The 57,671-nt window shown below is 52.7% G+C and carries 48 protein-coding genes, 1 tRNA gene and 5 pseudogenes (1 of these 54 only partly in view); 40 read left to right on the top strand and 14 right to left on the bottom strand.

What is annotated here, in order from left to right; genetic code table 11:
• From thrC to FG166_RS06115, 3 genes and pseudogenes are all read left to right on the top strand, one after another.
• Window positions 1-904: the 3' portion of a threonine synthase gene (gene thrC / locus FG166_RS06125; protein WP_035431068.1), read on the top strand. Its footprint begins 605 nt before the window's first position; only the last 904 of its 1,509 coding nucleotides appear in the window; the start codon falls outside the window, past its left edge; it ends in the stop codon at window positions 902-904.
• A 7-nt stretch (window positions 905-911) separates the two neighbouring features.
• Window positions 912-1,602, top strand: a pseudogene (locus tag FG166_RS06120) (AzlC family ABC transporter permease).
• Window positions 1,599-1,925, top strand: coding sequence for a branched-chain amino acid transporter permease (locus FG166_RS06115; protein WP_003683348.1), 327 nt, complete (start codon window positions 1,599-1,601; stop codon window positions 1,923-1,925). The pseudogene FG166_RS06120 and the gene FG166_RS06115 overlap by 4 nt, the downstream one beginning before the upstream one ends.
• A gap of 281 nt (window positions 1,926-2,206) precedes the next feature.
• On the opposite strand, the gene FG166_RS06110 is transcribed toward FG166_RS06115, so the two are convergent.
• Window positions 2,207-2,527, bottom strand: a complete 321-nt coding sequence (locus FG166_RS06110) for a carboxymuconolactone decarboxylase family protein (RefSeq protein ID WP_003683349.1) — start codon at window positions 2,525-2,527, stop codon at window positions 2,207-2,209.
• A gap of 350 nt (window positions 2,528-2,877) precedes the next feature.
• Here FG166_RS06110 and pdhA point away from each other — a divergent pair, with 350 nt between their 5' ends.
• The 8 genes and pseudogenes from pdhA (at window position 2,878) to FG166_RS06075 (ending at window position 10,759) form a co-directional block, all read left to right on the top strand.
• Window positions 2,878-3,969, top strand: coding sequence for a pyruvate dehydrogenase (acetyl-transferring) E1 component subunit alpha (gene pdhA / locus FG166_RS06105; RefSeq protein ID WP_003683350.1), 1,092 nt, complete (start codon window positions 2,878-2,880; stop codon window positions 3,967-3,969).
• Between the two features lie 2 nt (window positions 3,970-3,971).
• Window positions 3,972-4,949: an alpha-ketoacid dehydrogenase subunit beta gene (locus FG166_RS06100; protein WP_003683352.1), complete on the top strand. Its 978-nt coding sequence runs from the start codon at window positions 3,972-3,974 to the stop codon at window positions 4,947-4,949.
• Between the two features lie 15 nt (window positions 4,950-4,964).
• A complete protein-coding gene (locus FG166_RS06095; RefSeq protein WP_003683353.1) occupies window positions 4,965-6,254 on the top strand; it encodes a dihydrolipoamide acetyltransferase family protein in 1,290 nt (429 codons plus the stop codon).
• A 6-nt stretch (window positions 6,255-6,260) separates the two neighbouring features.
• Window positions 6,261-7,667, top strand: a complete 1,407-nt coding sequence (gene lpdA / locus FG166_RS06090) for a dihydrolipoyl dehydrogenase (RefSeq protein WP_003683354.1) — start codon at window positions 6,261-6,263, stop codon at window positions 7,665-7,667.
• Between the two features lie 28 nt (window positions 7,668-7,695).
• Complete coding sequence (locus FG166_RS06085; RefSeq protein WP_003683356.1) at window positions 7,696-8,715, top strand: lipoate--protein ligase; 1,020 nt, start codon at window positions 7,696-7,698, stop codon at window positions 8,713-8,715.
• Between the two features lie 54 nt (window positions 8,716-8,769).
• Window positions 8,770-9,891, top strand: a complete 1,122-nt coding sequence (locus tag FG166_RS06080; protein ID WP_003683358.1) for an SGNH/GDSL hydrolase family protein — start codon at window positions 8,770-8,772, stop codon at window positions 9,889-9,891.
• 103 nt (window positions 9,892-9,994) lie between these two features.
• Window positions 9,995-10,081, top strand: a pseudogene (locus FG166_RS09770) (helix-turn-helix domain-containing protein); the annotation flags it as partial.
• Window positions 10,073-10,759 carry a substrate-binding domain-containing protein gene (locus FG166_RS06075; RefSeq protein WP_260245243.1) on the top strand — a complete coding sequence of 229 codons (687 nt, stop codon included), beginning with the start codon at window positions 10,073-10,075 and terminating at the stop codon, window positions 10,757-10,759. The pseudogene FG166_RS09770 and the gene FG166_RS06075, both read left to right, overlap by 9 nt.
• A 399-nt stretch (window positions 10,760-11,158) precedes the next feature.
• Here the strand turns inward: FG166_RS06075 and FG166_RS06070 are convergent, their stop codons facing one another.
• The 3 genes and pseudogenes from FG166_RS06070 to FG166_RS06060 all read right to left on the bottom strand — a co-directional run bounded on the left by FG166_RS06070 (window position 11,159) and on the right by FG166_RS06060 (window position 15,358).
• Window positions 11,159-12,547 (bottom strand): hemolysin family protein, encoded by a 1,389-nt coding sequence (locus tag FG166_RS06070; RefSeq protein WP_003683364.1) that lies wholly within the window; start codon window positions 12,545-12,547, stop codon window positions 11,159-11,161.
• 163 nt (window positions 12,548-12,710) lie between these two features.
• Window positions 12,711-13,937, bottom strand: coding sequence for an MFS transporter (locus FG166_RS06065; RefSeq protein WP_035431071.1), 1,227 nt, complete (start codon window positions 13,935-13,937; stop codon window positions 12,711-12,713).
• A 30-nt stretch (window positions 13,938-13,967) separates the two neighbouring features.
• Window positions 13,968-15,358, bottom strand: a pseudogene (locus tag FG166_RS06060) (MFS transporter).
• 256 nt (window positions 15,359-15,614) lie between these two features.
• Here FG166_RS06060 and FG166_RS06055 point away from each other — a divergent pair.
• From FG166_RS06055 to FG166_RS06015, 9 genes are all read left to right on the top strand, one after another.
• Window positions 15,615-16,478, top strand: a complete 864-nt coding sequence (locus FG166_RS06055; RefSeq protein WP_003683372.1) for a metallophosphoesterase family protein — start codon at window positions 15,615-15,617, stop codon at window positions 16,476-16,478.
• Window positions 16,479-16,580: 102 nt separating this feature from the next.
• Window positions 16,581-16,850: a 30S ribosomal protein S14 gene (gene rpsN / locus FG166_RS06050; RefSeq protein ID WP_003683374.1), complete on the top strand. Its 270-nt coding sequence runs from the start codon at window positions 16,581-16,583 to the stop codon at window positions 16,848-16,850.
• Between the two features lie 168 nt (window positions 16,851-17,018).
• Window positions 17,019-18,329 carry a PTS transporter subunit EIIC gene (locus FG166_RS06045; RefSeq protein ID WP_003683376.1) on the top strand — a complete coding sequence of 437 codons (1,311 nt, stop codon included), beginning with the start codon at window positions 17,019-17,021 and terminating at the stop codon, window positions 18,327-18,329.
• Window positions 18,322-19,221, top strand: coding sequence for an alpha/beta hydrolase (locus FG166_RS06040; protein ID WP_003683378.1), 900 nt, complete (start codon window positions 18,322-18,324; stop codon window positions 19,219-19,221). The genes FG166_RS06045 and FG166_RS06040 overlap by 8 nt, the downstream gene beginning before the upstream one ends.
• A gap of 20 nt (window positions 19,222-19,241) precedes the next feature.
• Window positions 19,242-20,654, top strand: coding sequence for a C69 family dipeptidase (locus FG166_RS06035; protein WP_003683380.1), 1,413 nt, complete (start codon window positions 19,242-19,244; stop codon window positions 20,652-20,654).
• Window positions 20,655-20,762: 108 nt separating this feature from the next.
• Window positions 20,763-22,634: a monovalent cation:proton antiporter family protein gene (locus tag FG166_RS06030; RefSeq protein WP_050755177.1), complete on the top strand. Its 1,872-nt coding sequence runs from the start codon at window positions 20,763-20,765 to the stop codon at window positions 22,632-22,634.
• A gap of 25 nt (window positions 22,635-22,659) precedes the next feature.
• On the top strand, window positions 22,660-22,884 hold the full coding sequence (locus FG166_RS06025) for a 2-hydroxymuconate tautomerase (protein WP_003683382.1): 225 nt from the start codon (window positions 22,660-22,662) through the stop codon (window positions 22,882-22,884).
• A 67-nt stretch (window positions 22,885-22,951) separates the two neighbouring features.
• The gene (glpK, locus tag FG166_RS06020; protein ID WP_004563180.1) at window positions 22,952-24,463 is read left to right on the top strand and encodes a glycerol kinase GlpK; all 1,512 of its coding nucleotides are present in this window, start codon (window positions 22,952-22,954) and stop codon (window positions 24,461-24,463) included.
• Window positions 24,460-24,906, top strand: a complete 447-nt coding sequence (locus FG166_RS06015; protein ID WP_003683387.1) for a hypothetical protein — start codon at window positions 24,460-24,462, stop codon at window positions 24,904-24,906. Before glpK ends, FG166_RS06015 begins: the two co-directional genes overlap by 4 nt.
• A 218-nt stretch (window positions 24,907-25,124) precedes the next feature.
• Here FG166_RS06015 and FG166_RS06010 read toward each other — a convergent pair whose 3' ends face one another.
• The gene (locus FG166_RS06010; protein WP_137876798.1) at window positions 25,125-27,134 is read right to left on the bottom strand and encodes a KUP/HAK/KT family potassium transporter; all 2,010 of its coding nucleotides are present in this window, start codon (window positions 27,132-27,134) and stop codon (window positions 25,125-25,127) included.
• A gap of 169 nt (window positions 27,135-27,303) precedes the next feature.
• Here FG166_RS06010 and FG166_RS06005 point away from each other — a divergent pair, with 169 nt between their 5' ends.
• Window positions 27,304-27,624 (top strand): hypothetical protein, encoded by a 321-nt coding sequence (locus FG166_RS06005; protein WP_003683391.1) that lies wholly within the window; start codon window positions 27,304-27,306, stop codon window positions 27,622-27,624.
• 403 nt (window positions 27,625-28,027) lie between these two features.
• Entirely contained in the window at window positions 28,028-30,928 is a 2,901-nt protein-coding gene (locus FG166_RS06000; protein WP_003683396.1) for a YfhO family protein, read from the top strand.
• Window positions 30,929-31,112: 184 nt separating this feature from the next.
• Here FG166_RS06000 and FG166_RS05995 read toward each other — a convergent pair whose 3' ends face one another.
• A complete protein-coding gene (locus tag FG166_RS05995) occupies window positions 31,113-31,349 on the bottom strand; it encodes a hypothetical protein (protein ID WP_003683399.1) in 237 nt (78 codons plus the stop codon).
• Between the two features lie 66 nt (window positions 31,350-31,415).
• Window positions 31,416-32,873: a DHA2 family efflux MFS transporter permease subunit gene (locus tag FG166_RS05990; protein ID WP_003683400.1), complete on the bottom strand. Its 1,458-nt coding sequence runs from the start codon at window positions 32,871-32,873 to the stop codon at window positions 31,416-31,418.
• 290 nt (window positions 32,874-33,163) lie between these two features.
• Here FG166_RS05990 and FG166_RS05985 point away from each other — a divergent pair.
• Window positions 33,164-33,986 (top strand): annotated as a pseudogene (locus FG166_RS05985) (alpha/beta hydrolase).
• A gap of 98 nt (window positions 33,987-34,084) precedes the next feature.
• Here FG166_RS05985 and FG166_RS05980 read toward each other — a convergent pair.
• The 3 genes and pseudogenes from FG166_RS05980 to FG166_RS05970 form a co-directional block, all read right to left on the bottom strand.
• Window positions 34,085-34,949, bottom strand: a pseudogene (locus tag FG166_RS05980) (SDR family oxidoreductase).
• A gap of 53 nt (window positions 34,950-35,002) precedes the next feature.
• Window positions 35,003-35,818, bottom strand: coding sequence for a Cof-type HAD-IIB family hydrolase (locus FG166_RS05975; RefSeq protein ID WP_003683410.1), 816 nt, complete (start codon window positions 35,816-35,818; stop codon window positions 35,003-35,005).
• Between the two features lie 58 nt (window positions 35,819-35,876).
• A tRNA-Gln gene (locus FG166_RS05970) sits at window positions 35,877-35,948 on the bottom strand.
• A gap of 177 nt (window positions 35,949-36,125) precedes the next feature.
• Between FG166_RS05970 and FG166_RS05965 the strand changes: the two genes are divergently transcribed.
• From FG166_RS05965 to FG166_RS05920, 10 genes are all read left to right on the top strand, one after another.
• Window positions 36,126-37,616, top strand: coding sequence for a peptide MFS transporter (locus FG166_RS05965; RefSeq protein ID WP_003683412.1), 1,491 nt, complete (start codon window positions 36,126-36,128; stop codon window positions 37,614-37,616).
• A 544-nt stretch (window positions 37,617-38,160) separates the two neighbouring features.
• The gene (locus FG166_RS05960) at window positions 38,161-39,357 is read left to right on the top strand and encodes an MFS transporter (protein WP_035431074.1); all 1,197 of its coding nucleotides are present in this window, start codon (window positions 38,161-38,163) and stop codon (window positions 39,355-39,357) included.
• The gene (locus FG166_RS05955) at window positions 39,350-39,619 is read left to right on the top strand and encodes a chorismate mutase (protein ID WP_003683419.1); all 270 of its coding nucleotides are present in this window, start codon (window positions 39,350-39,352) and stop codon (window positions 39,617-39,619) included. The genes FG166_RS05960 and FG166_RS05955 overlap by 8 nt, the downstream gene beginning before the upstream one ends.
• The gene (gene aroC, locus FG166_RS05950; RefSeq protein ID WP_003683420.1) at window positions 39,613-40,779 is read left to right on the top strand and encodes a chorismate synthase; all 1,167 of its coding nucleotides are present in this window, start codon (window positions 39,613-39,615) and stop codon (window positions 40,777-40,779) included. The genes FG166_RS05955 and aroC overlap by 7 nt, the downstream gene beginning before the upstream one ends.
• Before the next feature lies 1 nt (window position 40,780).
• Complete coding sequence (locus FG166_RS05945; RefSeq protein ID WP_003683422.1) at window positions 40,781-41,326, top strand: hypothetical protein; 546 nt, start codon at window positions 40,781-40,783, stop codon at window positions 41,324-41,326.
• Window positions 41,301-42,599 carry a 3-phosphoshikimate 1-carboxyvinyltransferase gene (gene aroA, locus FG166_RS05940; protein WP_003683425.1) on the top strand — a complete coding sequence of 433 codons (1,299 nt, stop codon included), beginning with the start codon at window positions 41,301-41,303 and terminating at the stop codon, window positions 42,597-42,599. Before FG166_RS05945 ends, aroA begins: the two co-directional genes overlap by 26 nt.
• Window positions 42,600-43,685: a prephenate dehydrogenase gene (locus FG166_RS05935; protein WP_003683426.1), complete on the top strand. Its 1,086-nt coding sequence runs from the start codon at window positions 42,600-42,602 to the stop codon at window positions 43,683-43,685. It abuts the gene before it with no gap.
• Complete coding sequence (locus tag FG166_RS05930) at window positions 43,682-44,203, top strand: shikimate kinase (protein ID WP_003683428.1); 522 nt, start codon at window positions 43,682-43,684, stop codon at window positions 44,201-44,203. The genes FG166_RS05935 and FG166_RS05930 overlap by 4 nt, the downstream gene beginning before the upstream one ends.
• A gap of 180 nt (window positions 44,204-44,383) precedes the next feature.
• Complete coding sequence (locus FG166_RS05925; RefSeq protein ID WP_003683430.1) at window positions 44,384-45,544, top strand: aminotransferase class I/II-fold pyridoxal phosphate-dependent enzyme; 1,161 nt, start codon at window positions 44,384-44,386, stop codon at window positions 45,542-45,544.
• Window position 45,545: 1 nt separating this feature from the next.
• Complete coding sequence (locus FG166_RS05920) at window positions 45,546-46,529, top strand: D-2-hydroxyacid dehydrogenase (RefSeq protein ID WP_003683432.1); 984 nt, start codon at window positions 45,546-45,548, stop codon at window positions 46,527-46,529.
• A 40-nt stretch (window positions 46,530-46,569) separates the two neighbouring features.
• On the opposite strand, the gene FG166_RS05915 is transcribed toward FG166_RS05920, so the two are convergent.
• Window positions 46,570-47,556, bottom strand: coding sequence for a polyprenyl synthetase family protein (locus FG166_RS05915; RefSeq protein ID WP_003683435.1), 987 nt, complete (start codon window positions 47,554-47,556; stop codon window positions 46,570-46,572).
• 81 nt (window positions 47,557-47,637) lie between these two features.
• Between FG166_RS05915 and FG166_RS05910 the strand changes: the two genes are divergently transcribed.
• Window positions 47,638-48,537 (top strand): prenyltransferase, encoded by a 900-nt coding sequence (locus tag FG166_RS05910; RefSeq protein ID WP_003683436.1) that lies wholly within the window; start codon window positions 47,638-47,640, stop codon window positions 48,535-48,537.
• A gap of 67 nt (window positions 48,538-48,604) precedes the next feature.
• Here FG166_RS05910 and FG166_RS05905 read toward each other — a convergent pair whose 3' ends face one another.
• From FG166_RS05905 to FG166_RS05895, 3 genes are read right to left on the bottom strand one after another with little or no spacing between them, the layout of a single operon-like run.
• Entirely contained in the window at window positions 48,605-48,775 is a 171-nt protein-coding gene (locus FG166_RS05905; RefSeq protein ID WP_003683438.1) for a FeoB-associated Cys-rich membrane protein, read from the bottom strand.
• 13 nt (window positions 48,776-48,788) lie between these two features.
• Complete coding sequence (gene feoB / locus FG166_RS05900; protein ID WP_003683441.1) at window positions 48,789-50,780, bottom strand: ferrous iron transport protein B; 1,992 nt, start codon at window positions 50,778-50,780, stop codon at window positions 48,789-48,791.
• A complete protein-coding gene (locus tag FG166_RS05895; RefSeq protein ID WP_003683442.1) occupies window positions 50,777-50,986 on the bottom strand; it encodes a FeoA family protein in 210 nt (69 codons plus the stop codon). Before FG166_RS05895 ends, feoB begins: the two co-directional genes overlap by 4 nt.
• Before the next feature lie 234 nt (window positions 50,987-51,220).
• On the opposite strand from FG166_RS05895, the gene sufC reads away from it, so the two are divergent.
• The 6 genes from sufC to FG166_RS05865 all read left to right on the top strand — a co-directional run bounded on the left by sufC (window position 51,221) and on the right by FG166_RS05865 (window position 57,615).
• A complete protein-coding gene (gene sufC / locus FG166_RS05890; protein WP_003683444.1) occupies window positions 51,221-52,018 on the top strand; it encodes a Fe-S cluster assembly ATPase SufC in 798 nt (265 codons plus the stop codon).
• 11 nt (window positions 52,019-52,029) lie between these two features.
• A complete protein-coding gene (sufD, locus tag FG166_RS05885) occupies window positions 52,030-53,325 on the top strand; it encodes a Fe-S cluster assembly protein SufD (RefSeq protein ID WP_003683446.1) in 1,296 nt (431 codons plus the stop codon).
• The gene (locus FG166_RS05880) at window positions 53,309-54,547 is read left to right on the top strand and encodes a cysteine desulfurase (RefSeq protein ID WP_003683448.1); all 1,239 of its coding nucleotides are present in this window, start codon (window positions 53,309-53,311) and stop codon (window positions 54,545-54,547) included. The genes sufD and FG166_RS05880 overlap by 17 nt, the downstream gene beginning before the upstream one ends.
• On the top strand, window positions 54,534-55,004 hold the full coding sequence (gene sufU / locus FG166_RS05875) for a Fe-S cluster assembly sulfur transfer protein SufU (protein WP_003683449.1): 471 nt from the start codon (window positions 54,534-54,536) through the stop codon (window positions 55,002-55,004). The genes FG166_RS05880 and sufU overlap by 14 nt, the downstream gene beginning before the upstream one ends.
• A complete protein-coding gene (gene sufB, locus FG166_RS05870) occupies window positions 54,991-56,397 on the top strand; it encodes a Fe-S cluster assembly protein SufB (protein ID WP_003683450.1) in 1,407 nt (468 codons plus the stop codon). Before sufU ends, sufB begins: the two co-directional genes overlap by 14 nt.
• Window positions 56,398-56,550: 153 nt before the next feature.
• Entirely contained in the window at window positions 56,551-57,615 is a 1,065-nt protein-coding gene (locus tag FG166_RS05865; RefSeq protein ID WP_003683451.1) for an ABC transporter substrate-binding protein, read from the top strand.
• Window positions 57,616-57,671 lie beyond the last annotated feature (56 nt).

Below are 57,671 nucleotides of genomic sequence, written 5' to 3'. Positions count from 1 at the left end.
GGTTAAAAAGATCTTTAACGACCAAGAATTTGCCGCTCGGTTAGCCCAGGCGGGCGACCGCTTTTCGTCGGCGAACTCGATGAACATTGGCCGGCTGATTCCCCAGCTTACTTATTACTTCACCGCTTATGGCCAGTTGGTCAAGCGCGGGGAAGTTGAACTCGGCGCCCCGGTTAACTTTGCCGTGCCAACCGGGAACTTTGGGGATATCCTCGCCGGTTACTACGCTAAAAAATTAGGGCTGCCGATCAACAAGCTCCTGTGCGCCTCCAACCAAAACCGGGTCCTGACCGACTTTTTTGCGACCGGCCACTATGACCGGCGCCGCCCCTTCCACCTCACCACGGCCCCGGCAATGGACATCCTAGTTTCCAGTAACTTAGAGCGCCTCTTGTTTGACCTGTATGACCAAGAGGCAGGGGCGGTGGCTTCCTTAATGAAGGAATTGAACCAAACGGGCGAATATCAAGTTACCGACGAAGTTTTAAAGCGTCTGCACCAAGACTTTGTCGCTGATTGGGCCAGTGAAGAAGAAATTAGCGAAGAGATTCGACGGATCTATTTGGCAGCTGACTACGTCATTGACCCCCACACGGCCGTGGGTTCGGTGGTGGCGCACCGATATAAAGAACGGACGGGGGATAACACCCCGATGGTGGTGGTCGCCACCGCTAGCCCCTACAAGTTTGCCGAAACGGTCTACCCGGCGGTAACGGGAAAGGAAACGGCGGCGCGCGGGCTGCAAGCAATTCAAGGGCTCAACGAATTCTTAGGTGAGGAGTTAAGCCCGGGGGTCAAGGCCCTGTTTGAAGGGGACCAACGCTCAGAACAGCGGGTGGAACCAAGTGAGATGGCCCAACTAATTGAAAAACGGCTCGGCTTAACGAGTGAGCAAAAGGAATGATTGCTTAATGGAAGAACAAGTTTCAAGTAGGCGGCACGAATGGCAGATTGCCCTAACGGCTTCGGCCCCGGTGATGCTCGGTTACATCGTCTTAGGATTGGGGTATGGTCTCTACACCCACAGCCTCGGCTTTTCCTGGTGGGTACCAACCCTGATGGCGCTAACGATTTACGGTGGCTCGGTCGAATTTGTGATCGCCAACATGTTAACCCAGGCCTTTAACCCCCTGACCGTCCTGGTGATTACCCTGGTGGTGGGCTTTCGCCAGTTTTTCTACTCAATTGCCATGTTGGGTAAGTACAAGGGGCACGGTTTCCAAAAGTTCTTTCAGATTTTTTCTTTAACCGATGAGACCTTTGTCGTTAACTACCAGCTTCGGTTGGGTGATGACGTGGATCACCAACGGGTGTATACGATGGTGGCGGCACTCGATTACTTTTACTGGGTGTTTGGTACCTGGTTAGGTGGCACCCTGGGGAGCATTTTGGCCATCCAAATTAAGGGCCTCGACTTTGCCATGACCGCCCTCTTTTTGGTCCTCGCTCTCGACCAGATCCTCAAAGAAAAGAGCCACGTTAGCTCGGTGTCGGGTCTCGGGATGCTTAACGCTGGTGGGGTCAACTTACTTTCTCTTGGTGACCCTGCTACTATTAGTCGTTGAATTCACTATTTTGTACCGGCGGAGGACGATGAAATGAGTTTAGTTCAGCAATTGTTAACAATCGCGTTCGCCGCTAGTGCTAACTTCTTGACTAGGGTGGTGCCCTTTCGCCTCTTTCAACGGGGCAATCAAACGCCACGCTATATCCAAGGACTAGGGGAGTTTTTACCCGGCGCCATTATGGTAATGCTGGTGGTTTACTGCCTACGTAACGTTACTTGGTTGTCTGGCAACCATGGTTGGCCGGATTTGATTGCTTGCACGATTACGATTTTAGTCCACCTGAAGTGGCGGTCCCTGTTTGCTTCAATGATTATCGGCACCACCGCCTACATTCTAATGGTCAACTTTGTCTTTTAGACGACAAGGTGGGTGGGAAATAACCTCCTTGGCAGGTCGTATGTAAGATTGGACGAACAGTTGGTGCGGAACGCACCGTTCTTCGGCCTGCTTAGACACTAGACCTGCGGTTATTTTCCACATTTTCTGTCTAATATTCGTGAATACAGCAAGAGGCTGGGAGAAAACACGGTTTTCTCTCAGCCTCTTTTTTACGTTTTCTGATTAAGCTAAGGCAATCGACCACCACAGCCACACCTTTAAGACTGGCCGTAGGGGTGCGCACCTATTAATGAACAAGACTAGTCGCCCCAAACCTCTTTGGCAATGTTAAAAGCGGACCAAGCGTTTGGCCAACCAACGTAAAAGGCGAGTTGGGTAATCATTTCGGCGATCTCTTCTTTAGTAATACCGTTGGCCTTGGCCGTTTGCATGTGGTAGGGGAGCTGTTCAAAGGCCCCCTTGGTGATCAAGGCGGTGACCGTTAGAAAGGACCGGTCCCGCAAGGAAAGTTCCTTTTCCCGGGCCCAAACCTGCCCGAATAAGACATCATCGTTTAATTCCGCGAATTTCGGGGCGAATTCCCCCAGCTGGTCGCGGCCAGCGGTTTGCTTTTTAGCCATTTAAATCATCCTTTCTCCAGATCGTTAATACCATTATAAAGAAGCCAATTTGAAAAGTTAAATACCTTCTTAGAGGGATAGTTAATACCCAAAGTGCATTATTGATTCTTAGCAATGGTTGATTATTAGCAATTAATTGGACAATTTTCACTCAAATCAATAGTTAAAAAACAGTGAGTTTTAGTAAAAATTTTTAAACGATTTCACAGATGGGGATTAAAGCCTAATGTAACGGCTTTCTCGATCGCTCGCTCAACGATGAACAATGTTTACGATAAATGAAAAGCGTGTATAATAGGCAATGTAAGCGGTAACTTAATTATCCTTTTTACTTTAAGGAGGGCACTATAATGAAAAAGTTAGACTTTGAAAGCCTTAAGCACAACCCTGAGTACGAGGTTCTTCAGGTCCTCGGTACTGATGGCAAGGTTGTCAATGAGGACTTAATGCCAGACCTAACCGATGATCAATTGGTAGATCTGTTTAAGCAAATGATTTGGTCCCGATTAGTTGGTGACCAAACTGCTAAGCTTAGCCGTCAAGGCCGGTTAGGTTTCTTCGCCCCAACTGCCGGGGAAGAAGCCAGCCAAATGGGTTCCAACTTCGCGATGACCAAGGACGACTTCCTCTTGGGTGCATATCGTGACGTCCCACAATTGATCAAGCACGGTCTGTCCTTAGCTAAGGGCTTCATGTGGTCTAAGGGTCACTACAACGCTAACGACTACCCAGAAGAATTGAACGCTTTGCCACCACAAATCATCATTGGTGCTCAATACGCTCAAACTGCTGGGGTTGCCCTTGGGATCAAGCTCAACGGCGACAAGAAGGTTGCCTACACCTACACTGGTGACGGTGGTACTTCGCAGGGTGACTTCTACGAAGGGATTAACTTCGCAGGGGCTTACCAAGCACCGGCTGTCTTCTTTGTTCAAAACAACGGTTACGCTATCTCCGTTCCACGGAAGCTGCAAACCGCTGCTCCAACCCTGGCTCAAAAGGGTGTGGCTGCCGGAATTCCTTCCATCGTAGTTGACGGGATGGACGCCCTGGCGGTTTATGCTGCTGCTAAGCAAGCACGTGACTACGCCGTTGAAGGTAATGGTCCAGTGATCATCGAAACGCTGACTTACCGTTACGGACCACACACCCTTTCTGGTGACGACCCAACCCGTTACCGGACCAAGGAAGAAGAAGACGAATGGCACGCAAAGGACCCACTGGTTCGGATGCGTAAGTTCCTGACTGACAAGGGTCTTTGGGACGACGCCAAGGAAGAAGCCTACAACGCTGAAGTGGCTAAGGAAATCGACGACGCTATCAAGGAAGTTGAAAGCCAACCAGCTCAAAAGGCATCTGACTTCTTGAAGTTCGAATTTGTCGACACTCCAGGTGCTATTCAACGTGAAATCGATGAGTACAAAGAAAAGGAGGCCAAATAATCATGGCTAAGATTACGATGATTAAGGCGGTCACGGACGCCCTCGATGAAGAATTAGCTCGTGACGAAAAAGTTCTTGTCTTTGGTGAAGACGTTGGTAACAACGGTGGGGTTTTCCGTGCCACTGAAGGCCTCCAAGCTAAGTACGGCGACAAGCGTGTCTTCGATACTCCATTAGCTGAATCCGGGATCATCGGTTTAGCTAACGGGCTTGCCACCCAAGGTTGGCGCCCAGTTCCAGAAATCCAATTCATGGGCTTCATCATGGAAGCCTTTGACGAAATTGCTGGTCAAATGGCTCGTCAACGCTTCCGTCACGCAGGTTCTCGTAAGGCTCCGATCACCATCCGTTCACCATTTGGTGGTGGTGTTCACGCCATCGAACTGCACTCCGACAACCTGGAAGGGTTAGTGGCCCAAGTTCCTGGTCTGCGGGTAGTTATTCCTTCTGACCCGTACGACGCTAAGGGGCTCCTTGCTTCCTCCATTCGTTCCGATGACCCAGTCTTCTTCCTGGAACACATGCGGGTTTACCGTTCCTTCCGTCAAGAAGTTCCGGACGAATCATACACTGTTCCGTTGGACAAGGCTGCCGTTAAGCGTGAAGGTTCTGACGTTACCATCATTTCCTACGGTTACATGGTTCGCGAAAGCTTAAACGCCGCTGAAGACCTGGCTAAGGAAGGCATCAACGCCGAAGTTCTTGACCTTCGTACTGTTTCCCCACTTGACGAAGAAACGATCTTAAACGAAGTTAAGAAGACCGGTCGTGTGGTTCTGGTTCAAGAAGCACAAAAGCAAGCTGGTGTAATGGGCTCCGTTGCTGCCTTGATTGCAGAAGACGCAATCCTTTCCCTGGAAGCACCGATTGCCCGTGTTTCCGCACCGGATACCCCTTACCCATGCAGTGACGCCGAAGGTGCTTGGCTTCCAAACAAGGACGACATCATCGCCGCTGTTAAGAAGACCGTTAATTTCTAGTGAGGTGGATCTGAAATGAGTAAATACCAATTCAAGTTACCAGAACTTGGTGAAGGGATGGTCGAAGGGACTGTCGGCGAGTGGCACGTTAAGGAAGGTGACCACATCGCAAAGGATGCTGACCTGGTTAACATCGAAAACGACAAGTCCTCAGAAGATCTTCCGTCACCGGTTGATGGTACGATTACGAAGATTTTAGTTCAAGAAGACGAAACAGCAGAACTCGGTGACCCACTGGTTGAAATCGAAGTTGCCGACGGTGAAGGTAACGTTGAAGACGACGGTGCCGCTGAAGCTCCGGCCGCTGAAGAAGCACCTGCTGCAACGCCTGCTCCGGCCGCTCCAGCCGCTGCGGGTGCTGCTCCTGCTGAAGCAGACCACTCCGTTCCGGTTCTGGCGATGCCAGCCGTTCTTAAGTACGCTCGTGAAAAGGGCGTTGACTTACACCAAGTTACGGGGACTGGCCGTCACGGTCAAATCTTGAAGGCTGACGTTGACGCCTTCAACGGCGCTGCTCCGGCTGCTACTGAAGCCCCAGCCGCTACCGAAGCTCCGGCACCAGCACCAGTTGCTGCTGCCCCAGCTCCGGCTGCCGCAGAAGGTTGGCCAGAACATGCTGAAAAGATGAGCAAAATTCGCAAGGCCACTGCTAAGGAAATGACGACTGCTAAGGACCAAATCCCAATGATCACTGTCTTTGACGACGTGGTTGTTGACAAGCTTTGGGACCACCGCAAGAAGTTCAAGCAACTGGCTGCTGACCGCGGGACTCACCTGACCTTCATGGCTTACATGACCAAGGCTTTAGCAGTGATTATGCGCGAATTCCCTGTCTTCAACTCCAAGGTTGACATGGAAAACAAGCAAATTAACTACCGTGACTACATTAACGTTGGGATCGCCACTGACACCGACAACGGTCTCTTTGTTCCGAACGTTAAGCACGCTGACCGTTTGAGCCTCTTCGGTATTGCTGACGCTATTAGCGAAAACACCGCTAAGGCTAAGGACGGCAAGCTCAGTGCTGCTGACATGAGTAACACTGGGATGACGATTACTAACATTGGTTCCATTGGTGGGGGTCACTTCACGCCAATCGTTAACTGGCCAGAAGTTGCCATCATCGGGATGGGGAAGATCTCCCAAGAACCGATCGTTGTGGACGACCACATCGAACCAGCTAAGGTGCTGAAGCTTTCCCTGACTGTTGACCACCGGGTAATCGACGGGGCAACCGCTCAACGGGCAATGAACCGGATGAAGGAACTGCTTGGTGACCCAGAATTACTGTTAATGGAGGGATAATTAGTCATGGTTGTTGGTGATTACGCAATTGATTTAGACACGATTGTCATCGGTTCCGGCCCTGGTGGGTACGTGGCAGCCATCCACGCTGCTGAACTGGGCCAAAAGGTGGCCGTGATCGAAAAGGAAAACACTTTAGGTGGGGTCTGCTTAAACGTTGGTTGTATCCCGTCCAAGGCGCTGATCCAAGTTTCTGAAAACTACCGGACGGCCCTCGAAAACGAAGACGAAGGAATTTCCGCATCCGACGTTAAGTTAGACTGGGCTAAGGTACAAGAATTCCGTGCCGGCGTCGTTAACAAGATGACCAACGGGGTTTCCTACCTCTTCAAGAAGAACAAGATTGATGTGATTCACGGGGTGGCCTTCTTAAAGACCGACCACAGCTTACGGGTAATTGACGGCGAAAACGCCCAAACTTACACCTTCAAGCACCTGATTATCGCGACTGGTTCTCACCCGATTGAAATTCCTGGCTTCAAGTTTGGTGGCCGAGTGATCGATTCCACTGGGGTTCTGGAATTAAAGGAATTACCAAAGGAACTGGTTATCATCGGTGGGGGTTACATCGGTAGTGAATTAGCCGGCGCGTACGCTCGCTTCGGGACTCACGTTACGATCCTCGAAGGGACCGACTCAATCTTAAATGCCTACGAAAAGGACTTAGTTAAGATTACCGAAAAGAAGTTCAAGGAACTGGGTGTCACGGTCATTACTAAGGCCATGGCTAAGGAAGCTAAGGATACTGGCGACGCCGTTGAAGTCTCCTACGAACAAGACGGTAAGGTGAACACGATCAAGGCTGATTACGTTGCCGTAGCAGTTGGTCGGAAGCCAAACACCAAGGACATGGGTCTGGAACAAGTTGGGATTGAAACGACTGACCGCGGCCTGATCAAGGTTGACGCTCAAGGTCGGACCAACAAGGAAGATATCTTTGCCATTGGTGACATCGTTGCCGGGGCTGCCTTGGCACACAAGGCTTCCTACGAAGGTAAGATTGCTGCTGAAGCGATTGCCGGGCAATCCTCAGTGGTTGACTACCGGGCAATGCCAGCCGTATGTTACGTGGACCCTGAAATTGCGACGACCGGTTTAACGGCCGCTCAAGCAAAGGAACAAGGCTTAGACGTTAAGGCTTCCAGGTTCCCATTCTCCGCAAACGGGCGGGCAACTTCTAAGAAGGCAACTGATGGTTTCGTTCGCCTGGTTTCCTTAAAGGACAGCGGCGTAATTGTGGGTGCCCAAATTATTGGGGACAGTGCCTCCGACATGATCAGTGAATTGACGCTGGCCATCGAATCCGGGAGCACCGTGGAAGACATCGCTCTGACGATCCACCCACACCCATCCCTGTCTGAAGCCGTAATGGACGCAGCTGACGTGGCCCTTGGCTTCCCAACTAACATCTAATTGATTCATATGTGAGGAAGTAGATACGATGCAATACCTAGCGATGAAGTCGAACGACATTCGGCGCAACTTAGCAACCGAACAGTACCTGATGAACAGTGACCAAATGACTCCTCCGTTCATGCTCTTTTACATTGAGGACTCATGTATCATTGTTGGTCGCAACCAAAATACCCTGGAAGAAATTAACCAGGAATATTGTGAAGAACACGGAGTTACCATCACCCGCCGCCTCTCCGGTGGTGGAGCGATGTATCAAGACATGGGGAACATGTGCTTCTCCTTTATCGTCCCGGCCGATGAAGTTCGCTTCGGTGACTTCAAGCAACTCGTGCAGCCCGTTGTGGACGCCCTCCACGACATGGGGGCCACCGGAGCGATGGCGACGGGGCGTAACGACATCGTCATTGATGGTAAGAAGTTCTCTGGTAACGCCATGTACACCCGTGGTGGTAAAACCTTCTGCCACGGCACACTGATGTACAACGTCAATACGGATGTGGTTGCGGACGCCTTGTCGGTCCCAAAGGACAAGATTGAATCAAAGGGAATTAAGTCAGTTCGCTCACGGGTAACCAACATCATGCCTTACTTGAAGCCGGAATTCCAAAACTTAACCACCCAACAGTTCCGCGATGAGTTAATCAAGCGGATTTGGAAGGTCGATAAGATTGAGGATGCCCAGGTTAACGAGTACGAACTGACGGCAGAAGATAACCAAGCAATTGATGAAATTGAGGGTCGTCTTTACAAGAACTGGGATTGGGTTTACGGGAAGTCCCCGGACTTTACCATTCAAAAGCGGCGGCACTTTGACTCCGGAACAATTGATGCGCGCTTCCTAGTTGAAGAAGGGAAGATCGCTAACCTGAAGATCTACGGTGACTTCTTTGGTACCGGTGACGTTCACGAAGTTGAAGAAGCCCTCCAAGGGGTAGCCTACACGCCATCAGCGATCAAAGAAAAGCTCCAGCAGCTTGATTTGAATAAGTACTTCGCTGGTGAAGATGCAACCCAAGTGATTGAACTACTTTCCAAGCAAGAATAAGATAAGGGGGGCCACCTTGGTGGTCCCCCTTATCTGTACATAGGAGGAAGAACGATGGAATGGCAAAGCGCATACTACCAAGTCCCGCACGATTTTAGTGCCTACCCCTTTAGCTACCCACAGTTGAGTCAGCTCGTGAAGGTGACCCCTTTTTTGAGTGGGGAAACAACCCGCTTAATGATGACAAATCATTATGGAAAGGCGCCGCTGACTTTTGAACGGGTGGCCATTGCTAATCAACCGACCATGGCGGGGGCGACGGAAGTTGGGGCGGTGACCATTCAACCGGGACAAACCCTCGCCACCACACCGGTTGACTTTCAAGTTGAGGCGGGGCGGCCAGTGTACGTGTTGATGGTTGCCGAGCGACCTCAAACCTATTATGATTACACTTGCACCTTTGAACCGAGTTGGGTTAACGCCGGGGTGGCGCGTCAAGCCGGCAAGGTGCCGCGGCTAAACGACCGCTGGCGGGTCCGTAAGTCCTGGTTCTCATTCGCCGGGCTCGAGACCCAACCGACCCAACCAGCGACCGTGGTCAACCTAACCGGAGATTCACTGGTTGAAACGGGGATGTTGGCAGCGGGCCTGTTTACCCTTAGCCAACGTGACTTCCCGAATTCCGTTACTTGGCGGATGACGGGGATTTCCGGCAACCGGCTAGCGCTTGCGGCCCCAACCAATCAGTTGCCGGAGAAAACCTTTGGCCCCGCTTTGGTTGACCGCTTGGCAGACTTGGTAACCGTATCGGCCAAGTTAACGGTTGCCTCGATTGGGGGGAACGATCTCCTCTTGCCGGTCGATAATCCGGGAGGGGACGAGCCAATTCCGAGTGTCGAAAGCTTAGTCCAAGCTTTCACCAACTTAAAAAGCGGGTTGGCGGCTCATGGTCAGGAGTTGATCGTGCCCACCCTTGCTCCCTTGCGCTTGGCAGGGGAGCCAACCCTCTTTCAACCGGGTGAAAAAGAGGTGGACCAAAAGCGGCGCACCCTTAATCAGTGGCTGGGGAGTCAACCTTGGGTAGTCGATACCGCGCCACAGCTGACCGCACCTCACGCCACCGTGCTCGCCCCGGAAAATGACTTTGGTGACCACCTTCACCTTAGTCCTACCGGGGGACGACACCTTGCCGAACTACTCTGGCCGCGAATTAAGGGTGCCCTGATGAATAACTAAACTAGTTAGGAAGTGAAGCATGGATACGCGCGTATTACGATACTTTTTGAAGGTCGCCGAGACCAATAACATTACCCGGGCGGCCGAATAGCTCCACGTTACTCAACCGACCCTTTCCCGCCAAATCATGGACTTAGAAGAGGAATTAGGGGTTCCCCTGTTTGACCGTCAGCGTCGGCAAATGCACTTAAACCAGGCCGGCGTGCTCTTTCGCCAGCGGGCTTCCATGATGTTGGCCCTGTTGGAGCAGGCGGGAAATGAGCTTCACCAGCAGGGAACCGATTTAACCGGGACGATTAACCTCGGTGTGGTCGAAACCGGGGTTGGAGGTTTCATGATGGAAATGGTGGCCAAGTTCCGGGACCGGTATCCGGGGGTTCAGTTTGCCCTCTTCGATGGTGATGGCGACAGCCTCCGGGAGCGCTTAGATCAGGGAGCTGAAGACATTGTCGCCTTGGTGGAACCAGTCGAAGCCGCTAAGTACAATTACATGCGCCTGCCGGTACGTGAAGAATGGGGGATCATCATGAAAAAAGATGATCCGCTGACCCGCCGCGATGTATTAACCAGGGAGGATTTGTATGACCTGCCGTTGATTGTGGGGCGGCGGGGGATCATGCGCGACTCAGTTAGCGACGTTTTGAAGCTCGATCAGACCAAGCTTAACATTCTGATCACTATCAACTTACCAATGGTCTCCAGGGACTTGGTGGTTAACCACCACTATTACCACCTAGGAATCCGGGGCGTTTACGAAATGTACAAAGACGACGACCTCGCCTTTGTGCCCTTTTCACCCCAGAAAACGAGTGGGCACCTACTCGCTTGGCGCAAGAACACGATCTTGTCGGCCCGTACAATGGCTTAAAGATAATTTATAAAAAGGCCCTGCAGTTAAGCAGGACCTTTTTAGCTTTACTGGGACACTATTGGGACACTAACCAACTTAAAACGTTGATATATCAATACTCTTAAACATGATATCCATGTTCTCGAGCGAAAAACCAGCTGCTGTTGAAGCCATAACCCACTTTTCGTTAGTGGTCATGGTGTTAGCTTGGCGTGTCCCTGTCTGTTCCATATTCAATTCCTCCAAAATGGGCGCTCTCTGGCGTCCTTTATTTCGTATCGCAAGTATTATGTCATGAATTGGGCACGCTGGCAAGTAAAAATAAAGAAAGGATGAATAATAAATAGTGATCGATTATGATTGTTCGGAAATAAAAAACCGCCGGCGCACACGGCGTCGGCGACTTTCTTAGCTTAATTAACCCTTGGCACCGCTACTGGTCGGCACGGGGGCTTTGCCCTGGTGAGCTGACTTAGTAGCCTTAGCCTTGGCTTTGGTCTTAATAACGGTTACCCGAAATTCGTTGACGTAGGCGTTTTCCAAGTCGAGGGGGGTAAAGGAGAAGTTTTCCACCCGGATTGGTTGACCCACCTTCAAGTCGTACTGTTGCTCCAGGAAAAAGCCGGTCAAAGTTGACACTTGGGTCTGTTCGAACTGGGGAATGGAAATCTTGAAGTAGCGCATGAAATCATCCAGTGGCATTTTTCCGGAAACCTTAAAGGTGGGGTTTCCTTGGGAATCGGGCTGGGTCTTTTCGATCATGTCGGCTTGGACGTGATCGATTTCTTCGCCGATCGTCCCGAAGAGTTCTTCGTAGATGTCCTTGTCGGTCACGATCCCAGAGGTTCCCCCGTACTCATCTTGCACAATGACCATTGGAACCTGCTTTTTGATCATTATCTGTAAAACGTCGGTGATCGGCTGATTTTCATAGGCGATTGGCAAGCGCCGCACGATGGCCCGGATTGATTCTTCCGGGTTGATCTGGTTTTGGCGCATGATGTCGTAAGAGAAGATGTAACCTAAGATGTGGTCCTTATCGTGATTGGCCACGACCGGGAAGCGGGTGTACTTCTTTTCAAAGTAGAGGTGGGCGGCGTCATCGATCGTTTCGGTGACGTCGATCACCGTTAACTGGGTCCGGTCGACCATGATGTCGCCGGCCACCTTGTCGTTCATCTTAAAGGCCCGTTCCATGAATAAAACGTCGGCCCGGTCGAGTTCGCCGGCCTTCTCAGATTCCTGGGAGAGGGAGACAATTTCGTTTTGGGTGTAGATGTCTTCATCGGGGTGAATCGAAAAGCCGAGCAAGCGCGTAATGGCGGCCGCTGAGCGGTCAAAGATCCACACCAGTGGGAAGAAGACGACGTGGAAGAACATGATCGGGTGAACGATGGCCAGGAGAATATTGACGGGTTTGTCAATGGCAATGTTTTTTGGCACCAGGTCGGTGAAAACGGCGTGAAGAAAGGTAAAGACCAAGATCCCGATGACTGAAGATAGGTCGTTGGCCACGGCGGTTGGCAACAGGTGCCACTTGATGATCAAAGCCGTGATGTAGCCTTCCCCGATCCACCCTAAGATCAGGGAGGTCAAAGTGATCCCAACTTGGGCGGTGGAGAGGTATTCCGTTAGGTGATCCAACATGTGCAAGGCCCGCTTAATTTTGCGGGTCTGCTTCATGGTCCTCAGTTCGGTTGGCCGAACCTTAATCAGGGAGTATTCGAGAAGGGTGAACAACGCTGCCAAGGCGAGGATGGCGACGATGATCACCAATATTGCGGGGCTGGTACTTTCTGTTTCCATGGATTAAAAAAATCATCCTTTCCAAATTAATCAATGTTAAGAGCAATTATAGCAATTCAAGGCCGGGAAGGGAAAGAAAGTAAAGTGATTTTCCGTATTTTCTGTCTAGCCTGCGGAAATTAAAAAGCTGAGGGAAGTCCGCGCCTATCTCAGCTTCGTCATTTTAATCAGTTGGGGTGGTTTTCTTACCCCGAAAGAGGAGCACCAGCCCTAGGTTAACCAGCAAGGTGAACCCGGTAACGGCAAATACCGCCGAGTAAGAATATACCCCAGAAATCATTGAACCCATGACCGAACCAAGTACGGAACCGGCGGCTTGGAAGCTCTGGTTGTACGAGAAGACCCGCCCAAAGGCTTCTTGGGGGACGTCGAGGGTCAGGATCGTTTGGGCCGCCGGTAAGAGGGCGGCGTTGGCTAACCCCAACAAGAAACGCCAAAAGGCCAGGTGCCACGGGGACTTAGTAAAGATCATTGGCACGAACAGCAGGGTGGCGATTAAAAGTCCCCAGATGAGGACCTTCAAGGGCCCGATGCGGTCCATCGTGTGGCCGACCTTGGAGGCGGCCACCAAGGTCCCCATCCCCGGGGTGGCCGCCACCACCCCGGCCACGAAGGCAATGTTACCCTGGTTGTGCATCAGTTCCTTGACGTACAAGGAGACAATTGGGTCGATTGACATCACCGAGGATTGAACGATCATGGTGGTGATAAACATGACCACGATCAGCTTCACGTTCGGGATTTTGTGCATCAGTTCGCCCATTGGCTTGAGGGCCTGCTTAGTGATGGGGGTGAACTGTTCCTTGGTGATGAACCAGGTTGCAAAGAAGACGACGAGCATCAAAAAACCGGTGATGAAAAAGGGGATTCGGTAGCCAAACCATCCCGACAGGGTCCCCCCGAGCAGCGGCCCAACGAGATTACCGGTCACCCCGGCCGTCATCATGGCGGCCATTACCCAACCGGACTTAGAGTGGGGTGTTTCACCGGCCATCAGCGCCGTGGCGTTGTTGATGTAACCAGAAAAGGCCCCCTGTAAAAAGCGCAGGACGATGATCATCCAAACGTTGGTTGACAAACCGGTTAAAAAGATGGTGATCGCCATCACACCCGACGCCCGCATGCACATTAGTTTGCGGCCCTTGCGATCGGCTAACGAACCCCAATATGGGGAAACAATTGCCTGGGAAATAAAGGTCATCGCAAAGGCGAGTCCGGAATAAAGGTTGAGCTGCAGGCGGGAGAAATGTCCCAGTTCGTTGATGAACAGGGAGATAAAGGGCATGGTCATCGAATAGCCCATCCCGGTAATAAAGCTGCCAATCCAGAGGGTATAAAAGGTTTTGTGCCAGCCCCTTGGTAGGTGTTCGCTGGTGACGTTAGTATCCATGATACTCAGGTTCATCTCCTTAGAAAGTGGTTATAAAGTGGTGGCCTGGCGTTTTTGGTAGGCCAGGTAAGACCAAAAGACAAGTAACATCAAAACGGCTAATAATACAGTCACCCACATGGCGAGCTTGATCCCGGCAACCAGGGAGGCGGGGATGTCGGCGATCACTACGCACATGGTAACGGCCACCGCCCCAAATGATTGGCGTAGGGTGTTGTTTAAGGCCGACCCGTGGCTGTTCTCCCGCTTAGAAAGGGCGCGGAAGGCTTCGGAAAGGGCTGGTGAAAAGACCAGGGCGTTGCCGATCATCCGGACCGTGTAAGCGAGGGTGAGGGTCAGTAACGAAGAACGAGTTGAGATCGTCACCAGTGGGATGGAGGCCAAGAGAATCAACAGCCCCCCCGTGGTGATTAACCACTTGGGACCGTACTGGTCATAAAGCTTGCCGGCAAAAAAGGCGGTGATGGCGTTGCAAATGGCGCCGGGGAGCAGGATCATCCCGGAAATAAAGGAGCCGGTGTGGCGGACGTTTTCGGCGTAGATTGGCAGGAGTTGTTCGGTACTCAAAAGGACCATGAAGGCCAAAATCCCGACGATCGTCATTAAACAAAAGGAGGGGTAGGTCATAATCTTAACCTTTAAGACTGGGTTGGTTAGCCGTAATTGGCGCCGGACAAAGAGGGTTAAAATTACCAGCCCGCTGATTAGCATGGCCCAACCGAGGGCGGAATTGACGGTGAAGGTAGTCAAAGAACCTAGGGTCAGGGCGGAACCAATCAAAGAGATGACCACCGAAAAGAAGTCGATGTGAATGGGGTGGGGCGTTGAGTAGTTGGGCAACATGAAGTAACCCAGTACACAGGCCAACACCATGAAGGGGAGCACCAAAATAAAGAGGTAGTGCCAGTTTAAAAATGTAGGATCAGCCCGGCCGTGGACGGACCAATCGCCGGTCCAGCGGCAATTACCAGGGAAGAGAGGCCGAGGATCGAACCCCGCTTTTCGGGCGGGTAAATCGAGATCATGGTGGTCATTTGAAACGACATCAGCATTCCCCCGGCGCAGGCCTGAATCAAACGGGCAGCCAAAAGCATCCCAAAACTGGTTGCCACGCAGCCCAGTAAGGTGCCGGCGATGAAAGTTCCGAGGGTACCCAAGAAGACCTGGTGGTTAGTGAAGCACTCGTACAGGTTAGACGAAAGCGGTGTGATCACCCCGATCATCAGGGTGTAGCCCGTGGTCAGCCATTGAACGGTATTGAGGGAGCGGTGAACGTCGTGTTGAATAACCGGCAGCGCCGTTATCATCATCGTCTGGCTCATCAGGCTAATGAAGGTTGAAACAAGAAGGATGATCGTTACCATCTTGCGGACGTTGGGGTCAATTTTGGTATGCATTAACATTTCCTTTCTAATGGTCATTAAACGCCAGCCCCCGGTAACCATCACTTACTGAGGACCGCAGGGGTGCTCAGTTTCACCCCTAAAAAACACGATGGGTCCCAGTAATGTTCGCAGCCGAACCACCAGAACCCATAACGGAGGATACTATGACGCCACTAAGGCATAATATTATCGCCGTTGTTGTAAATGCCCCTTTATTCTAACACTTTTCTTGGGTATGAAAACGACCAATGTGTTATCCTAACCACAGAACTGATAAGGAAGGGTGCAAGACATGGGAGAAAAAATAGCGGTCTTTTCGGATGTCCACGGCTCAGCAACGGGTTTGGCAGCGGTTTACCAGGATGCCCAGCACTTAGGGGCAACGGACTACTGGTTCGTGGGCGATCTTTTAATGCCGGGTCCGGGGGTCAACGAGGTTTGGGACCTCTTTTGCCAAATCAACCCCTCGTTAATTGTCCGTGGTAACTGGGACGACCTAGTCATTAACGGGGTGGCCGGGCGGATCCCGCCGACGAAACCCTCGCGCTTGTACTTTGGCCGCCTGGCCCAGTACGTAGCCAGCCGGGTACAACCAGGGGTGGTCGAACAAATGGCGAAGTGGCCACTGCAACAAACGCGCCAGGTGGGGAAATACACCTACACGGTAAGCCACAACCTCCCCGACCTAGCGATGGGCCAGGACCTGTTCCCGACTAACCCGGCGCAAAACTTTGACCGGCTCTTCTCCGGTCAAACGGCAGCGACCACGGCTCAGGTGGCCATTTACGCTCACGTTCACCACGAACTGATGCGCTACGCCACTGACGAACGCTTGGTCTTAAACCCGGGCTCTGTGGGGGAACCCTTTAACCGGCAGTGGGACTTGCAAGCAGATACCAGGGCGCAGTACATGCTGTTAGAAGTGGATGAGCAAGGGATCGCCGGGATTAATTACCGTCACGTCGCATACGACAAGGAAGAAGATTGGCAAATGGCGTGCGACTATGACCTCCCTTACCTGGAGCTCTACCGGCGCCAACTTGATTCCGGTCGGGTCGATACCCATAACCAGGAACTAGTGGCCAAGGTCAGCGAGGAACACCATTACGCACAGGAGTACGCGGCCTTTGTTAAGGAAATCCAACAATCGAAGTAAAACACTTGCAATTTCTGGGGTGAACAGTAATAATTACTATTTGAATTGACGAGTGAATGAGTATGTTGAAGCGACGTGAAATTTAAAATTTAGGAGGAAAGTATGGCTAAAAAATCAAAAATTGCTAAGTTAGAACACCAACGGGCGACGGTCGCCAAGTACGCGGCTAAAAGAGCGGCCCTGAAGGAAGCGGGCGACTACATCGGTTTGTCTAAGCTCCCCCGGGATGCAAGTCCCGTTCGCTTACACAACCGCGATCAGTACGATGGTCGTCCCCACGCTTACATGCGTCAGTTTGGGATGTCTCGTCTGACCTTCCGGGAACTCGCCCACAAGGGGCAATTACCGGGTGTCAAAAAGGCTAGTTGGTAGTAACGTTTAGGAAGGACGTAATCGATAGCTACGGTATTGGTGGTTGCCTACCGTCCTTTTTGTCACATTTGAAAATAGACTAAGGGCTGGGGAAAACGTTCTTTCCCGGCCCTTTTTCTATTGGGGTGGTATACTTAAACGATAATACATTAGAACGGAGGAGCCCCTATGATTGACGCCATTGTTAAACGAACGGTTCGCTATCGCCAACATTCCTTTATCCGGGTGGTACGACGGACCCTGGCCGTCATCTTCCCCTTAGCCTTAATTGGCATTATCGCCCAGGTATTGTTCATCGTTTTTTTCTCTAACGATGGATACTTATACAACGTTTTATCGATCGGGGATTGGGTCCCTAAGGTGGTCTTAACCAAGGCGCAGTATTCCCTGTTAGCCCTCTCACAGGTCACAATTGAGATGCTAACGGTGTACGCGGCTTACGGGGCGGCCCGCTACACCGCCCAGCTCTACCAGATTGATGACCAGGTGCCGGGGATTACTGGGTTGGTGACTAGCCTCTTGCTTTCGGTACGCTACACGCCCAACCGCGGGGTCAGTTTCGATCAGAACATGATGAGCTACGGCTCGCTGTTAGGGGGCTTACTCGTTGGTTACTTAGTCGGTCAAATCTTTCGCTGGTTAGGGAAAAAGAACCGGCTCAAACCCGGTCAACCAATTCACACGGTCGACATTGAAGAGCAAGTGGCCGCCTACACCCGGCCAATCTTAGTCATTATGCTTGGCGCTTTAGCGATTAACTTTGTCTTAAACCTCGTGTCTTATTATTCTTCTTACACCCAAGCGGCGGCGTTGATGCAAAGTCTGAGTTCGGGTAACACACCCTTTTGGCTCGAGCTCTTGATGGTTTGCCTGACGACTTTGCTGGAGTGGTTAGGGATTAGCGGCTCTTACAACTTCCAGCTGGGAACTGACAGCACGGAGGCGATGGCGAACCTAAATTACGCCTTGGCGCACCACACCGCATACGGGGTGCCGTATCCTTACCTTGGCTCTTCTCTTTACAACTCCTTTGCCAATTTTGGGGGAATCGGGCTCGCGTTGGCCCTGTTACTTGCAATGGCGATTGTGGCCCACAGTTATAACGAACAACGGATGGTGCGGGCCAACTTCTTACCGGTGCTGTTTAACAGGAACACGGGGCTAATGGTCGGCTTGCCGGTTCTTTTAAATCCGCTCTACATCTTGCCGGCGGTCTTTTTGCCAATGGTCAACATTTTAATTGCGGCCTTTGCCATCTTCATTCACTTAATCCCGACCCCGGTTTACTGGGTGCCGGATGGGACGCCGGGGCCGTTGGTGGCTTACGTTGGTAGTAACGGTAATTTCGTTACCTTACTCTTCACCCTTGCCCTGCTTGCCTTTGACGTTTGGGTCTACATCCCCTTTGTTCGGCTTTCCCTGGCCGTGGAGGGGCGGATCCGCGAAATCGATGCAAAGGAGGACCACAAAGATGTTTAAACTAACTAACCGTCAGCAACGGCGGAGCCTGTGGGTGTTGTTAGTGGGGATCTTGTTGCTAGTGGTCCTTTTGATTCCCACCACCAGTTGGGTTAAGAGTAGCACGAAGGAAAAAGCAGCCCAGCACAATTCCCAACTGTCCCCCTTAATTATGATTCCTGGTTCGTCGGCCACTAAAAATCGTTTTGACACCCTGGTTAAGCTCTTAAACCAGGGGAGCGCCACTAAACACTCCTTGTTAAAAGTCGAAGTTTACAATTCCGGCAAGATCACGTACACTGGGAAAATTCGGCGCGGTGATACGGAACCGATCATCGTGGTAGCCTTTGAAAATAACCACGATGGTTACTCCAATATCAAAAAACAGGCTAAGATGTTTAACGAGGCTTTCGAACAGCTGGTCCAAACCTATAAGTTCAATAACTTCAAGGCCTTTGGTCACTCTAACGGGGGGTTAATTTGGACGGTCTGGTTAGAAAAGTATTACGACGAAGCTGACGGGGCCAAGATTAAGACCTTGATGACCTTGGGGACCCCGTATAACTTTTCGGAAAGCTCGGTTTCCAATAAAACTCAAATGTTAAGTGACCTGATTGCCGATCGGGAGAGGATCCCCAGTTCCCTAACGGTGTTATCAGTGATGGGAACGAAGACCTACAACTCCGACGGCTTGGTGCCGGAGGGGAGTGTGGAAGCTGGTAAGTACATCTACCAAAAGGTGGTTAAGCACTATACGACGATGACGGTCACCGGAAACGATGCCCAACATTCCGACCTGCCCCAAAACCAACAAATCGTTTCCCTGATTAAGGAATACATCTTGAACCAAAATGGCAATCGGCCGGGCAGCAAAAACCGCAGTAACCGGCAAAACCAGTTGAGTAGCAACTAAGCACGAGAAAGGATGATACGATGATTAAGAAACTCTCCGCTTGCACTAGTATTTTGATTGGGAAGAAAGCGACGATTGACGGCACGATCATAATTGGCCGTAACGAAGATGCGAAGGCGGCCTGGCCCAAACGGGTGGAAATTCACCCCCGCGATAGCATGGAACGCCTCTTCATTTCCAAAGAAACGAAGCTGACCTTGCAACTACCGGCCCACAGCGCTCAATACATGGCGACCCCGGAGTGGACCGATAAGGACGGGCTCTTTGAAGAGGACGGCATTAACGAGTATGACGTGGCGATGTCAGCCACCGAGAGCGCCTACACCAATGAACTGGTGCTGGGATACGACCCGCTGGTGGAAAACGGCCTTAACGAAGAGGCAATGATCACGGTCGTCCTCCCCTACGTAAAAACGGCACGGGAAGGGGTGGCCCGCCTTGGTCAGTTAATTGCCGAGCACGGGACTGGAGAAACCAACGGGGTCCTCTTTGCCGATAACGATGAAGCTTGGTACTTTGAAACGGGTGGCGGTCACTACTGGGTTGCCCAACGGATCCCCGATGACGCCTATGCGGTGGTCGGCAACCAACTGGCAATTCAAGAAGTTGACTTTAACGACCCGGATAACTTTATGTTCCACCCCGGAATTCAGGCGTTTGTGTCCGAACACCACTTGAACCCTCATGAAGAGGGCTTTAACTTCCGGGAAATTTTTGGCACTCACGACCGGGCCGATGCCATCTACTCCACCCCGCGGGTCTGGTACGGTCACCAACTGTTCTCGAAGTCTAAGGCCCAAGCCGAACAACCAGAAGACCAGGACCTACCATTTTTGATGCAACCGGATCGTAAACTGAGCATTTTGGACGCCCAACGCTACCTGGCCTCCCACTACCAAGGAACACCGTTTGATCCGGTGGGGCGCGGGAGCCAAGAGGAAAAGCACCGCTACCGGCCAATTTCGTTAGCCAAGACCCAGGAGTCACACCTGTTGCAGATGAATCGTGGCGGCGCCAATATTCATTGGTTGGCACTGGGGGTTGCGGCCCAAAGCGTTTACGTACCCTTCTTTGCCGGGATTGATGACGTGCCGGCCCCATACAAGCGCGGTAAGTTGCCCGCCCAACGCAACTCCGCTTACTGGATTTATAAGGAGGCGGGCGTCTTAGTCGACAGCCACTATCACGATTTCTTACCTGACCTGCAGGCGGTTCAAAAAGAACTTAACGTTAACGCCGTCAAAATGGTTGCCCAAACGGATGCTCACTTAAAGGAGCTGAAAACGGCAACGGAGCGGGCAAACTACTTAACCCGCCAAAGTATCAACTTTGCGACCGACGCCCTCAATGCCTACCGGGACCTATCACTAAGTTTACTGACCAAAATGACGGATTACAGCCCGCTTAACTTTAAGACTGACGAAAACCTTTAGTGACGGTCACCCGTCCCTAGCTACGGACCGAGTGATTGATGTGACAAAGCTAATCTAAAGCAGAACCGGATATTTCCCGGGTGATCATTAATGGCGGAGGGGATGAATATGGAAAGTTTGGTAATGGCAGTGAGTGCGGTAAGTAGCCAGCCCCTGTCAATGTTTATTGTGATTTTAGCGGCCCTCTTAATCCCCATCTTGATGGCCCGCTTTCAAATTACTGGGGTCCCAACCGCGGTGGCTGAGATCATCGTAGGGGTGATCTTGGGTAAGAGCGGCTTGCAAGTGGTTAACACGACCACCAACCTGAGCCTTTTGTCATCGGTGGGGGTGATCGTGTTAATGTTTTTGTCGGGGATGGAGATCGATTTTTCCCTGTTCCGGCCGGAAAAAAGCAAGGGTGCCAATCACGAGGCCTCACCAGTCAAGTTGGCGGTGGAGGCCTTCATGGTCAGTTTGATCGTGGCGTTTGGCTTGGCTTTAGGGCTACGAAAATTGGGGCTCTTTAGCGACGTCTTCTTAGCAACGATCATCTTCACCACGATCGCCTTAGGGGTGGTGATTGCCACCCTAAAGGAAAAGGAGATCCTCAGTAAACCAATCGGCCAAACGATTTTGTTAACCGCGGTGTTGGGGGAAATAGTACCGTTGGTCTTGCTGACGGTGTACGCTTCCGTTCGCGGGGGTGATGCGACCAAAATCTGGTTGATTGTGATCCCGTTAGTAGTGGCGGTTATTTTGTTACACCGGTTTCACCGCCACTTCAGTTGGTTTAACCGGGTCACCAAGGCGACCACCCAGTTGGATATCCGGTTGGCGGTGTTCTTAATTTTCACCCTGGTCCTGGTTGCCGAGGCGGTGGGGGCCGAAAACATCCTGGGCGCCTTTTTAGCCGGGATGGTAATGAAGTTATTAGAGCCCTATGAATCAACCCAAGACAAGCTTACCTCGATTGGGTATGGTTTTTTCATCCCGATCTTTTTCATCATGACTGGGGCTAAGTTAAACCTACGTGAACTGTTGGTTAATCCCCACGCCCTGATGTTAATTCCGATTTTAGTGGCCGGGTTGGTCATCGCTAAATTGGGGACCTTTTTAGTCTACCGGCAGCGGTTTGGCAACCGAAATTCCTTTGCCGGGACTTTTTTGACCGTTACCACGATTACCTTGGTGCTGCCATCGCTGGAGGTAGCCAAAAACCTAGGTTCGATCACCCAAACCCAGTCTGATGCCTTCGTTTTGGCGGCGGTGATCGTCTGCATCTTTGCCCCGGTGGTCTTCAATAGTACCTTCCGCTTGGCAAAGGCGGACCGGATCAAGCAACGGGTCGTCATAATTGGGGCTAACGTTATGACGATCCCAATCGCCCAGCAATTAGAACGCAATTGGTACGACGTCCGGGTGGTCACCGATGATCAAGATAGTTACCACACCTACGATTCCGAACTGCAAAACATTTACTACCTTGAACAACTCAACCTTGCGACCCTGAAGCAAGCCGGCTTTTTGACGACCGACATCTTGGTGATTGGCCAGCAAAAAGAGGAGCGTAACCAAGTGCTCGCCTTGGGGGCCAAGGAAGCGGGGGTTGACCGGGTCATCGCCAATCAGTCTTCGATGCGGACGGCTAATGAGCAGACTCAAGCCCTAGTTGAGGCGGGGGTCGAAATTTTTAATACTTACAACGTGCAGGCGTCGGTCTTACGGGCCCTGATCGAGTCACCGTCAATCATGCAACTGTTGACCGGCACCGAGGCCGGCCTATTTGAAGTCCGGGTGAAGAATCACCGTTACAGTGGCATCCAACTGATGGACTTGCCAATGATTGACCAAATCACGATCAGCCGGATCCGTCGTAACGGGACTTGGTTGACCCCCCATGGCACAACGGTGATCGAGTATGGTGACCGGATTATCTTTACCGCGAAGGATAAGGACGTGGTGGCCAACCTGCGCGATGAATTTGCCCGCCCAAACTAAGCTCAATTGAAGGCGACGGCTGGCTATGTTAAAATCAAAACAAGCAATTAAGGAGGCCAAACGAATGCCATTAGTACACATCGACCTGATTGAAGGACGTAGCGAAGAACAATTAAAGGGGTTAGTGAAGGACGTTACGGCTGCCATCGCTAAGAACGCCAACGTACCGGAAGAACGGATCCACATTGTCTTAAACGAAATGCGGCCCGACCGTTACAGTGTTGCCGGCAAGATGGCTAGCGACAAGTAAAGACCCGGGGGTTCCGTTATGCGGAGCCCTTTTTTTCTTGTTACCTACCTAGAAAGGATGAACGAGCGTGAATGAGCAACAATATGTGATGGCCATTGATGAGGGGACGACCTCCTCACGGGCGATTATTTTCGACCACGCGGGTAAAGAAGTGGCGATTGCGCAAAAGGAATTCCGTCAGTACTTCCCCCAGCCCGGTTGGGTCGAACATGACGCCGAAGAGATCTGGGATAGCGTTCAATCGGTGATTTCAGAGGCGGTCATCAAGGCGCAAGTTAAGCCCTACCGGATTGTGGCGATCGGAATTACTAACCAGCGGGAAACCACGGTGATTTGGGACCGGAAGACCGGTAAACCAATCGCCCGGGCGATAGTGTGGCAATCAAAGCAGACCGCCCCGATTGCTGAACGACTAATCGAGGAGGGCTACACGGACCAGATTCACCAAAAGACCGGCTTAGTCATTGATTCCTACTTCTCGGCCACCAAGATCAAGTGGCTTTTGGATAACGTACCGGGGGCCCGGGAGCGGGCTAAACGAGGCGACCTACTCTTTGGCACCATCGATACCTGGCTCTTGTGGAATTTAACTAGCGGGCGGGTGCACGCTACGGACGTTACCAACGCCAGCCGGACGATGCTCTTTAACATCCACACCCTTGACTGGGACCAAGACATTTTAGACCTGCTCGATATTCCCCGGGAAATTTTACCGGAGGTCAAGCCGTCCTCGCACGTCTATGGTTACACGGCCGATTACCACTTCTTCGGGGTCCAAGTTCCGGTCGCCGGGATCGCCGGGGACCAACAGGCGGCCCTCTTTGGTCAGGGCGCCTTTGAAAAGGGGAGCGTCAAGAATACGTACGGGACCGGGGCCTTCACGGTCATGAACACCGGGACGACGCCAATGCTTTCGCAAAATGGCCTCCTGACGACGGTCGCCTATGGGATTGGCAACGAGGTACATTACGCCCTGGAAGGGTCGATTTTCGTAGCGGGCTCGGCGGTTCAGTGGCTCCGCGATGGGCTACGGCTCTTTAAGTCGGCCGGGGAGTCTGAGCAAATGGCCGTTGATGCCCAGACCACCGGTGGCGTGTATGTAGTGCCATCCTTTACCGGCTTGGGGGCGCCCTACTGGGATCAAGAGGTCCGCGGGGCGATGTTTGGCCTCACCCGGGGGAGTAGCCGGGAAAATATTGTCCGGGCCACCTTGGAGGCAATCGCCTACCAGACCAAGGACGTTGTGGACACGATGGTCAAAGACACTAATTTACCGTTGACCACCCTGGCGGTGGATGGCGGGGCGTCGCGCAATAACTTCATGATGCAGTTCCAAGCCGACCTCTTACAAACGCCGATTGTCCGCGCCCAAATTGAAGAAACCACGGCGCTAGGGGCCGCCTTCTTGGCTGGGTTGGCGGTGGACTTCTGGGAGGATCAAAACGAGCTCAAGCAGTTGGCTAAGTCGGGTGACCGTTTTGACCCGGTTATGACCAAAGAAGAGGCTGGGCGTCACTACGCCGGATGGCAACGAGCCGTAGATGCCGTTCGCTACTTTAGCCACGGTGCTGAGGAATGATCCGGGTAACGGTACGGCAAGTCCGGCAGCTTGCTGGTAGAATTCAGGCGATCATTGATCACAACCACCTAGCGGGACTGATGGTCACGGAGAACTTTTTGCTGGCACTAATGGCGAGCTGGCAGCCGGTCGTAACCGACTTAACAACCACCGGGCGAGTTCCGCACCAACAAGTTGCTTACTGGCGCGGGGTTAGTCGGTGGGTGACGCAAGTAGAAACCCACCCGGAGTGGGTGCTTGAAATGGAACCCTATACCTCAGTGGTGGCCCAGCAAGCGGCTTGCCAATGCATCCACGCCTGTCAAGCCCAGGCGCTAGCTAACCCGCTGGCGGATGCACAAGTGGGAGTGGTGCAAGCTCAATTAGCTAAGTTTGACCTGCACACCCAATCGGTGGGGGAGCTAGCGATGATCCGCCAGTACTGGCAAGCGACAGGTGAATAAAACAGGAGTGAGTGGCCAACCACCTCCTTGGCAGGCCGTTAGACTAAGCTAGGGTGCAGGTTAGCGCAAGAACGCGGTGTTCTTCGCCCGTACTTAGGCACTAGGCCTGCGGTTGGTTGCCACGTTACCTGTCTAACATTCATGAATACAATAAGAGGTCGGGAAAAGATGTTTTCCCGACCTCATTTTTTTAGTTCTGAAGCTTATTTCCCACCCAGCTATTCCTTGGGTTTTTGGTGGTAGACGGCCCGCTGGTTGACCATTGGGGCGGCCCGGCGGTTCAAGAGAATGGGGACCTTTTCAACCGTCACCTGGGAGAATTCAAGGCCAAACCACTGAACCGGGGTGGTGGAGTGGTTTTGGATAAAGATCCGCGCCCCGATTAAGAGGTGTTGCCAGCCCCGGAGCTGGGTACTAGACGATAGCTGGTCTTGGATGATCACAAAGCGGAAGTCGCCGACCTGGCGTCCGGGGGTGGTAGTGTACTTTTGCGGCTGCGGGTCGATGATCCCTTGGCGCATCAGGTCATTAACTACTTGACGCAGGTACAAGGGAACATGGTGGTTCATCTTAAAGCCTAGGTAAAGTTGCAAGTTGACGATGTTGCGGGTGCCCATCATGTCGACGGTGTAGTAATTGGTGTAGGGTTCACTGGTGGTGTTGACCGTCACAAACCAGTAGACCTTAGCCCGCTTGGGGGTCTTGTCTAGAATCGAGTAGAGGACCTCACGCTTGATGGCGTCGCCGTCTCTGACCTTGGTAAGCATGACCAAGTTGGAGATGTACAGGGGAATTGCTTCATCATCGGTTAGCTCTTGGAGGGTCCGTTTGTAATCGCCCAGGTGGGTCCACGCCGTTTCACCATCCAAGAAGTCGCGGAGCTTGTTGCCAAAGTACCAGGCCACCATGATGGCAACGATCACCAGGGTGATGAAGAGGGTCACGTAGCCCCCGTGGTCAAACTTGGTTAAAGAGGAAACCAGGAAGATGATTTCGATGACGGCGTAGAGGCAAGCAAAGGGGAGGGCGAACCAGTGGTGGCGCCGGCTAGCTAGATATTGGTAGAGCAAGAGGGTCGTCATGAACATGGTGATCGTGATGGCGAGCCCGTAGGCGGCCTCCATGTGCTCAGAGGTCCGGAAGTAAAATAGGACCAGGGTTGTGCAGGCGCACAGTAGCCAGTTGATCGTCCGGATGTAGATCTGACCACGCGACAAGGACGGGTGGATGATCGCCATCTTCGGCAAGAGCTTGAGCCCAATTGCCTCTTCCACCAGGGTAAAGGAGCCGGTGATCAGGGCCTGGGAAGCGATAATGGCGGCGATGGTGGCGATGGCAACCCCAAATAAGTAGGCCCAGGATGGCAGCATTTCGTAAAAGGGGTTAAAGGCCGAACTAGTGGTGGTAAAGTGGCCCAGGTTATGGATCAAATAGGCCCCCTGACCAAAGTAATTGAGGGTTAAAGTCAAAAAGACGAAGGGCCAGGTGATGTAGATGGCTTGGCGCCCGACGTGGCCCATGTCCGAATAGAGGGCTTCAGCCCCGGTCGTCGCCAGAAAGATGGAGCCGAGGATGAAGATCCCGACCTTGTTTTCCGGCGAAAAGAGGAGCATTAAACCATAGTGGGGGGAGAGGGCGCGTACCACCAGCGGTTCTTTAATCAAGTTGGCAATCCCAAAGACCCCCAAAAAGGAGAACCAAATCAGCATCAGGGGCCCGAAGCCCTTGCCGATCAAGACGGTCCCGAAGCGCTGAATTAAAAAGAGGATTAACAGGATCGTAAAAGTGACCCAGATAACCGTGGTTTGACTGTTAATCGGGGTAGCCGGACCAAGCGCAACCCCCTTGAGGCCTTCAATGGCTGTGGTCACCGTCACGGCCGGGGTTAGGGTACCGTCGGCCAGCAGGGCGGCACCACCAAGGAGGGCCGGGTAGATTAACCACTTATGGCGCTTACGAACGAGGTCGTAGAGGGCGAAGATCCCCCCTTCACCATGGTTATCGGCCCGTAAGGCGACCAAGACGTACTTAATGGTCGTCATTAACATTAGGGTCCAAAAGACGAGGGAGAGGCAACCAATGATGTAGTCTTCGCTAAGTTTGTTGAGACCGCCAGCATCGTTAATCAGGGCGGTCATTACGTAAAGTGGCGACGTTCCAATGTCGCCGTAAACGATCCCGATGGTGATCAGCCCCATCAGGGCGAGATTTTTCTTTCCTTGCTGCATGACAATTCCCTTTCGTTTCCCGGTAAATAGCCGGGTTGATTACTATTATTTTAATCCAATTTGCCAGGGCTGATAAGAAAAGCCCTTCTTGCGCTATAATGGTGGCAAATTAACGAAATCAATCATATGCTAAGCGGGACCAAAGTACAATCAGAAAGGGGAAATTGGGGTGGAAATTATTTTAGAAAAAACAACCAAGCCCTTCTTTAAAAAGCACGCTGGCAGTCAAGCCCTAGCTAAGGAACGCATTGGGGCAATCTTGGAACGGGAGCAAGCGACTGGGCTGACAAAGGTCAAGTTAGCCCTCCGCCAGCCAGTGGCCGGGCGCCCCTGCTTTGAGCTCCGCTGCAACCTGGCTAAACTCGGTTCAGTCCGGGTGGCCTTCATCCTAGACGGCCAGGTGGCGCGGATCTGGTTTATTTCTACTAGTTTACAAAAGGCCACCTTCACCAGCGAAGTGAGCCGGGTATTGCGGGAGGTCAGCAAATGAAGAGTATTAACGTCAAGCAGGCCGAACGCCTGGTGAAGGCGTTCGGCCAAAGCGGGACCGGTCACTAAGGTCACCCTGTTAACCCGCAAGAAGGATCGCCAACTAACGATCGAGCGGGGGACGGCGGCCGTAGTGATCGACGAGCGGGGATTTTACACCGGACAAATCTCCCTTAACCTTAGCGATGGTCAAGCAAAACACGCCCTACTACAAGCCTTTAAACGCGAGTTCCCCCGTAGCCACCAGCTATACTTACATCAGGAAAAAGATTAGCAAGGAAAAGAACTGGCCAAGTGCCCCGTTCGTAAACGATTCTTAACTAGTTTTTTAGTTAAGATTCCCCCAGCCGTTATGGCATGCGGTAAAATGAAGGGGTTATGAATTTTTTGAAGTAGGTATAATTATGGACTTTTCTTTTCGCCGCCGCCCACTTGGCACTCTGTATCTTAAATACACCCTGATGTTTGGCCTAATTGCCCTGGCAATGTTTGGGGGCTACGTGGTGACCGGCCACACCCTGATTTGGAACACGGATGCCTTAAACCAGCACCTCCCACTGATGGCTAAGTACCGGGAGATCGTACTTAACTGGCTCCACCACCCCTTTTCAAGTCACCAAGCCTGGTCTTGGCAAATGGGGATCGGCACCGATACCTTTCAGGTTTATTCTTATTACACGATTGGCGACGTTTTCGCTTACTTGGCCCTCCTATTTCCGGCGGCCAAGATTACCTTGGCCTACCAGGTCATCATCGTCTTGCGGATGTATTGCGTTGGTTTGGCCTTCATTTACTTTGCCCAGCACTTCGACTTTTCTGACCGGGTCATCCTGGCGGGAACGGCGGTGTACATGGTTAACTCTTACCTTTTGTATGTGGCCGTTGCCCAGCCAATGTTTACCACCACCTTCATGCTCTTTCCTCTGTTGGTCATCCAAGTGGAACGGGTCTTAAAGGGGGGGAGTGCTTGGCCCTTGACCGGGGCCTTCTTGTGGATGCTGGTGGCTAACTACTACCTCGCCTTCGTGGTGGGGGTGGGGACGATCATTTACTTGGTCTTACGGGTGGCCACTCACTACCGCCGTGCCCTCGACTACGGAAAGACCTTGCTTAAGCTAGTCTTTGCAACCGTGACCTCCATTTTGTTAGCGGCGGTCTTATTAGTTCCAGAGCTACTGGCGGTTCAAAACTCGACCCGGGCGGGGGCCGAGTTCGCTAACGGCCTGAAGACCTATCCGCTGTACTACTACCTCTTTTTACCTAAGCAATTAATTAACGGTGGGGACACGACCTTCATGTTCTGGTCGGCGCTGGGACTGGCGGCAATCGTCTTCTTAGCCATCGTCTACGTCTACACCCGTCCCCGGCAATACCCCCTGCTGGCCATCAGTTTGGCCCTTTCCTTGGTGATGCTCCTGATTCCAGCCTGCGGGGCCTTTTTCAACGGGATGATGTCGGCTTCCAACCGGTGGACGCTCCTAATTTACTTACCACTGGCGATGACGGTCTGCGTCTTATTGCAAAATGTCCCCACGTTAGACCAAAGAACCCTCAGGATTATGATACTGGCCACCGGGGGCTACCTGCTAGTTCTGTTGGCGACCTACTTTTTCCAAAATGATGATGACCTCTTTGTGCCGGTCATCTTCTTGTTGGTGTCCCTGATGATTATTTCCCGGGCAATTGGTCACCCGGGGCCGGGGAGCGAACGCTGGCTATTAGGGGTAATCTTAGCTAACGTCTGCTTTAACGCCCTGTACGCTGCCTTACCCTATAACGGTGGCTTTGCCAATGACATGCTCACCCGGGGCCAGTACCAGGCAATTACCAGCCAGCGCTACGGGGGCCTAAATCAGGGCCTGGCACAAAAGTCTTTTTACCGGGTCAACACGATCTCCAATAATGACATCATCAATTCGTTGAAGATGTACAACGATTTGACCAGTGGCTTGAACGCCGTTAAGTCTTACTATTCACTTCAAAACAAGTACGTCGGGGCGTTCTCACGGTCACTGGGTAACGTGCAGTACCAATCTAACATTCCGCTCAACCAACTCGACGATCGGACGGTCCTAAACAACTTCTTGGGGGTCAAGTACCTCTTCGTCCAGTCTAATGGCGATAACGCCACCAAGATTCCGGCCGGTTACACCCTGGATAAAACCACGACGCCCATCATCAATTACGACCAGGGGCAACCAAGCAATGCCAAGACGGCGGCGGATCTAACGACGATTCAGACCAGCCGCTATACGACCAAAAACGCCTTCCCGCTCTTGTATTGGCAAGACACCGCCATCAGCCAAGCGACCTACCGTAAGTTATCGGCGACCCAAAAGGAGCGGGCCTTGGCAAGTGGGGTGGTGGTGGCGGGTAACCAAGTCGCCATTAAGGGGTTAAAGAAGGCCAACCTCGCTGGGGAGGTTAAGAAGTTAACTGCCACCTTGATTTCTAACCGCTTAACCCCGGTCAAGGCTAGCCAGTTGGTTCAAACCGACCCAGATGAAACCTATCGCTTGACCTTCCCGGACCTGACTAAAAAGGCCGTGGCTAAAGCTACCAAGGGGAGTGAGTTGCACGTTGACGTTTCATCCATTAAGTTCACCCCCTTCAGTATGAAAGAAGAGCTTGCTTACGAGGCGGCCCACGATCAGTACATGCTGACCAACCCGGGCTCAACGTATAACGCTAAGTTTGCCCGCTACCAAAATTGGCGTAAGCTAGTCCTAAAGGGGGCTCCCGATAAGTCGTTTACGATTACGCTCACTTCTTCAAAGGGGGAAGAGACAATCACCCAACCCAAGCAGTCAATCCTCTCGTTCTTTAAGTTAGTAACGGATGGCTCTTTGAACTTAGGGTACTTTGGTGGTCAGCTTCCCCAAAGTGTCGGCGTTACCTTCAGTAAGCTAGGAACCTACCGGCTAAAGTATACGGTTGAAGCCGAAAAGTTGGGTAAACAGTATGATCAACAAGTTAAAACCATTCAAAGCCACGCCCTAAAGGACCTTACTTTCAAGACTAACCAGGTGTCAGGGACGATCACGACGAACCGGACTGGGATTTTAACTTCGTCAATCCCTTATTCGAGCGGCTGGACGGCCACCGTTAACGGAAAGGCGGTTAAGTTGCTACGTACTAACCAGGCCTTCGTGGGGCTTCGGCTTCCAGCGGGACACCACCGCGTTGTTTTACGCTATCACGTACCAGGACTGACGCTGGGGGCGAAGGTTAGCTTGGTAGGGCTTGGGTGGACCCTAATGGCAGCCTTGGCCACCCTAGTGTTCAAACGGCGTCGAGCCAAGTAAGGACTGGAGATAACGTCAAAATTGCCGCTAATTGGCAGTTCTTAACCGATCACCATGGTCCCTCGGGAAAAGCGGCTGGCCAATGTTGTGGATTGGGCTTGCTAAGCCTGCTGTGTAACATTCAAAGTTTTTAAAAGGGGCCGGGAGAAATTTTCTCCTGGCCCCTTTTTAGGTTTAAGTATCGTTATTGATCTGACTTGAGCCAGTTACTAAGGTAGTCGCGAAGTGCGATGGCTTCGTCCTTGGTAATGGAATAGGTAGCGTCAACTTGGTCTTGACCAGTGACGGCTTGGTTCGATAGTAACAAGAAGAGTTGGTGGTCCCGGGGGACGATTGACATTTCGTTGGCCAGGCCGTCGTCATCTAATTCATCGTTATAGCGAACGTCAAACCACTTACCATCAGTTGTTAATTTACGCACCTTTTAATCCTCCCAATGATCAAAAAAATCAGGTTCCCAATGTAGGGTCCCTGATATAAATCATAGTTAATTCTTAGCACTTTCGTCAAGTTTAATTGAGTGGCCCCGTTGGCGATCCTTAAGTTGGAAGGAAACAATGAAGGCGACGATAATTAAGGCAATCGTAAAGTAAAAACCGGTGTGGCTTCCCGCCGTAAAGCGGGCGGCGGCGGAACCGGTGGCTGCTCCACGACCCAATTCCAAGAAGGAAGTGGCAAAGGCAGTTGCTAAAGCACCTACGACTTGTTGCATCGTGTTGAGAATTGTAGATCCATCACCAGCTTCCCGTCCGGACAGGGAGTTCAGAGCGGAGGTTTGGGCGGGCGACATTGCTAAAGGCGCCCCGATCATTAAGATTACGTGAGCGGCGATGATATAAACAATGCTTGCGGTATCGGAAGCCATGGCTAACATAACGGCCCCGATAAAGGCGATGATAAAACCGAGAATGGCGGGCCGACGTGCACCAATGTTATCGTATAACCGACCGGCAATTGCGGAGGTCACGGCGTTGATCACCCCACCAGGAAGCATGATCACCCCAGTTAAGGCAACGGCAATTCCCACCCCGTTTTGAATGTATTGTGGCATCAGGTACATTGCAGACAGGATGATTGCGAAGTCCAGCATTACCAAGATGGTCCCAACGGTGAATTCTTTGTTCTTTAAGACCTTCAGGTTTAGAATTGGTGATTCTAACGTTAGTTGACGGTGTACATAAAGGAATAAGACGACAAGGCCAATTACTAAACTAACAATTACCTGCCAGCTAGCCCAACCATAACGGCTAGAAAGGCTCGCCCCAGCAACAATCCCGGAAAAACCGATGATTGATTCGATGATTGATAATACGTCAACACGCGGCTTGCTGATGTGACCGACGTTTTCCAGTTCCATGACCGCAAAAATTAAGGCAATCACGAGCAGGGGAATGAAGGACCAGAAGATCCAACGCCAATTTGCAATCCCTAAGATCAACCCGGTTAAGGTTGGCCCAATGGCGGGAGCAAACATGATTACCAATGCCATGATCCCGTTTACGGCCCCTAATTTTTGGGGTGGGAAGATTTGCATCGCAACGGCGAACATTAGCGGCAAAATAAGCCCGGTCCCGATCCCTTGGATCATACGCCCGGTTAATAGGAGGGCAAAGCCTGGGGCCATGGCCGAAAGTACACTCCCTAAAATAAAGACCAATAAGGCAAAGATGATGATTTTACGCGTTGAAAACCACTTTGAGATGATTGATGAAAGGGGCATGATGATCCCAATAATCAGCATGTAACCCGTTACTAACCATTGCAAAGTGGCAGTCGACATGTTAAAGGCAATGCTCAACTTTGGTAAGGCAATGTTGAGGGACGTTTCTGAAAACATCCCGACAAAGGCGCCGAGAAGCATCGAAACCATGGCAAGCTTAGGGTGCCGAACCCGGCTTGCTGAGGTGGTACGTGGATGGGCTTGTTCCATTTGAACTTTTTCCATAAATTAATTTACAACTCCTTCTCTTGATTTCACAATTGATTACATTACCATAGTTTTTTTAGCCTCGTAAGTTAAAAGTTTCTCATCTTTAAGAAAATCTTTACCAACTAATTAATGCCCCCTATGCATTATTGTTGCCTTAAAACGGGCATTTGACAACGATGAAACCGTTAACGATAATTTAGAGAAAGAAGTTGTTTTTTCATAAAATAACGGCGATTTAAGTTTTTATACAAGTGAGTGGAGGAGAAGTTAGGATGAAAAATAATAAAAATCGGCGCATGGTAATAATGATTGCCATAATTTGTGTCTTAGCGCTAGCGGGGACCTGGCTAGTCCGGGCCCAAGCTAGGCAATTAAATTCAACAAAATATGTTCAATCAACGACGCCCACGCTCTTTTTCCACGGCTATGGCTCCAGCGCCAACGCCGAAGATCACATGGCCAAAGCGGCGCAAAAAGCCGGGGTAACCAAGACGATCATCCGCGCTAACGTCACTAAGCAGGGGACGGTTAACCTAGTGGGGACGATAAAAAAGGGGGCCATCAACCCAATTGTCGAAGTCAACTTCGCCGACAACCGTAACCCCGACTACCAAGTAGACGCTCGCTACGCTAAAAACGTGGTTGTTGCCCTTCAAGAGAGGTACGGTTTTAAGGAGATGAACATGGTTGGCCACTCGATGGGGAACATGGCGATTACCTTTTACCTGGTTAATAATGCCAACGATAAGAAACTTCCCCAGCTAAAAAAAACAGGTAGACATTGCCGGTCACTTCGACGGGATTCTTGGTTACGACCAACCGGCGGGCTTGTCTATCAACCAAAAGACGGGGGAGCCTAACAAGATGACGGACAGCTTTAAGGAGCTTTTGAAGTTGCGCCAAGTCTACCCACGCCAAGCGGCGGTCCTCAACCTGTACGGCGACATCGGTAACGGCAGCGACGGCCGCGTTGCCAACATTTCCAGTGAGACGCTTAAGTACCTGGTGAGCGGCCGGGCCAAGTCATACCAAGCCCACCGTTTTACTGGTAAGCAAGCACAACACTCCAAACTGCATAGCAACGCCCAGGTCGACCGCTACCTGATCGACTTCTTATGGAGAAAATAGGAGTGAGTGCGCCCCAACCTACTCGACGGGCCGTTGATTAAGTGAGGGAAGCTAAAAAAGCTGAAGACGGCGTCGTCTCCAGCTTTTTTTCTTATCATTTATTCGGGGCGGTAGTTAGCGGCCAAAAAATCAGCCATTGACGTGGGGGCGTGGCCGGTGATGGTCCAAAAGTCATCACTAGTTCCGCTCAACAGGCCCATGGCACCAGCTTGGTACATCGAGGCCAGTTCGTCACCATCCCCTTCTTCTCGGTATAACCGGGCGAACTCAGCAACCGAAACCGGCTGGTAACCAATTCGGTGGCCGCTAACCTTAGTCATGATGGCGGCTAGTTCGGTCATTGGGAGGCTGGTTGACTGGCTAAGGAGGTAGGTTTGGTGGTGATCCCGCAGGGCGGGGGTTAAGGCGACCTTAGCGATTGCCTCGGCGGAGTTTTCCTGGGAAATAAAAGACATTGGTTGGTCGCCAACCGGGTAAATAACGTTCTGCCGTTCAATCAGTTCCGGTAGGTAAGGAACCAGTGGGTCGGCGTAGAGGCTGTTTTTGATGACGGCGTAGTTAAGCCCACTCCCGGCTAAGCGGGGAGGTAAGTAGGCGTAAAAGGGCGCCATCCGGAAGGGGTTATTGGCTTGATCGGTAAAAAAAGAGACCGCGACGATGGAAGGGACGTTAGCGATCCTTGATCGCCGTTAACAGGTTCTCCAGTTCCGTTACCCGGCCGGTCAAACTGTAGGTTAACGACGGGACGTAAACGACCACGTCGCTCCCGGCCAGGGCGGGAGTCAGGGTAGCGGGATCTTGGTAGTCTAAGTGGGCAACCTGAAAGCCAGCTTCCTTTAGAGCGGCGGCTTTGCTAGGGTTGTGGGCGCCAATCCGAATTTGATTGGGCGAAAGAGTTTTGCTTAGTTGATGGACAATCCGGCGACCCAGGTGGCCGGTTGCCCCGGTGACGGTAATCAACATAAAAATCCCTCCTTTGTGTAACTTTAATTGTAACACATTGGAGGGGCTTGGGGTTAGCCTTGGTTGGTGAGGTAGTCTTCTAGGACGGCCAAGACACCGTCGTGGTTGTTGTCGAGGGCCGTACGGTGGTTAGCTGCGGCGATGGCAACCGGGCCGGCGTTTTTCATTGCGTACCCAAACTTAGCGAGCTTGAGCATCTCGGCGTCGTTACCGCCGTCACCAAAGGCGATCAGGTCGGCACCGGAAAGGCCCCAAGAGGAGAGCAAGTCGTTGAGGGCGGTCGCCTTGTTAATCCCCGGGACGGTTACGTCAACGGAGCCGTTACCACTCGGGGTAATCCGAACTTGATTGCCAAAGCGGTCCTGTAGGGCGGCCAATTGTTCGTCAACCTTAGCTGGGTCCAGTAAAAAGGAGAGCTGATAGTAGCGATCGGCCGGCAGGTCCTTGTAATCGTCGACCAGTACGTGGTTGGGGAAGTAAAATTGTTGGCGCCTAAGGGTCGCGGCGGGGAGTTTAGCGTAAACGTAGCCGTGCTTAACCCCGGAGAGGGAAGGGGTGATCTTCAAGTCATTACACAAGAACCGAATCACCTCGTCAGCGACGGCTTGCTCAACCGTGGTCTGCACCAGATCTTGGCCTTGGTAGACCACGTGGGCGCCGTTTTCGGACACGAAGTAGAGGCGCTCCTTAGTGTCCGGGAAGTAATTGGTGAGGCACTCGTATTGGTTGCCAGACGACACGATTACCTTGACCCCCTGGTCCTCAAGTTGGGATAAGATACGTTCAAAACGGGCGTGGTCGTAGCTCTTATCGTCGTGGACGAAGGTAGCGTCCATATCAAAGGTGACTGCCTGAAACGGTAATGACATTGAAATTCCTCCTTTAATAACAAAAAATGGCGATCACGAAACCGTGACCGCCATACTATTGGGCTAGCTGGGTTCGAACCAGCGCATGACGGTACCAAAAACCGTTGCCTTACCACTTGGCTATAGCCCAATTAAATTACTTAATTATCTTACCCGGAGTCGTTCTAAAATGCAAGTGATTTTGGTGAATTTCTTGGTATTTTTTTCTTGGAAGCGTTCAACTAAGCCCATTCTCTTGACCCAATATGCAATGGTTGTATAATTGAACCTATTGTTAATAATTATACATTCAGATGGGAGATATCTAATGGATCGACAAACGGATACGGCCTTCTTTGGCCAACCGCGGGGGCTTTCGACCCTCTTTTTCACCGTCATGTGGGAACGGTTTTCCTACTACGGGATGCGGGCAATCCTACTTTTTTACATGTATTACGCCGTTACTAAGGGCGGCCTGGGAATTAACCAGACTACGGCTGCCTCGATTATGTCAATTTATGGCTCCTTAGTCTACATTTCGACGATTGTCGGGGGCTGGCTGGCCGACCGGGTCTGGGGAACGCGCCGGACCGTTTTTTTAGGGGGCTTTTCCATCATGCTGGGCCACATCTGCCTCTCCTTGCCCTTTGGGGTGAGCGCCCTGTATGGTTCAATTGTCTTCATTGTGATTGGGTCGGGGCTGTTAAACCCGTCCGCTTCGTCAATGGTCGGGGACTTGTATGCGGAAAACGACCGGCGCCGTGACGCTGGTTTTTCGATGTTTGTTTTCGGGATCAACCTGGGGGCCGTCGTTGCCCCGTGGGCGGTGCCGTGGGCCGCTGGCGGCTTTGGTCTCCACCTCTTTGGTAGCGAGCAAAACTTTCACGCCGGCTTCGCCCTAGCGGCGATTGGGATGTTCTTTGGCTTGCTCCAATACATTTGGGACGGTAAAAAGTACTTACCCGAAGGTAGCCTGACCCCGGACGATCCGCTGACAGAAGCGGAGAAAAAGACGGTAATCAAGTGGGCGGCGGTGATCGTCATCGCCTTAGTGGCGGTCCTGGGGCTCATGGCTGTCTTCCACAGCTTCAACGTTAACGGTGTCATCAACTTAATCACGATGATCGCCATTGCTATGCCAATCGTTTACTTCGTAATGATGCTGCACTCAAAGAAGGTCACTAAGTTAGAACGCAAGCGGGTGGTTGCCTACATCCCGCTCTTCATTGCCGCCGCCATCTTCTGGGGGATTGAAGAGTCCGGTTCCGTGGTCTTGGCCCTCTTTGCCGAGCAACGGACGGTCTTGCACATCGGGGGGTGGCACTTTGCCGCCGCTAACTTCCAAACCTTAAACCCACTCTTTATCATGCTACTGACGCCGGCCTTCGTCCTCTTATGGGACCACTGGAAAAAGCAACCGACTTCACCGGGGAAGTTCGCTTGGGCGTTGGTCTTTTCCGGGTTATCCTACGTTTGGATGGCAATTCCGGGGATGCTCTTTGGAACGGCCGGCCGGGTTTCACCGCTGTGGCTGGTCGGTTCCTGGTTCTTAGTCGAAATTGGGGAAATGCTGAACTCGCCAATTGGCTTGTCGGTAACGACCAAGTTGGCCCCTAAGGCCTTCAAGTCTCAAATGATGAGTTTATGGTACATGGCCGATTCAGTTGGCCAAGCCGTCAACGCCCAAATCGTTAAGTACTACTCATCGGCGACCGAAGTACCGTACTTCATCGCCGTGGGGGTCGTTTCGATTGCCTTTGGGATCATCCTGATGTTCTTCGTTAAACGGATCCACAACTTAATGGGTGGCGTTGATTAGGCAAAAACGACTAGTTGATTAGTTGCGCTCAGGTAACCAGTCTAGCAATTTTGCCACGTTAATATTCATTAATTTAAAGGGGACCGCTCTGGTGAGGGTGGTCCCTTTTTTGCGTGTAATTAGGGGGGAAAGACGTGACACACTAAACAAAGGTGGTGCGGAAACCAACCAACAGCTGGCGGTGTGTCGACCGGAGTACTCCTTGCGAATAATTAGAATAAAATAATAAGAATTGATCCTTGACGAGATTAAATGAGAATGTTTTAATGTAGTTATCAACTTGAAGGAGGAACACCACCATGAATCAATTAACCCACCTTACGAACAGCTATTTTTCCTTTGCTTATTTCGAATAGCGTCCGCACCGCTTAGGTCCGGACGACGACGTTCAGACCTAAGCAAGGGTTTTTGGTACTTCCTTGCTAGGGCAGTCTAGCAAGGAATGGTGGCGACATCTCTCACTTTCATTTCCTTTGGTGATTACCGGCTAGACTGAGCAACGTCTTAGTTTAGCCGGTTTTTTTATACCTTTGGAGGAATGAACATGGAATCTAATTTAACCGTCAAGGCACCCACCATTCACCGGGCCCGCTTGGCCTGGTTGCTGTACATCAACTACTTCATTCACGGGTTCGGGCTAATTATCTTGGCCCAGAACATGACTAGCCTGGGGGCGGCTTGGAACAGCCCCCTGAAAATTGTCTCCTTTGTTATTTCAGGAGTTGGGATCGGGCGCCTCTTGTCCTACCTGATTACCGGGTTTTTAGCTGACTTATTTAGCCGTAAGGCCTTTGTCTTGCTGGGGATGAGCGCCTACCTAGCCTTTGCGATCGGAATCCCCTTCAGCCACAACATTTACGTCGCCTACTTCTTCGCGATCCTGGCCGGGATTGCCAACTCGGCCCTCGATGCCGGCACCTACACCACCTTCGTTGAACTAAACGGCGGTAACGGCGCGGCCACGATCTTAATCAAGGCTTTCATGTCGGCTGGCGAGTTCGTCTTGCCACTGCTCATCGCCCAACTAACGGCCAACGGGCTATGGTTTGGCTGGTCCTTTATGACCATGGCCGCCCTGGTGGTCATCAACTTCGTCTTGATCTTGCCCCTGTCCTTCCCCCTGCCTAACCAAAGTCCGGCCCAAGAAGGCAGCGGAGAAAAAAAGGTTAAACCAAACTGGGTGACCACGATCGCTTTGGTCTTATACGGGTACACCTCCATGGCGGTGATGATCTGGTTTACCCAGTGGATCTCCCTCTTTGCCGCTGACAGCTTGAACTTTTCCGACGGTCAGGCCCACTTTCTCTTGTCGCTTTACAGCCTGGGTTCGATCAGCGGGGTAATGTTGATCTTTGCCCTCTTAAAACGCAACGTCAAGGAGACCCACCTGTTGATTAGCATGAACGTGATTGCCGTCCTCGCCTTGTTAGGGGTCCTGGTTGGCACCAGTACCGTGATGGTGCAGGTGGCTAGCTTCGTCTTCGGGATTAGTGCCGCCGGGGGAATCATGCAAGTCGGTTTGACCCTGTTCATGCGCTTCTTCCCGCACCACCGGGGGATGGTCACCGGGGTGTACTACTTCTTTGGTAGTATTGCTTCCTTCACCGTTCCGCTAATTACCGGGGTCTTGTCAACCACTAGCATGCGGGCGGCGATGACCGGTGACCTAGTGGTGGGGTTAATCGGTAGCGCCCTGATGCTCGTCGTTTTGATTAGCGAAAGGGGGCGTCACCATGGCTGAGTTAGAGCAGCTCCGTAACCAGATCAACCAAGTCGACGAACGGCTCGTCGCCCTTTTAAAGCAAAGGTTTGAAATCGTTGAGGCGGTTGCCCGCACGAAGCAAGCAAGCGGGGCGCCGGTCTTTGATCCAACCCGGGAACGGGCGGTATTGAAGCGGGTGGTCGACCTAGTGGCAAACGAGGATTACCAACCCGCCGTAGCGCAAGTTTTTACCACGATCATGGATCAAGCCAAGCAACTAGAAAGGAAAAAATTATGTTAACTTACCTCACGGCCGGTGAATCACACGGCCCCCAAGGAACCGCAATTATTGAAGGAATTCCGGCCGGTCTAGCCATTGACGTGGACCAAATCAACGCCGATTTGGCAAGCCGCCAAGGTGGGTATGGCCGGGGCAGTCGGCAACAGATTGAACACGACCAGGTTGAGATTCTGGGTGGGGTCCGCCACGGCCTTACCCTAGGGTCACCGATCACCCTCGTGGTGAAAAATCGTGACCACGCCCATTGGTCGTCGATCATGCACCCAACCAGCCCAGCCACCGCGGAAAACACCCTACGCAAGGTGGAGCGGCCCCGGCCCGGCCACGCCGACCTGGTGGGGGGGATGAAGTACCGTCACCGCGACCTGCGCAACGTCTTGGAACGTTCTTCGGCCCGCGAGACGGCGATCCGGGTGGCGGTTGGCAACGTCTGTGAACAACTACTGGCCGCCTTGGGGGTGACCTTGGTCGGCTACGTCCAAGCAATCGGCCCGGTCGACACCGACCTAACTAAGCCCCAAACGGTGAGTGAAATTAAAGACGCCATCACCCAAAACGACCTGCGGATCCTTGCTCAAGACCGGGTAGCGGAACTTCACGACCTAATTGACCAGACCCGGCGTGCGGGCGATACTCTGGGCGGTTGGATCCGGGTGGTCGTTAACGGGATGCCGGCCGGTATCGGGAGCTACGTTTCCTGGGATACCAAGCTAGATGGTCAGTTGGCCGCCGCCGTGATGGGGGTCAACGCCATGAAGGGGGTTAGCATTGGCGACGGCTTTGAGATCAGTCGCCACCCCGGCAGTCAGGGGATGGACGAGATTAGCCACGACGCCGATGGCTACCACCGTTTATCCAACCACCTCGGGGGCTTGGAAGGTGGGATGACCAACGGGATGCCCCTGATTATTAACGCGGCCATGAAGCCGATCCCGACCCTTTACAAGGCACTCAAGACGGTTAACGTGGTGACCAAGGAAGTGGAAAAGGCCAGCGTCGAGCGTTCCGACACTACCGCGATCGTGCCGGCTTCGATCGTGATTGAAAACGTGGTCGCCATCGAATTAGCCAAGGCCTTGACTAACAGCTTTAACGCTGACAACCTGGCCCGGCTGCAAGAACAGTTAGCGGCCTATCGAGAAGAACTGCGGGGTTATTAATATGAAGATTCACACCTTAGGGCCGGCGGTAACCGATTCTTACCGGGCCGCCGAGCAATACCGGGCTGACCACGAAAATCTTGAGGTGGTTGGCCACCCCAGTTTTGAAGTGCTCTACCAGTCAATCCCGGAACTAAGGGGTGAATTATTATTAATTCCCGCGGCGGTCAAAACGCCAACCGGGGCCAGTTGGGGGGACCTGCACTACCAATACGGTGACCGGTTGGAGCTAATCGACAGCCTAATCACCGAACTTTCCCCGTTGGCCATTTTGGAACGGCGGGGGCGAAGCGGTCAACGGGCCTATTGCCACCCGGCCACGATTGATTACTTAACGAGAAACGTTGAGGGTCCCTTGGAAATTATGCCCTGCCCGAGCAAGTGGCAGGCTTACCGGTGCTATCAAACAGACGGGCGGTATACCCTGACCAGCCAGGCCTTTGCCGGGCCGGCCGACCGGGTAATCAAAACCATTCACTTAAAGATGCTGTGGAGCGTGTACCAAGTTAAGGGAGAAACGGATGCAAAAACGAGCGTTAACAATTAATAGCCGGGGCCTGAACGGGGAACTGGCGGTGCCTGGTGACAAGAGCATTTCCCACCGTGCCCTGATGATCGGGGCGTTAAGTGAGGGGACCACGGTGATTGATCACTTTTTGGCGGGGGAGGATTGCTTGAGCACTTTACGGGCCCTGCAAGACCTTGGCGTCGAGATCGAGCGAAAAGGGGAGCACGTCGAAGTAATTGGACGGGGAATCGCCGGCCTGGTTGAACCGGCGGCGCCCCTTCAAATGAATAACTCGGGGACCTCCACCCGTCTTTTGATGGGGATCTTGGCGGGCCAGTCCTTCACTAGCCAACTGGTGGGGGATGCCTCCTTGAGCCGGCGCCCGATGAAGCGGGTACAAGGACCGCTGGCCCGCCTGGGGGCGCAAATAGGCCTGAGTGAGGCGGGGACCTTGCCGGCCACCGTGGTGGGGCACCCCCTCCAGGGCGCACGGGTGAAATTAGAGGTGGCCTCGGCCCAGGTCAAGAGCGCCGTGATCTTGGCGGCCCTCCAGGCTCAGGGGTCAACGACGGTGAGTGAACCACTGCCGACCCGTGATCACACCGAACGGCTCTTGAAGGCCTTTGGGGCGAACTTAACCGTCGACCGGGCGGCGAACTCGATCACCGTGACCCCCGGGGCGCGCTTGGTTGGCCAAGAGGTCCTGGTCCCCGGCGACCCTTCCTCGGCGGCCTTCTTCTTGGTGGCCGGGGCGGTGATCGCTAATTCGCACCTGACGGTTAAAGACGTCTGCCTAAATCCCACCCGGACGGGGCTCATACGGGTCCTGAAAAAAATGGGGGCGCGCCTTTCAATTAAAGAGACGGCTAGCGGGGGCGAGCCGTTAGGGGATGTGACAATTCAAACCAGCCAGTTAAGGGCGGTAACGGTGACCGCCAAGGATGTACCGGACTTGATTGACGAACTACCGCTAGTGGCCCTGCTAGCGGCCTGTGCAGACGGGGTAAGCGAGATTAGCGGGGCGGGCGAACTGCGGGTCAAGGAGACCGACCGGATTCAAACGGTCGCCGAACTGCTCTTGCAACTAGGGGTGGACGTGGAAGAACGTCCGGATGGTTGGCGAATTGTCGGCCGCCCCAATTGGCAAGTTCAAAAGCCAAACTTAAATAGCCACGGCGACCACCGGCTGGGGATGTTAGCGGCCGTGGCGGCCCTCCGCTCAACGACGCCGCTGTTCTTGATTGACCCGGACGCCGTGGCGGTCTCTTACCCCAGCTTCTTTGCCGACTTAGCCAAGTTAGGAGGTGCTTAAATGACTACCGTCTTTATTCACGGCCTCGGCCTGATCGGGGGATCCTTGATCAGGGCGATTCGGGTTAGCCATCCCCAGGATCAAATCATCGCTAGCGATCCGAACCAAGCCGCACTGGATTACGCCCTGCAAGTGGGGTTGGTTGACGAGGCGACCACTGGACTCGCGGGAGCACAACGAGCGGACTTTATCATCTTGGCCGGTCCCGTCTTGGCGATCTGCCAAGACCTGGCTGACCTGGCGAGAATGGAACTGAAAGAGGGGGTGGTGGTGACCGACGTGGGGAGCACCAAGCAAGCGGTGCTAAAAGCCGCCCAACCGCTAGTTGACGCCGGGGTCGCCTTCGTGGGCGGTCACCCAATGGCCGGTTCGCACAAGAGTGGGGTCCAAGCCAGTCGGCGCGACCTGGTGGAAAACGCCTTTTACTTCCTGGTTCCCACCGGCCCAGTTGACCACCGGGCCAGTTTAAAAGACCTGCTAAGTGGAACCGGGGCGAAGTGGTTGACCGTCACTGCCGAGGAGCACGATTACTTGGTGGCCCAGGTTAGCCACCTCCCCCACGTGATTGCGACGGCCCTGGTTAACCAAACGGCGACCGCCTTTGCGGGGCAACCGCTAGGGGAACGGGTGGCGGCCGGGGGCTTTAAATCGGTGACCCGGATCGTCGCTTCGGATCCGACAATGTGGGCGGCGATCATGGCGACCAACCGTGATTTGATCTCCCAACAGTTAGCCAGTTACCTAAGGGAGCTGCAACGCTTCAAGGACCTGATTGATAAGCAAGACCAAGCGGGGCTGTTTGAAACCTTTTCCAAGGCCCGGGTACGCCGCAACCGACTCAACCAACAAAGTAAGGACCTTTTTTACGACCTCTTCATTAACATTCCGGACCAGGTGGGGGCGATTGCCGGCGTCATGAACCGTTTAGCGGCGGCCAACGTCAACGTCATCCACTTGCAAGTGTTGGAACTGCGGGATGAAATTAACGGGGTCTTGCAACTGACCTTCAGCACCCCCGCCGATCAAAGGCGGGCCGCTGGGGTCCTCAACGATTACGAAATCATTGAACGGGGGGACCAAGAATGAACTTAATCCTAGTTGGCTTCATGGGTAGCGGCAAGACCACCGTCAGCACCCTGCTTGGTGAGGCCTTACAGCAGCCAGTCTACGACCTCGATGACGAAGTGGAGAAGGCAGCTTGCAAGCCGATTCCCCAAATTTTTGCAGACGACGGCGAAGCGAGTTTTCGCGACCTGGAGCACAGCGCCCTTAAGGAGGTGGTTAAGCGGCGCCAGGGAATCTTAGCGACCGGTGGCGGGACCCCAGTGGCGGAACGTAACCAACGACTGCTTGAACACGCCCAGGCCCCGGTAATCTTGCTGACGGCTAGCCCCGCCGAGACCGCCCGGCGGTTAGGGGACGGGGAGGGGCGCCCGCTAGCAAGTAAGCTAACCCCGGCGGAGTTAGCGGACCTCCAAGACGCCCGCCGCCCCGCCTACGATCGTTGTGCCGACCTCACCATTCGCACGGATAAGCTCTCACCGACGGCGGTGGCCGAGTTGATTATCGCCTTTTTACGGATCCACCAAGACCAAAGTGCCTAAGGGCGCTTTTTTAGTGGTGGGGAGAAACCATCTTTACGACAGGGGAAAGGCAAATGGTATCAACACGCATAAAAATGCAATGATTGCCGCATTTATTAACTATATTACGTATATTTACTTGTTTTTCACCCGGGAGTAGGGTACAATTCCCCTAATGATTAAAATTTGAGGAGAAATAGTATGGACAAGTCAATTTTGAGTCAAGCTTCCCAACACGAAGAGCGCAACATTTTAGCTGAGGTCTGCAACTTAGCGGCGGCCAGGGACGACGTGATCGACCTTTCCGTCGGCGACCCGAACTTCGCCACCCCGCTGCCCATTGTTGAGGCGGCCACCGAACGCGCCAAAAAAGGGCACACCCACTACACGGCGGCGATGGGGATGCCGGAGCTGCGAGAAGCAATTGCGGAATACTATCAAAAACTAGGGGTACCCGCCAAAGCCGCCCAGGTGATGGTGACGGTGGGTGCGGAACATGCCCTCTTGTTGGCCCTATACGCCTTACTCGATCCGGGTGACGAGGTCTTGATTGCCGAGCCGTGCTTTTCTCCCTACGCCGCCCAGGTGAAACTGGCCGGTGGGGTTCCGGTGATGGTGGCCATGGACCCCGAGGCGGGCTTTGCCATTGACCCGGCCAAACTCGAAGCGGCGCTTACAGATAAAACTAAGGCGATCATCGTCAACTCGCCGAATAACCCGACCGGGGCGGTGCTTGATCAAGAAGCTGCCCAGGGCCTGGGTCAGTTGGCAATTGACCACAACCTGATCCTCTTGACCGATGAAATCTACGCCGACTTCCAAATGCCGGGTCACCACTACTACCCATTGGCTAAGGAGGCTCCGGATAATACGGTCACGATTAGCGGGATGTCCAAGTCCTTTGCCATGACCGGCTGGCGTCTGGGGTGGTTAGTGGGGCCAAAGTATTTAGCCGATGCTACGGCGGCGGTCAACGAAAACGTGGCCTACACGGCGCCCACGATCAGCCAAGATGCGGCCCTCTATGCCCTTGAACACCATGATGAACTGGTTGCCCCGCTGGTGGCGGCCTTCCAAGAGCGGCTAACCTATTTACAAACGGCCCTGGGCGCCTTGACGAACCACGCCGTGAATCCGGTTGGCGGGTCGATCTACGCCTTTTTAGACATTCGTAAGACCGGGCTTAGTTCGGAGCAATACGCTACCCGGCTCTTGAACCAAACCGGGATTTTAGTGGTGCCAGGCTTGGCCTTTGGCAAGGGTGGCGATGGCTTTGTCCGTGTTGCCGCCACTCAGCCAATGGCGACCCTTAAAGAAGCGGTTGCTAAGTGGCAAAGCTTTGACCCCCAAAAGGAGGATTAAAATGAAGATTTTGATGTATTCGATCTTAGACACCGAACGCCCCTACGTGGAGGCCTGGGTAAACAAAACAGGCCACCAAGTTAAGATGGTCGAAGAGGGGTTAAATAAGGAGACCGCTAAGTGGGCCGCGGGCTTTGACGGGATCGATTTTCAGCAGACCAATGACCTGGATCCGGAGGTCTACGCGACTCTAGAGGGGTTAGGGATCAAGCAGCTGACCGCCCGGATGGTTGGGTTTGATATGATTGATTTAAAGCAAGTGGCCGACCACCACTTACTGGTGACCAACGTCCCGGCCTACTCGCCGCGGGCGATTGCCGAAATGGGGCTCACCCAGGCCCTGCGCCTAGTCCGGAAACTTGGTTACTACGACCAGCGAATGGATAATTACGACTTTCGTTGGGTGGGGCTGGAGTCAACTGAGATCTACAACCTGACCGTGGGGGTAATTGGTGCCGGCCACATTGGCGGTGCCACCGCCCGCCTGTACAGCGCCCTGGGGGCCAATGTCTTGGCCACCGACCCGGTTCACCATGCGGAACTAGAGGCCGACTTGACTTACGTCGACCTCGAGACATTGCTTCGGGAAGCTGACATTGTAACCATCCACACCCCCCTTAATGAGGAAACGGCAAACCTCCTGGATCGAACAGCCTTTGCCAAGATGAAGGATAGCGCCTACCTGATTAACATGGCCCGGGGCGGGTTGGTCGATACGGCGGCCCTGATCGAGGCCCTGCAAAACCACCAACTGGCCGGGGCGGCCCTCGACACCCTCGCCGACGAAACGGGCTACTTTGAACGCCAAGCCAGCAGAGAAGAAGTATCAGAATCCTATCTGACCTTGCGGGCGATGCCCAACGTCTTGATTTCACCGCACTCGGCCTTTTTCACCGATACCGCAATCAAAAACATCGTTGAAATGGGACTCGATGACGTGGTTCGGATTGTCAACGGTAAGCGACCACTCTACCCGGTTAATTAAAAACACCCCCACTTGCAGTTGGTAAGTGGGGGTGTTTTAGTTATGAGCTCCGTTTTAACAGGCGTTGGCACAGCTTGGTTAAGGCACGCCGGGAGGAACCGGCGGGGAGCTGGTTGATTTCTGCTTTGGCTTTCTTGGTGAAGGCGGTGGCTAGTTGACGGGCTTGCTCGACCCCGCCGTTTTCAAGCACTAATTGACGGACGAGCTGCATATCCGCTTCACTCATTAACCGTCCCTTGTCCAAGAGGGGCTTAAAGGCGGCCGAGTTAGCTTGCATCGCTAACAGCAAGGGGAGTGAGTAGACCCCCGTGGCCAGGTCTTCTAGGACCGGCTTGTTGAGTTGGTCGCCGCTGGAGTAGTCGAGGATATCGTCTAAGATCTGAAAGGCGATCCCGACGTTTTGGCCGATCCGCTTGGCTAGGGCGACGGTCCGTTGGTCGGCACCGCCAAAGTAGGCCCCTTCGCTAGCTGCCAAGGAGAAGAGGGCGGCCGTCTTACCGTTGATGTTGCGCAGGTAGGAAAGGAAGGTTTGGTCTTGTTTGAAACGGTCGGCCATTTGGCCCAGTTCACCGCTTAAGATCCGGTGCATGATCTGGGCGTTGGTGGTCAAAAAGGGAGTTGTAGCGGTGGTGGTGGTGATCAGGTCAAAGAAGATCGTGAACAGGTAATCGCCGGAATAAACCGCCACGTCCTTGCCAAACTCGGCTTGAATGCTGATGCGTCCCCGCCGCTCGGGAGAGTCGTCAATAATGTCATCGTGGATTAAAGTGGCCATGTGGAGGACTTCAATCGAGGTGGCCAGCTTGATTAAGCGGTCGCGTTGTTCTGGTTGCGGTTGGCCGGTCAGGGAAGCAAAGAGCCAGAAAAAGGCGGGGCGCAAAAACTTACCGCCGTTAGTGGCCATTTTTTGCAGGGCGCTTTCTAGTTGGCCATCCTTAGTTTTGATCCGGGCTGCCATTAGGTCGCTAACGGCTAAGAGGGCCCGATTTAATTCGGGGTTGTGCGGAAAATGTGTTTGTTTCATCATTAAATTTCCTTTAAGGTTTATACTGTCTATTGTACCCTAAATAGGGAATTGAATAAATAAGGGAAAGGGTGGACTTATTTAATGTCTGTCAAAGTATTTTTAGAATTGGTTGAAATCAAGGCCAAGACCGCCAGTGTCTTGCCCTTCATACTCGGCCTCTTTTTAGCGGCCTATCACTACCACACCGTGCAACCAATGCTGGCGCTCCTCTTTTTTATCGCCATGTTCTTGTTTAACATGGCGGTCGATATGTTGGACAACTACCACGATTACGTTCACGCCGTCGACACCGAGGACTATCAGCAAAACACCAACATCATCGGGCGCGAAAACTTATCTCCGCACTTAGTGTTGGCGATGTTGATCACCCTAGTGGTTATCGCCGCTTTGCTGGGAATCTACCTGGTGACCCAACTAGGGCTGACCTTGCTTTGGCTCGGGGTGTTTTGCTTTGCGGTCGGCTTTTTGTACTCATCGGGTCCCTTTCCATTATCGGGGCTGCCGGTTGGTGAATTCTTCTCCGGGTTCACGATGGGCTTTATGATCACCCTGATTTCGGTTTTTGTGAACACCGGAGCGGACTTTACCTGGTCTTGGACTAACCTGGGGGTTATTTTCTTAGTGGCGCTGCCTGATGAACTATGGATCTCCAACCTGTTGCTAGCAAATAACATTTGCGACGAACAAGAGGATAACGATAACCACCGCCACACGATTGTCCACTTTATCGGTAAGAAGTGGGCGCTGTACGCCTTTGCGGTTAAAAACACCATTGCCTTTTTAGCCATTATTGCGGCGGCAGTGTTACGCTTAACGCCGTGGACGGTCCTGTTGACCCTTTTAATTATCCCGTTTGTCGTCAAGCAAACCAAGCTTTTATTTAACAAGCAGGTCAAAAAAGAAACCTTTCCGGCGGCGATCCGGATTTTACTAATCGGTTCCCTTGTCCAGGTCGTGACCTTTGCGGTGGGGTTGATTTAACACCAATTAACATAACATTAACGAAAAGCGAGCGACAGGGAAATTTTCCCGTCGCCCGCTTTTTTGTTTATTGGGCACCGTGCTTTTCTTGTTTTAAGACCTGTTGTTTAACGGCGCAATCGTAATCGCAAGCGGCACACTTGCCCTTCTTGGCCCGCTTAAAGACCTTAACGAGTTGCCAAAAGGCGCAGCCGATGATTAGCAAAATGATGACGGTGTTGGTAATTAAACTAAGCATGGGAAACTCCTTTCTAAATGAAGAGGCTGCCGACCGTGTAAATCAGCCAGGCCAGGCCGTAAGCAATGATCAGGCTAGAAACCAAGGACCAGATTGTCCACTTGGTCGATCCGGTTTCTTGCTTGATCGTCCCCAAGGTGGCAAAACACGGGGCGTACAAGAGGATAAATACCAAGAGGGCGTAAGCGGCAACCGGGTTGATGAATTGGCCCAGGGCGCTAATCAAGACCGCTTGGCTGCTGGTGTGAAACATCACCATCATACTGGAAGTGATCGCTTCTTTAGCTAAGACCCCGGTAAAGAGGGCGGCGATCGTTTGCCACTGGGTGATACCGACCGGTGCAAGGAAGGGAACCAACAGGTGGCCAAGGCTAGCGGCAAAGGAGTGGCTAGAATTAGTGACGAAACCGTGGGGGCCAAAGGAGGCCAATAGCCAAATGATGACCGTCCCGGCAAAGATGACCGTCCCGGCTTTTTTCACGAAGCCCTTCCCCTTGTCCCAAGTCCCGTGCCAAATGACGTCAAAGCGGGGGAGGTGGTACTGAGGTAGTTCAACGATGAAGACCGAGGAGTCGGTGACGCCAAAGTAGAGTTGGTAACCCTTAGCGACTAAGAGGGCGACGATAATCCCCAGGAAGTAAACTGATAGGACAATCAGTGCTTGGTGCTTCGGGAAGAAGGCGGCGACCACCAGTGAGTAAACCGGCAGGCGGGCCGAACAGGACATGAATGGTGAAATTAAGGTTGTGATTAACCGTTCCTTTGGTTGCTCAATTGTTCGCGCCGCCATGATCCCGGTCACGTTACACCCAAAGCCAATGATCAAGGGAATAAAGGACTTCCCGTTTAATCCGATAAACTGCATGATCCGGTCAGTCACCAGGGCTGCCCGGGCCATGTAACCCGAATCTTCTAGCAGCGAGATGCAGGCAAAGAGGACGAAAATTTGGGGGATAAAGACCAAGATCCCCCCGACCCCGGCGATCAGGCCGTCCACAATCAAGGACCGTAACACTGGTAAGGCCCCGGCTGCGGTCAGGACCTGGTCAGCGGTGGTCGAAAGGGGGCCGGAGATGAAGCCGTCTAGCATGTCAGACAGGGGCGTTCCCACCCAGTCAAAGGACAGTTTGAAGATCAAAAAGAAGATCCCGGCAAAAATTGGCAACCCTAAAACGGGGTTGGTCACGATCCGGTCAATCTTAGAGGTCATTTCCACTTTGCTGGTCGAGGCGATGGGTTGGCTGGCCGCCCCCAGCAACTTTTCGATGAAGGCAAAGCGGGTATTGAAAATCTGGTCTTCGAAGTTTTGGGCGTCGTAGTATTTTTCCTGGCTACGCAGCGGGGTCAAGTCCCTAAAGAGGGCGAAGCGTCGGACCGCCTTGTTTTTGTTGATGTATTGAATCGAAAGCCACTGGGCGTAATCGTGGTCCATATCGTAATCTTTGACGAGGGCCTCGGTGGCCTGACGGATTGCCTGCTTAACCATCGGCGGGTAGTCGAGGAGCAGTGGTTTGGCCTGGCGGCGCTCCTTTAAGCTGGCCAGTTCGGCCTTGAGGGCGGCGACCCCCTCGTGGGAACGGGCGTTGGTGGTCTTCACCTCACAGCCCAGCCATTCTTCGAGGACCTTGGGGTCATAGTACTTGCCCTGGCGCTTTAAGTCGTCGATCATGTTGAGGTTTAAAATCACCGGCGCCCCGAGTTCTAAGACCTCAATGGTCAACAAAAGGTTGCGCTTCAGTTGGCCGGCGTTGGTGACGTTTAAGATCAGGTCGGGGTGGTCGTTTAATAGGTAAGAAGTGACGATCGCTTCATCCTTAGTTAAGGGGTTTAAGGAGTAGACCCCCGGTAAGTCGACTAAGGTCACGGCGCTGTCCTTAATTTGGCCAAGCTTTTTTTCGACCGTGACCCCGGTCCAGTTCCCGACGTAGGCGTACTTATCGGTTAGGGAGTTAAAGATGGTCGTTTTTCCGGTGTTGGGGTTACCCAAGAGTGCAACGGTGGTCATGACTCCATCCCTCCCGTTAGTTGACAAAAGACCCGGTAACGTAGGCCGATTCGCTGGCGATCACTTTCGATGATGACTGGCCCGTGGAATGGATAGCGTTGGATCAACGCCACGTCCTTTCCTTCGTATAAACCAAGGTTGTGGAGCCGCTCTTGGGTGGCTTCGTTGAGCAACTCAAAGTGGGTCAGAGTATATTTAGCCGGCATCAAAAACCCCTCCTTGTAATATTATTCCAAAAATATATAATAAATTGCCTGATATTTTCATTATATTAGTTAGTGATATTATTATACAAGATTCCAGAAACAGATATCGGGGAATTTCCTAGTTTTATTTTACCTTGTAACGACTATAATGTAAGACAAGTGATTAATAAACGGGCCCCCAGTTGGATTCTTTATATAGAATTGGAATAATAGGCCTGATTTGGAGGAATTGACATGGCAACATTAGAAGTTAAGAACCTACACGTTTCGGTGACCGATGACGAGACAAAGCAAACCAAGGAGATCCTAAAGGGAGTTAACCTGTCGATGAAGACTGGCGAAATTCACGCCATCATGGGGCCGAACGGGACCGGGAAGTCGACCCTTTCCCAAACGATCATGGGTCAACCCGGTTACACAGTCACGGAAGGTGAAATCCTCTTAAACGGCGAAAACATTCTCGAGATGCCAGTTGATGAACGGGCGCGCAAGGGGCTATTCTTAGCCATGCAATACCCGGCTGAAATTCAAGGGGTGACCAACGCCGAATTCCTGCGGGCGGCCATCAACGCCCGCCGCCCCGCCGACGACCAAATCTCGGTGATGGACTTTATCAAAAAACTGGACCACAACCTCGCCCTCTTGGACATGGATGAATCCATGACCGAACGTTACCTCAACGAAGGCTTCTCCGGGGGGGAAAAGAAGCGTAACGAAATTTTACAATTATTGATGATCGAACCGTCCTTTGCCATCCTCGACGAAATCGACTCCGGTCTGGATATCGACGCCTTAAAGGTGGTCTCCAAGGGGGTCAACTCGATGCGCGGTGATAACTTTGGTTCTTTGATCATCACCCACTACCAACGGCTCTTGAACTACATCGTGCCAGACACCGTTCACGTCATGATGGGCGGCAAGATCGTCAAGACCGGTGACGCCGAATTGGCCAAGAAACTGGAAGCAGAAGGGTACGCTGGCTTGCGTGACGAACTGGGCCTCGACGTCAAGCTCGTTGATGACAACCACTAAGGAGGACGACGATGACATTAGATGTTCAAACGATCGCCGACCAAATAGAGGAAGTTTCCCACCAACACGGGGAGCCCTACACCTTATTGGATCGGCGCCTGGAAGCTTTGCAACTGATGGCCGACCAAAAGATGCCAACGATTCCGCGTTACCACTTTGAGGATTGGCCACTGTTAAGCGACCAACCACTGGCCTTTGAGGATTCCGACCCGCACCTGGCCGAGGGGTTGCTTGACTCCGACCCGGATGTGATCCGGATTGTCCAAGTCGGTCAAACTACCACCGAGGTTCAGCTGCCGGAAGAACTGCGCCAACAAGGGGTTATCTTAACCGATATTTTCTCGGCGGCCCGGATTCATCCCCGCTTGATTGAACGCTTCTTTATGAACCGGGTGGTTAAGCCGGGGGAAAATAAGATGACCGCCGCACACTTAGCCTTTTTAAACGCCGGGGTCTTCTTATACGTTCCCAAGGGGGTCGAAATTGACACCCCGATCGAAGCCGAGATCATTCAAGACGCCACCAAGGACCAACCGTTAAACTCCCACCTCTTGATTGTCGCCGAGGCCCAGTCCAAGATCCACTTCCTCCAGCACTTACAAACGGTCGGGGAACGGTCGGTGCCGGCTAACATGATGGTCGAAATCGTCGCTCAAGAGGGGAGCAACGTCGCCTTCTCCTCGCTGGATGAATTGGGGCCTAACACCCACGTTTACTTCAAGCGGCGGGCCAACATTGGCCGCGATGCTCACGTTGAATGGGCGGTTGGCTTAATGAACGACGGCAACACCCTGGGGGACATGGACTCCGAATTGATTGGCCAGGGGGGCTATGCCGACGCTAAGGCGATCGCCGTGACCACCGGCAGCCAGTTGATGGCCGTCAACAACCGGGTTACTAACCGCGGCAAGAAGACGACCGGGTTGATTAACCAGCGCGGGGTCCTACTTGAAAAGTCCGAGTTGATCTTTAACGGGATTGGTCAAATCGTTCACGGGGCGCACGGGGCCAAGGCCGACCAGCAAAACCGGGTCCTGATGATGTCCGGGGATGCCCATGGCGACGCCAACCCGATTCTTTTGATTGACGAAAACGATGTGGTCGCCGGTCACGCCGCTTCGGTCGGACCAGTCGATCCGGAACAAATGTATTACCTAATGAGCCGCGGGATTGACCGGGCGACCGCCGAGCGGATGGTCATCCGGGGCTTCCTGGGCTCCGTGTTAACCGTCATCCCGGCCAAAAACGTTCGCGATAAGCTGGTAGCGGTACTAGAAAGGAAGCTTGCAGATGGACAAAAGTATTAGTGACCTTCGCGCCGACTTTCCGATTTTGGACCAGCGGGTTAACGATGAGCCTCTGGTGTACCTCGATAACGCCGCTACGGCCCAGCGCCCCACCCCGGTTCTTAAGCAGGTACTCGACTTTTACCAAACCGATAACGCCAACGTGCACCGCGGGGTCCACACCCTAGCGGAACGGGCAACCGCCGATTACGAAGCGGCCCGCGATAGGGTGCAGAAGTTCATTCACGCAAAGAAGCGAGAAGAAGTGATCTTTACCAAGGGGTGCACCGATTCCTTAAACCTGGTCGCCGCCACTTACGGCGAGCAAAACATCCAGGCCGGCGATGAAATTGTCATCTCAATTATGGAACACCACTCCAATTTGATTCCGTGGCAACAGCTAGCGCTTAAAAAGGGCGCCACCCTTAAGTACATCGGTTTAACGAAGGAGGGCGAATTGGATCTGGCAGATGCGGCGGCTAAGATTACCGACCGTACCAAGATCGTCGCCGTTACTCACGCTTCCAACGTGATGGGAACGGTGACGCCCTTAAAACAATTGGCCAAGTTGGCCCACCAACACGGGGCGATTATCGTCGGCGACGGGGCCCAAGCGGTTCCCCACATGAAGGTTGACGTAACCGAATTGGACGTGGACTTTTACGCTTTTTCCGGCCATAAGATGATGTCGCCCACCGGAATCGGGGTCTTGTATGGCAAACAAGCCCTGTTGGAGGCCATACCCCCTTATCAGTACGGCGGCGAAATGATTGGCACGGTAACCGAACAGGCAAGTACCTGGGCGGCCCTGCCGTACAAGTTTGAGGCCGGGACCCAAAACATCGCCGGGGCCGTTGGCTTAGGGGCGGCGATCGATTACTTGACGGCGATTGGAATGGACCAGGTTGAAGCCCACGAACGGGTGCTGGTGCAAACGGTCTTGCCTCAATTACTCGCAATTGAGGGGCTAACGGTTTACGGACCGACCGACCCGGCTAAGCACACCGGGGTGATCTCCTTTAACCTCGGCCACCTGCACCCCCACGACCTGGCGACGGCGCTAGACATGGAAGGGGTCGCCGTGCGGGCGGGTCACCACTGCGCACAACCATTGATGAATTACCTTGGTCTGGAGGCCAGCGCCCGGGCCAGCTTTTACCTGTATAACACCGCGGCTGACGCTGAGAAGTTGGTGTCAGCACTAAAGGAAGCAAAGGAGTTCTTCAGAATTGGGACTATCTAAGTTAAATAATTTATACCGGGAGGTTATCTTAGACCACGCTGATCACCCCCACAACAAGGGAGCCTTAAAGGACGCCACTAACGCCATTACCTTAAATAACCCGACTTGTGGTGACGAAATCGACTTGCAAGTCAAGGTAGGTTCAGATGGCTTAATTGACGAAATTGGCTATACCGGTCACGGCTGCACGATTTCACAGGCATCGGCGTCGATGATGACTGAAGCCATCAAGGGGAAGCGCCCAGACGAGGCTCTGGCAATGGCTAAGATCTTTTCGGACATGGCGATCGGTAAGGACCATGACCTAGCGGACCTACAAGCGTTAGGGGACGCCCAGGTGCTAACCAGCATCATGGAATTCCCCGCCCGCATCAAGTGTGCCACCCTAGCTTGGTGGGCCTTACAGCGGGCACTGTTAAAGGACACTGATGAGGAGGATATTGATGACCAAGGCTAGCGAAATCCTGCATGACGACCAGGAATACGAATATGGTTTCCACGACGACATCCACCCGGTCTTCTCAACGGGCCGGGGGTTAACCGAGGAGGTCGTGCGCGCCATTTCCAAGGAAAAAAATGAACCCGAGTGGATGCTCGATTACCGGCTTAAGGCGTACGAAATTTACAAAGCGATGCCGATGCCCAAGTTTGGCCCGGATCTATCAGAACTAGATCTTGACCACATGCTCTACTACCAAAAGATGACCGACAAGAAGTTCCGCGACTGGGAAGAGGTTCCGGACGACTTAAAGAAGACCTTTGACCGGCTAGGGGTACCAGAGGCTGAACGTAAGTACCTCGCCGGCTCATCGGCTCAGTACGAATCCGAAGTGGTTTACCACAACATGCGCGAGGAATTCGAAAAGCTCGGCATTATCTTTACCGACACCGATACCGCCCTACGCGAGTACCCGGACCTGTTTAAAGAGTGGTTTGGCAAGTTGGTTCAACCAGATGACAATAAGTTTGCCGCCCTTAATGCCGCCGTTTGGTCGGGGGGCTACTTTATTTACGTGCCCAAGGGCGTTCAAACTAAAACGCCGATTCAGTCTTACTTCCGGTTAAACTCCGAGAATACCGGCCAGTTCGAGCGGACCTTGATCATCGTCGACGAAGGGGCCTCAGTCGATTACGTGGAAGGGTGTACCGCCCCGAACTACTCATCGGACTCCCTGCACGCCGCCGTGGTGGAAGTGAACGTCTTAAAGGACGCCTATTGCCGCTACACGACGATCCAGAACTGGTCGGATAACGTCTACTCGCTGGAAACCAAGCGGGCGGCGGCGATGGACCACGCGACCATGGAATGGGTCGACGGGAACCTAGGCTCCAAGGTAACGATGAAGTACCCGTCCGTTTACTTAGATGGTGAGGGGGCCAAGGGGACGATGTTGTCGATCGCCGTGGCTTCTAACGGGATCCACCAAGATTCGGGGGCCCGGATGATCCACAACGCCAAGAACACCTCCAGTTCGATCGTTTCTAAGTCGATCGCCCGGACCGGGGGCTCGACTGACTACCGGGGGACCGTTCGCTTCACCAAGAACGCTGAAGGCTCCAAGGCCCACGTCGAATGCGATACGATCATTATGGACGACCAATCCAAGTCCGATACGATTCCTTACAACGAAATCAACTGCTCGAACGTGGCGATGGAGCATGAAGCCAAGGTTTCCAAGATTTCAGAAGAGCAGCTCTACTACCTAATGAGCCGCGGAATTTCCGAAGAAAAGGCCACTGAAATGATCATCATGGGCTTTGTGGAACCATTCACCAAGCAGTTGCCGATGGAGTACGCCGTTGAGTTAAACCGCCTAATTTCCTTTGAAATGGAAGGCTCAATCGGTTAATAATTTTTAAAGTTAGGGAAAACCCTAATTTTGCCTGAAATCGTAACCAAGACCCCCACAAAACCTTTTGTGGGGGTCATAATTTTTTATGAACAATGTGGCTATTTAATAAAAGAATAATTTATTGGAATAGCCATTGAGGAGGAAAAATCAATGAAGTTCAAGTGGAAGCGTTTTGCGGGCCTGGTACTGGCCGGAACCTTACTGACCGGGGTCGTTGCACCGGTTACCGGGATTACCGCTCCAACTACCGTTAGTGCCGCAGCTAAGACCAAGACGGTTACCGACATGACCGGGACCAAGGTGAAGGTTCCAACCAAGGTAACACGGGTGGCTGACCTCTGGCACGCCAGCAACCAAGTGGTCTTGTTGCTTGGCGGCCAAAAGAAGTTGGTTGCCACCACGCCAATGATCAAGCAAGAGGGCTGGTTTAAAACCGTTGACCCAGGAATCTCTAAGGTAACGGCGCCGTTCTCCGGTCAAGACATTCAAATCGAATCCCTGGTTAAGACGAAGCCGGACGTTGTGATTTCATCCAACCCGGAACAAGTTAAGCAGGCTAAGCAAGCTAACTTAACCGCCGTGAACGCCATGTTCCAAGACTTCGCCGGGATGAAGAAGTCGATCACTTTGACGGCCGACATCCTAGGTGGGGACGCCCCGAAGATCGCTAAGAAGTACATCAAGTACCTCGACGGCAACATCTCCTACGTTAAAAAGCAACTTAAGGGTGTTAAGACTACTCCTTCCGTTTTGCACATCACGAGCCCAGCTGACCTGACTAAGGTTGATGGGACCAAGACGATCGTTGACGAATGGATTAAGATGGCCGGAGGTAAGAACGCCATCACTACTGCCGGTAACATGATCACCGTTAATGCCGAAGACATCGTGAAGGCTAACCCAGACGTGATCATCGTTGGTCAAACCACGACCGCCAACGCTCGTAAGCTCTTGAAGGCTGATTCCACCCTTTCCCAATTGAAGGCTGTCAAGGATAACAAGGTTTACGGTAACCCACAAGGGACCTTTCCGTGGGACCGTTACAGTGCTGAAGAAGCGCTGCAAATCCTCTGGGCCGCCCAAAAGCTTCACCCAGACCAATTCAAGAACCTGGACATGGTTAAGAAGACCAAGTCCTTCTACAAGACTTACTACAACTACGACTTAACCACGAAGCAAGCTAAGCAAATCCTCGCCGGGGAAATGCCGAAGTAAGCTTAAATTACCACATCAAACATTTGGCTCCCTTCCCGGGGGCCTTTTTTGTATGA

Source organism: Limosilactobacillus fermentum (assembly GCF_013394085.1).
Taxonomy (GTDB): domain Bacteria; phylum Bacillota; class Bacilli; order Lactobacillales; family Lactobacillaceae; genus Limosilactobacillus; species Limosilactobacillus fermentum.
Note: the sequence above shows the minus strand (reverse complement) of the source record. Positions and strands in the feature narration are given on the sequence as shown.

Coding starts and splice junctions, on each gene's coding strand:
- pdhA (WP_003683350.1), top strand. CDS start 2,878: ATGAAAAAGTTAGACTTTGAAAGCCTTAAGCACAACCCTGAGTACGAG.
- sufB (WP_003683450.1), top strand. CDS start 54,991: ATGACCAAGGCTAGCGAAATCCTGCATGACGACCAGGAATACGAATAT.
- sufC (WP_003683444.1), top strand. CDS start 51,221: ATGGCAACATTAGAAGTTAAGAACCTACACGTTTCGGTGACCGATGAC.
- FG166_RS05960 (WP_035431074.1), top strand. CDS start 38,161: ATGGAATCTAATTTAACCGTCAAGGCACCCACCATTCACCGGGCCCGC.
- FG166_RS05965 (WP_003683412.1), top strand. CDS start 36,126: ATGGATCGACAAACGGATACGGCCTTCTTTGGCCAACCGCGGGGGCTT.
- FG166_RS06055 (WP_003683372.1), top strand. CDS start 15,615: ATGGGAGAAAAAATAGCGGTCTTTTCGGATGTCCACGGCTCAGCAACG.
- FG166_RS06025 (WP_003683382.1), top strand. CDS start 22,660: ATGTTAAAATCAAAACAAGCAATTAAGGAGGCCAAACGAATGCCATTA.
- FG166_RS05910 (WP_003683436.1), top strand. CDS start 47,638: ATGTCTGTCAAAGTATTTTTAGAATTGGTTGAAATCAAGGCCAAGACC.
- rpsN (WP_003683374.1), top strand. CDS start 16,581: ATGGCTAAAAAATCAAAAATTGCTAAGTTAGAACACCAACGGGCGACG.
- aroC (WP_003683420.1), top strand. CDS start 39,613: ATGTTAACTTACCTCACGGCCGGTGAATCACACGGCCCCCAAGGAACC.
- FG166_RS05935 (WP_003683426.1), top strand. CDS start 42,600: ATGACTACCGTCTTTATTCACGGCCTCGGCCTGATCGGGGGATCCTTG.
- FG166_RS06100 (WP_003683352.1), top strand. CDS start 3,972: ATGGCTAAGATTACGATGATTAAGGCGGTCACGGACGCCCTCGATGAA.
- FG166_RS06085 (WP_003683356.1), top strand. CDS start 7,696: ATGCAATACCTAGCGATGAAGTCGAACGACATTCGGCGCAACTTAGCA.
- FG166_RS06065 (WP_035431071.1), bottom strand. CDS start 13,937: ATGGATACTAACGTCACCAGCGAACACCTACCAAGGGGCTGGCACAAA.
- FG166_RS05920 (WP_003683432.1), top strand. CDS start 45,546: ATGAAGATTTTGATGTATTCGATCTTAGACACCGAACGCCCCTACGTG.
- FG166_RS06095 (WP_003683353.1), top strand. CDS start 4,965: ATGAGTAAATACCAATTCAAGTTACCAGAACTTGGTGAAGGGATGGTC.
- FG166_RS05895 (WP_003683442.1), bottom strand. CDS start 50,986: ATGCCGGCTAAATATACTCTGACCCACTTTGAGTTGCTCAACGAAGCC.
- FG166_RS05990 (WP_003683400.1), bottom strand. CDS start 32,873: ATGGAAAAAGTTCAAATGGAACAAGCCCATCCACGTACCACCTCAGCA.
- FG166_RS05930 (WP_003683428.1), top strand. CDS start 43,682: ATGAACTTAATCCTAGTTGGCTTCATGGGTAGCGGCAAGACCACCGTC.
- FG166_RS06080 (WP_003683358.1), top strand. CDS start 8,770: ATGGAATGGCAAAGCGCATACTACCAAGTCCCGCACGATTTTAGTGCC.
- FG166_RS06040 (WP_003683378.1), top strand. CDS start 18,322: ATGTTTAAACTAACTAACCGTCAGCAACGGCGGAGCCTGTGGGTGTTG.
- FG166_RS06035 (WP_003683380.1), top strand. CDS start 19,242: ATGATTAAGAAACTCTCCGCTTGCACTAGTATTTTGATTGGGAAGAAA.
- sufD (WP_003683446.1), top strand. CDS start 52,030: ATGACATTAGATGTTCAAACGATCGCCGACCAAATAGAGGAAGTTTCC.
- FG166_RS06010 (WP_137876798.1), bottom strand. CDS start 27,134: ATGCAGCAAGGAAAGAAAAATCTCGCCCTGATGGGGCTGATCACCATC.
- FG166_RS05945 (WP_003683422.1), top strand. CDS start 40,781: ATGAAGATTCACACCTTAGGGCCGGCGGTAACCGATTCTTACCGGGCC.
- FG166_RS05955 (WP_003683419.1), top strand. CDS start 39,350: ATGGCTGAGTTAGAGCAGCTCCGTAACCAGATCAACCAAGTCGACGAA.
- FG166_RS05975 (WP_003683410.1), bottom strand. CDS start 35,818: ATGTCATTACCGTTTCAGGCAGTCACCTTTGATATGGACGCTACCTTC.
- FG166_RS05925 (WP_003683430.1), top strand. CDS start 44,384: ATGGACAAGTCAATTTTGAGTCAAGCTTCCCAACACGAAGAGCGCAAC.
- FG166_RS06075 (WP_260245243.1), top strand. CDS start 10,073: ATGCACTTAAACCAGGCCGGCGTGCTCTTTCGCCAGCGGGCTTCCATG.
- FG166_RS06015 (WP_003683387.1), top strand. CDS start 24,460: ATGATCCGGGTAACGGTACGGCAAGTCCGGCAGCTTGCTGGTAGAATT.
- FG166_RS06070 (WP_003683364.1), bottom strand. CDS start 12,547: ATGGAAACAGAAAGTACCAGCCCCGCAATATTGGTGATCATCGTCGCC.
- FG166_RS06000 (WP_003683396.1), top strand. CDS start 28,028: ATGGACTTTTCTTTTCGCCGCCGCCCACTTGGCACTCTGTATCTTAAA.
- FG166_RS05905 (WP_003683438.1), bottom strand. CDS start 48,775: ATGCTTAGTTTAATTACCAACACCGTCATCATTTTGCTAATCATCGGC.
- FG166_RS05880 (WP_003683448.1), top strand. CDS start 53,309: ATGGACAAAAGTATTAGTGACCTTCGCGCCGACTTTCCGATTTTGGAC.
- FG166_RS06030 (WP_050755177.1), top strand. CDS start 20,763: ATGGAAAGTTTGGTAATGGCAGTGAGTGCGGTAAGTAGCCAGCCCCTG.
- lpdA (WP_003683354.1), top strand. CDS start 6,261: ATGGTTGTTGGTGATTACGCAATTGATTTAGACACGATTGTCATCGGT.
- FG166_RS06115 (WP_003683348.1), top strand. CDS start 1,599: ATGAGTTTAGTTCAGCAATTGTTAACAATCGCGTTCGCCGCTAGTGCT.
- feoB (WP_003683441.1), bottom strand. CDS start 50,780: ATGACCACCGTTGCACTCTTGGGTAACCCCAACACCGGAAAAACGACC.
- FG166_RS05865 (WP_003683451.1), top strand. CDS start 56,551: ATGAAGTTCAAGTGGAAGCGTTTTGCGGGCCTGGTACTGGCCGGAACC.
- FG166_RS06110 (WP_003683349.1), bottom strand. CDS start 2,527: ATGGCTAAAAAGCAAACCGCTGGCCGCGACCAGCTGGGGGAATTCGCC.
- aroA (WP_003683425.1), top strand. CDS start 41,301: ATGCAAAAACGAGCGTTAACAATTAATAGCCGGGGCCTGAACGGGGAA.
- FG166_RS05915 (WP_003683435.1), bottom strand. CDS start 47,556: ATGATGAAACAAACACATTTTCCGCACAACCCCGAATTAAATCGGGCC.
- FG166_RS06045 (WP_003683376.1), top strand. CDS start 17,019: ATGATTGACGCCATTGTTAAACGAACGGTTCGCTATCGCCAACATTCC.